This window comes from Proteus faecis, assembly GCF_003144395.1.
GTDB lineage: Bacteria > Pseudomonadota > Gammaproteobacteria > Enterobacterales > Enterobacteriaceae > Proteus > Proteus faecis.
Window position 1 is genome coordinate 1 of record NZ_PENZ01000032.1, and the last position, 57,671, is coordinate 57,671.

Sequence of the window (57,671 nt, forward strand, 5' to 3'; positions counted from 1 at the left end):
GATTGATCTTTAAAGCCCTGCGGGCTTTTCGCCTTATATCCCCGCCCGCATTGGGCGAGGGTTTACGGCGTTTTTCGCTAAGTGATGAGTTTATGAGTACAAATAGTGATAATAAAAATCACACTCATTCATAATATTTCATCATATAATGTAGTGTACCTATTAATACGTATTAAAAACACACATCACTATTTTGAATTCGGAGACGTTATGATTAATAAATTTAATCAACTTGTTGACTGTTCTGACTTAGGTAAATTGGTATTACGTGTTTCTCTTGGTGTTTTAATGTTATTACATGGACTTCATAAAATGGAACCAGGAGGATTAGCGGGTATTCAGGGCATGTTAGCTAACTTTAATCTACCAGCCTTTATTGCTTACGGTACCATTATTGGGGAAGTGGTTGCTCCTATCCTACTGATTATTGGTTTATTTACTCGTGTCTCAGCATTTGTTTTAGCCGGTACAATGTTGGTTGCTGTTTTGATGGTTCACTCTGGTGATCTATTTGCATTAAACCCTAAAACTGGGGGATGGGCACCAGAAAGTGCGGGCTTTTATCTATTTGCCGCGATTGCTGTTATGTTTTTAGGTAGTGGGCGTTTTGCTGTCAAAAAAGATTAATAAATTTAATAATCAATAAGTTTGAATGTTATCGTTATAACTTGATTAAAATAGATGAATAAACGCCCAGTTTGTTAATTTGAACTGGGCGTTCTCTTTGTAACGATTAAGACTTATTTTTTATTGGCGGGAGTTAATTTAAAGATCTTTTCATTCTCACCTAACCATTGCTGAGCGACTTGGTTTATATCATTAATATTTAATGTTTTTATAATGGCGGGATAAGTGAGTAAACGCTGATACTGTTGGTCATCGGTTGCAACTTGTGCAAGAGCATCTGTCCAATAGCTTGCACTGTCAGTTATCTGTGAATATTCAGTTAGCCAGATATTTTTAGCTTCTTGTAACTCTTGATCCGTAATGCCTGACTGTTTAACGTCATTCACGACTTTACGAGCAAGCGTAATTAATTCATCTGCGCGCTCAGGCGATGCCGTAAAGTTTAAACGACCAGTATAGTAGCTTGTAGGCATTTTCGTTAATACTTCAGAGAAACTAAGTGAATAAATACCACCAGCTCTTTCACGTAGGTTGAGTCTTAGTCGTTGGCTGATCACGGTATCGAGTAAATTTAGCGCTAATACTTGTTGCTGTGACCATTGAGCAGGTGCTGCATATTGAATGCTAACCATGCTCTTATCACTACTTGCAATAGGATATGTTTTGTTAAACGAAATAAGCTTCGGATTAATAGCGGGATCTGCCCAAAATAGGCGTTGCTCTGAACGCGTTGGTAAACTCGCTATCCAGCGTTCAACAAGAGGTTTAACTTGATTTAGATTGACAGGTCCACTGATAACTAACGTCATATCAGCAGGTTGCCCTAAAATCATTTGGTTTGTTTGTTGCAATTGTTGGGCAGTAAATTGTTTCCAAGCACCTTGAGGTGAAACCACTAAACGATCGCCATTTTGGTAGCTTTCTTTATTGATATTATCTAAGAAAGTACGTTCAACAGGTGTTTTTGAGATACCTAATGCCATGGCTTGCTTTTGTTGTTCTAACTTTTCGCCATTAAACTGTGGAGACGTTATTTTTAGATGCATTAATGTGAGTAAGGTTTCTAATTCATCAATTGGTGCTTCGCCACGAAAACCATGGAATAATAATTCGCTATAAGGGCGTAAACTTATTTTGTGTTGCTTGCTAAATAACGCCAATTCACGTGCATTATAATGACCATATCCACTGAATTCAGGTAATTTTAATGCCCATAGCACCATGCCTAAGCTTTGATTTGTCTCAAGTGAAGAGCCTCCTGGAATACGCAGTGAAACTTGAATATTATCTTTGAGATAATTGTCATTTTTCACAATCACTTTTACGTTATTGCTTAATGTCCACTCTTGTGTTTCTTCAATCGGCAGTGATTGCGTTGAAACAACGGAACCTGTGAGTTCAGGTTTAATATCTAACACAACATCTTGAGTTTTTAGCGTAAATGGCCCCGGGTTTGATTGCCTAATTTCGTGCCAACGTTGTGCGACTTTAGTTGCATTAAACAGATTAGCGTCATTATCAGGACCAATTACAGCAACTCGTGGCGATGATTGTTTGAGATATTGGGCAAAATAAGCGGATAATGTTTCAGGGGTCACTTTATTGATTAATTGATAGCTTAAATTTAGCGCCTGTTTTTTAGTTTGAATTGGCATATCCAATTCAATGGCTGTCGTAATTTGGTTGGCTAAATAATCGTGTTCGTAACGTTCTTCACTCGCAGCTTGTTGACTTAGACGTTTTAACAACGCGTTGCGAGCATTATCTAACTCTTCTTGAGTAACGGGTACAGAGGCTAGACGCTGAACTTCTGTAAATAAGATATCTAATGCGCCTTGGTAATCATTACCTTTAGGATGTGCAATCATCAATTGTTGTGAACGACGAGCATCTAACATTGCACCTTGAGCATTGGCACTAATAGATGCAATTAAGCCATTATCAACGATAGTGGAGAAACGTTGATTTAAAATTGACAGCCATAATGAATCCATTAAATCTTCATATTGACCTTGGCGACTATTTAAAGGGGCAGGCAAAGTCCGTTGTAAGGTGAACTGTAAAATACGCGAACCTTGCTCTTTGTCGAAAATCGTTTTAACAAGTAGATCATTGTGATCGATAAAATTGTGCCAAGATGGATCGTCAATCCCTTTATTCTCGCTGTTTTTAGCATTAAACAGTTGCTTAATATCGGCAATAGCATCGCCTTGATTAAAGTTACCAACCAGTACTAATGCCATTCTTTCTGGTTGATACCAAGTATCGTAATAGCGCTTTGCATCTTTCACATCGCCATATTTAACGATATCTAAATCGCCAATAGGATCACGATTTAGATAACGACTACCGTGATAACGTAACTCTTCTAACTGACGGTTAATGCGAAAACCGATACCTTGGCGCAAACGCCATTCTTCAACAATAACGGGACGCTCTTTATCAAATTCAATAGGGTCAAATGTCATTTCAAATGCCCAATCTGATAAGATTTGTAGCCCTGTTTTAATTTGGATCGGGTTTGCATTTGGTAATGACAGTTTATAAGTCGTCGCATTTAAACTTGTTGCAGCATTGACATGACTACCTAACTTCATGCCCAGACTTTCAAGTTGTTTAAACCCTGTTGTTCCTGGAAAATGAGTCGTACCTTTAAACGCCATATGCTCAGTAAAGTGTGAAAAACCGAGCTGTTTTTCATCTTCTTGTACTGATCCACTTTTAACTAAAAGGCGCATTTCAACACCCGTTTGTGGGCGTTGTAGTAAGTAGACATCTAAACCATTATCTAACGTAAAATGGCGAACATCAGGGCGTAGTGATAGCACACTATTATCACCTTGAGATGAGGTGCCTGTGGTACATCCTAAAAGTGAAAGACTGACTGCGACAATCAATAACTTACGATACATATTCGCTATCTCCTGCAGATTGAGAAGGGGACTCGGTCGGGGCTTTTAATGAAAGCACATTATCTGCAATCACATGTGTAAAGCGCTGGTGGCTGACTAAGGCAATACCCGCAGTTGGTAGATGTTGTTTTAGCAACATCAACATGTTTAATGCATTTTGTTCATCAAGTGCAGAGGTGGTTTCATCTAATAAAATAAGTTCCGGTTTATTGAGTAATAAACGAGCAAAAATAAGGCGTTGTTGCTCACCACCTGATAGACGTGTTGTCCAATCCGTTTCCAGTGAAAGTTGATTTTTTATTTTGTCCAAGCCCACTAAGTGGAGTGCTTCTTCATACTCTTTAGCGGAGAATTGATTTGGCTGACAAGGATAAGCAAGCAAACTATCTAAACGTGCAAAAGGCAGATACATCCGTTGTGGGATCCAACACACATTTGGCGAACGTTGAATTTCTCCTTTGAAATAAGGCCAATGTCCACTTAACGCTCTAAGCAATGTTGATTTACCTAAACCAGAACAACCTTCGATAACGATTAATTCACCCGCTTTTACAGAGAGGTCAACTTCTTGGATTAATAGGTTGTCATCTTGCATAAATAGAGAGAGATGAGCTTTTAATTTAGTCTGTTTATCATTTAAATCAGCGACTTCAGACTCATGGTCGTGTTCTAAGAGCACCACAAAATTATAAAGACGTGTCACCGTTGCTTGCCATGCAGCAATCTCTTTATATGAGAAAATAAACCAGCTTAATGCACCTGCAACACTAGAGAATGCTTGTCTTAATTGCATTAATCCCCCAAGCATTAACTCGCCTGCAAGGAATTTAGGTAAGGCAAAAATAATGGGAGCCATTGCAGTAGCTTGTTGGTAGCCCACAGTAAAGAATGCAAGATTTCTTTCGTAGCGGATAAGGTTATTCCAGTTATGAATAACCCCTAAAAAACGGCTCATTAATTCGTTGCGATCACTGATTTCACCGCGTTGGCCGGCAATCGCATCACCATGTTGTTTACGGGTGATGAGTGCTGTACGGTAATCAGCTTCTTTGCGCTGTTTATCCATATTAATTTTACGCAATGGCGAACCAATAAACTGCGTAATGGTGATCCCGATAATGGTATAGATAATACAAGCCCAGAACATATAGCCAGGAATAGTCCATTCGCTACCACCTAATGTGAAAGAGATAGCGCCAGACAGTGACCAAAGAATGGTGGCAAAGGTGATAAGAGTGAGTAACGAGTGTAAAAATGTCACAGTTAAACGCATTGTTGATTCGATCAGTAAACGAATATCTTCTGCAATACGCTGATCTGGGTTATCAGGCTCTTGAGAAGTGAGCCTTAACATATAGTGTTTACTGTTTTTTGATAACCAGCGATCCAGTACTTGTTCAGTCATACCTTCTCGCCAGCGAATAACCATTTTTTGGCGTAAGAAATCACCCATTACCACCACAGTAATTAATCCGGCAATAATAATGACAAATTGTTGAAGAAGTTTGTACAGCGCTTGTCCATCAAGTTGTTGTAATGCATTATAAAAACTGCCATTCCATTCATTCATTTTGACGTTAAACCAAACCGATGACAGGGTTAAGGTCAAAGAGATAATCAATAGAAACCAGCAGTAAAGGGCGGCACGCCGCCCCCAAAAAGGTGAAACTAAATAGAAAAATTGTTTTATTGTTTTCATTGCTTATTGGTCATATTTTTATTGTATATCGACTTGTATGCTCACATTAACTTCGTCAATTTATTAATAGTCGTAGCTGACTTGTAACCAGAACTGACGACCTGGTTCATACGATTTGTATTCTTTATCTTTGTAAGTGAAGTGATCAGCAACATTTCGAGTATTAAGAACGTTATTCACTTCAACAGAGACACCTACACCATAAGCAAACTCAGGTTGCCAGCTTAGTTTGGTATTCCAAGTAAAGCGGCTACTGTAGTTCTGTTTTTTATAGGCATAAATGTAACCATCTTCAGGGGTTTGAATCGGGTTACCGTTATTGGTTTTTTCTGCTTGAGAGCGCCAGCTATTCCATTGCAATTGGTTAAACCAAGTCACATTCCATTCATCCCAAACACTGGTGAGGTCGGCGGTGATTTTTAATGGGGAGTTAAAGTTGCCAGAAGGTAAGTCTTTGGCATCAATGATTTTACCATCATATGACACTTTATTATGGTTAACATTTTGGACATTGGGTCTAAGATCGGCATAACCTGAATCTTTAGGGGTATTAGTTTTGCTTTGTTGCCAACTTATTGAAGCATTGAAAACATGATCAGCTTGTGCCAATTCCCACGGCTGGCTATTTTTAACTGATAACGTCACTGTGTCGTGTGAACTGCGCCCGTTATTATTAAACTGACGTATATTCAATAATTCTTTTGTTTTAGCATCTGGGTATTTTGTATCACTGCGAACTTCATCGCGACCGTTACGATGAGTGTATTGCAAACGCCATGTTGTTGAGGCAATTTCTTGTTGTAAACCTAAGGTGAATTCATCGTTATAAGGCGTTTTTAAAGCGTCTATACCATCAAAGTCAGTGCGGTTAGTCCATTTATTATCTGAACAATCCATATAACAATGTTGTAAACCCGCATTTTGCGCACCATAGAGAGAATAAGTGAGCATAGATCGGCCATAATAACGGTTTACACCACCAATAAGTAATGTATTACCAGTACCCCAAATATCATAAGTTCCGCTTAAACGTGGAGAGATATTATTTTTTTGAACAAAATCATCACGATCTAAACGAATACCTGGGCGTAATGTCAGACGTTTATATTGAATATTATCATCAAGATAAATAGCGTAACTGGTATAGGTAGCATCATGCGTGCCTGCTAAGTAACGAGTTGTCTGTGCTAATCCTCCCATCCATTCGCCATCATAAGTCGAGCCTCTATAGCTATAGTTATAATAAGGTGAAGTTCGGATATAAGAACCTTTGGTTCTATTTATCTCAAATCCTGTTGTTGGTTGATGAGAAACCGCTCCCCATTCGATAGGATTAAAACGCATAATACTTTTGGCACTGTAAGTTTTTTGCTGACTTTTTAAATCACCTTGCCCCCCACTGTATATACGTTGAGGGTGTTTCCAATCACTCCAATCTTCAACGGCAATGAAATAATTTTGATCATTGGTACGTTTATCTTCTAAATCTTGATAACCTGCGGTTAACTCTAATGAGCCAAGATTTAATTGGTGCTTATAGAGCGCAGTAAAACTTAAGCCATTATGTTCATTATCATAACCTGAGTTATAGACTGAACTTGAGAATAAATAACTTTTGTATCTAGCAATATTTGTTGATAAATCAAATGTTTGTTTTTCTGAAATATTCCAAGAGTATTTCAGAAAATAATTATCTGAGGTACGAGTTTGATCTTTATAATGAGGTGATTGTTCTAAATGTTCTAACTCGCCATTAGCATTATGAATAATGCCTCCTGAGGTACTTATCATCATCGGAATAGTTGATTCTCTGCGTGATGTTGAGAAAATAATCCCGGTATTGTCTGTTAAGCTTGTTTCAAACCAACCACCAAAGTTTTGTTTATCGTATTTTTTCTGGAAACGTGCAGGGTTACTGAAATCGTTATTTGCAGTATCAAAGTTTAGTTTTGGATCGGTGAAAATATTGTTCCAACTTGAACGAGTGGTACGGTAATAGGCATTAGCGTGGGTTTCGCCAGACCAACGACGACTCTGTACATCAACGCTACCGCCTGTAAATCCACCAAATTCCACCGGAATGTTGTTATCGTAAACAGTGACACTATCAATTAAGCGACTATCAAGGTACATCCCTTGTTCATCACTAGTAATACGAGTATTGGTTTCACCATTACCTGAATTGGCGGGGTCAAAGTCGTTGTTAAAACTGACACCATCAAGTTTGTAAGAGTTTTGATAACTACTAGAGCCGTGAATAGAAATACGTGAAGGTTTAATTTCACCCTGATTCATTGATGTGCTGTCATTATTGGAAAATTGAACAGCAGGGTTACTTTTGAGTAAGTCAGTGATGTTACCATCACCCGTATTACGCTGTTTTATCTCTTCTGAAGTAATGTATTGTGGGGCTGAAACCACATCAGTAGCCGGATGATAAGTACTACCAACACCTGTTACTTTAACTTCAGGAATAACGATCGCATTAGCCGTTGCAAGGGGACGAATAACGAATCCACTGTCTTGTGGAATAATTTCTAACCCACTACCGATTAAGACCTTTTGTAATGCTGTTTGGGTTTCAAATTGGCCTGAAAGTGCGGGGGCTCGTAGGTTTTTAACCGAATTTGCGTCAAATAAAATTTGAACTTGCCCTTGTTTTGCAATAGCACTTAATGAATCAGCTAAAGATTGTTCTGGTAAAGCGACTGAAACTGTAGATGCGTAAGCGCAAGGTGTAGCAATCGTGGTACTTATTAGTAATGCTAGCAAAGGCCTCTTAAGAGCCCTTTTTTTATTATGTATTCTCATTTCACCAATCCCATTCACTAACTTAATAATTGTTGTTACTAAGGAAGAGGGTGAAATGAGAATTATCCTCACCTGTAAAAAAGAATATTTTTCATATTTTAATTTACTTGTTGATAATTAAAGCATTATTTTTGTCAGTAAAAACAACATTAACCGGTAATATAAGTGGAATTGCGGTAATAAAGTTTTTGGCATCGTTTATGTTAGCGATCCCAGAGACTTTCATTTTGGCAATTTCCGGGGAGGAAATTTGAACATTGATATCAAGATAAGGTTTGAGTTTGGTTATCACTTCATTCAATGGGCGTTCAAAGAAATGCAGTTGACCAAAACGCCAACTTCCCACGGAATCAATTTTGACCGAAGAGATAACCAAACTGTCACTGGCTAATGTGCTGGTGGCTTGATAGCCTGCGTATAAATAGGCTGGAGAAGATTTTGGTGTTGCTTTTACTTCGACAATCCCTTCATGGACAGCAACGTTAACTTGATTGTTATCATAGTGACTAACTTCAAATTCAGTGCCAACAACTTTAATTAATCGGGTATCAGCATGAACATAAAAAGGGCGATACGGGTTTGATTTTACTTTGAAATAGGCTTGCCCTTTATCTAGCCATAATCGTCTTTCTTCTTGCACGTAAGCCACTCTGACCTGTGTATTTCTATCTAAATAAACTTTAGAGCCATCAGCTAAGGTCATTTCTTTCGGTGAATGGCTGGTTGCAAGCGTCATATTATCCATCAGTAATGCAGGTAAATGACTATAAGGAAGATATAAAACGGTGAGTAAACAAAGTGCAGCCGTGGTGTGGATCATCGGACGCCAAGGAGCGCGTTTTTTCTTTTCAACCGTGGTTATTGTTGGTCGTGGTAATGCATCGCATTGACGCCAGATACCTGCAATATCCTGATATGCCTGCCGGTTTACATCATTTTCTATCCACACTTTAAACGCTTGGCGCTGTTTTGGGGTTATCCTTTGACTGTGTTGTCGGGTAAACCAAAGAGCTGCTTGCTCATCAGGTGATCCATTGAGTAATTCATCATCAGACGCTAAAAAAAGTGAGTCTAGATCCTCATCTACGTGAGGTTTAGTTTCCGGTATATTCTTTTCCGGCTTACTCATCATTCGTGCATTTCTCCTGTCCTGCATCGACATATCTTTTGCAATATAATAGGGCTGCCGCAATATGTTTTTCCACCATACTGATTGAGATATCCATTTGCTCTGCAATTTCGCTTTGTGATAATCCATCAAAACGATAAAGAACAAATGCTTCTCGACGGCGTGGAGGTAATGTTTCAATTGCTTCGCTAAGTAGATCTAAACGCTGTTGGTGCTCAAGGACATATCCCGGATCAATCTCTGTCGTATAACTTTGAGTGGCATCATCGAGTTTACAGTCATCCTGATAGAGATCTTTTTGTTTTTGATTTTTTCTCCAATGGTCAATTAAAACGTGGTTCGCTATTTTAAACAGAAAAGCACGCTCTTCTTGCACGGGTGTTTGTTCTTTTCTGTTTAGCCATAGTGTAAATACATCTTGAGACAAATCATCTGCATCATGGTAATTACCCGTACGTTTGTGGAAAAAACGCACAAGTTGTCCATAGGTTGATTGATAGGCACAACTAATTTTTTGTGCCAATGATTTATTGCTAGCCATAATCTCTGGTGTTTAAAAAAGAGTGAAATAATAAGCTCTTACTGCTTCTTAAGCGAACAAGTTATGATAATTATCAAGCTAATTTTTTATTGTATTATTAATAATAAGCAATATCATTTGTGTTTGTATTATGCCTATAATTCATCAGAAAGAAAATCAGAGGCAAGAATTATGAGTAGTATATCGGCGACTTTCCCACGCCGTTGGTCGTTTTCTATTGGTGGATTAACTGCCAGTGTTTTATTTCATGCAACGCTAGTTGTTGTCGCTATTGGCTGGATAACAGCTAAAGATGAACGTTATGGTGTTTTACCACCGGCAATAACAATGGATCTCGGGGTTTACCAATTAGCTCAGACAGAAACAAAAGATGTTCCGGTTGGTCCTGAAAAAGTTATGTCTGTTCCCGAGCCGGCAGAAATAGAACCAGAACCAATTAAAGAAGTATTGGACTTGCCAAAAATGCCTGTGGTTGAACAAGGTACTTATGAACGCCTCCCCGAAAAGCCAAAAGTAAAGCCCGTGGTTAAGCCAAAACCAGTTGCTGTAAAAGTACCTGATGATCTTCCTGTCTCAGAAGCGCCATCAGATATAACAAGTGCACCTGCTTCTGGTTCTAATACAAGCAGTAGTGCTCAATTTAATAGTTTATCTTCCTCTTCTGTGAGTGGACAAATAGGGTGGGAAAGTTTGGTTCATAGCCATATTAATACCTATAAACGCTATCCACGAACAGCATTGCGTTTTAAAGCAACGGGCGTGACACAAGTATCTATTATGTTAAATGCAAAAGGTGAGTTATTGGATGCGAAAGTGGAAACATCTTCAGGTAATCGCATTCTTGATAAAGAGGCGTTAAATACAATTAAACGCGCTTCGCCATTTCCAGCACCTGAAAGCTATCGTTTAGTCAATGGAAATATTTCGTTTACCGTACCTTTAGGTTTTGATTACAGGCAAGAGAGTTAATTATTACAGTTCTACAATTAGTTATTAAATTTCAAACTAATAAAATAGAAAAAAGCAGAGAATAATCTCTGCTTTTTTTCTATTGAATACAGTAAATCGATGCGATTATTTACTCATTCGTTTGTACTTTATGCGGCGAGGCTGAATAGCATCGTTACCTAATGTACGCTTTTTGTATTCTTCATATTCGGTAAAGTTACCTTCGAAGAATTCCACTTTACCTTCATCTTGATAATCGATGATATGTGTAGCAATACGGTCAAGGAACCAACGGTCATGGGAAATAACCATAGCACAGCCTGGGAACTCTAACAGGGCATTTTCTAATGCACGTAAAGTTTCAACATCGAGGTCGTTGGTTGGTTCATCGAGTAGTAACATGTTACCGCCAACTTGTAGCAGTTTAGCAAGGTGCAAACGACCACGTTCACCACCAGAAAGTTCGCCAACACGTTTACCTTGGTCAACGCCTTTAAAGTTAAAGCGACCAACGTAGGCACGGCTTGGAATTTCAAAGTTGCCAATACGCATAATATCTTGGCCACCTGAAACTTCTTCCCAAACTGTTTTACTGTCGTCCATACTATCGCGGAACTGATCAACAGATGCGAGTTTAACAGTGTCACCAAGTGTTAAGGTGCCTGAATCGGGTTGTTCTTGGCCAGAGATCATCCGAAATAGTGTTGATTTACCTGCACCGTTAGGGCCGATAATACCGACAATTGCGCCTTTAGGAATAGAGAAGCTTAAATCATCAATCAGAACGCGATCACCATAAGATTTTGTTAGATTATTAATTTCTAACACTTTATCCCCTAAACGTGGTCCAGGTGGAATAAAGAGTTCACTGGTCTCATTACGTTTTTGGTAATCAACGCTATTAAGTTCTTCAAAGCGAGCAAGACGAGCCTTACCTTTTGCTTGACGGCCTTTAGGATTTTGACGGATCCACTCAAGTTCTTTCTGAATAGATTTATGGCGAGCCGCTTCAGTTGCAGCTTCTTGCTCAAGACGTGCGTCTTTTTGCTCTAACCATGAAGAGTAGTTACCTTCCCAAGGAATACCTTCACCACGGTCAAGCTCTAAGATCCATCCCGCTACGTTATCAAGGAAGTAACGGTCATGCGTGATCGCGACAACAGTGCCTTCATAATCGTGTAAGAAGCGCTCTAACCAAGCCACAGATTCTGCGTCTAAGTGGTTAGTTGGTTCATCTAATAGCAGCATATCTGGTTTTTCTAAAAGAAGACGACAGATAGCAACACGGCGACGTTCCCCCCCTGAAAGTTTCTCAATTTTAGCGTCCCAGTCAGGTAAACGTAGCGCTTCTGCCGCTCGTTCTAATTGGTTTTCAAGGTTATGACCATCATGAGATTGAATAATCGCTTCTAACTGACCTTGTTCTTTTGCTAATTTATCGAAATCAGCATCAGGATCGGCATAAGCCGCATAAACTTCATCAAGGCGGTTTAATGCGTCTTTCAGTTCGCTAACCGCTTCTTCAACGGCTTCACGTACGGTATGTTCCGGGTTTAATTTAGGTTCTTGTGGTAAGTAACCAATTTTAATACCTGGTTGTGGACGTGCTTCACCTTCGATATCAGTATCAATACCTGCCATGATGCGTAGTAATGTTGACTTACCCGCACCATTAAGACCAAGCACACCAATTTTCGCGCCCGGGAAGAAGCTGAGTGAAATGTTTTTAAGGATATGTCGCTTAGGTGGGACAATTTTCCCGACACGCAACATACTATAAACGTATTGAGCCACTATAATTACCCTTTGATTATAAAAGAGATTTTATCTAAGGTGCCACTTTTTGCGCTAAAAACAAATTTTTTGTGATTAAGTCGCGTGTTTATGGCACCAAAATGAACAATAGCAAAGTCAATGTCAGTATTTGCCAAAGACCCGAAAATGATGAAAGTCGCCAGTATACCCGATTTATAAAAGAAAACCTTAGTCAAAAGAGAGGTTTTTCTCTACCTTTCGTACTTCCTCTGAAAGTGAAGAAAATTTCTGTTAAAGAGGGGAACTTACATTGTTAATGATTATCATATTAGCTAATGTATTCACTCTTTGGCGGTTTTATTTGAGGTGGGAGAAATAACGTGGTGAAGCAAAAGTGGTCGTTAACATTCGCAATAGGGGCATTGTGTTTTTCTGCATGGGCACACGCTGACTCATTAAGTGAACAACGTGCTCGTTATCAAGAAATTAAAGCAGCGTGGGATCTAAAAAAAACAGATGAAGTTGAAAAATTACTGCCTACATTGCAAGATTACCCACTTTATCCCTATTTAGAATATCGTCAAATTACAGATAATCTTGATATTGTGGCACCGGCGGTTGTTTCTGAATTTGTTGAAAAATATCCAACACTCCCTCCAGCAAGAGCGCTTCCATCTCTGTTTGTGAATGAACTAGCGAAGCGCCAAGAGTGGCAAAATTTACTGACTTTTAGTCCAAATCCACCTAATCCTAAAGCCGCAAGATGTAATTACTATTATGCAAAGTGGGCAACAGGTGATATTCAAACAGCATGGATTGGGGCTAAAGAAGCATGGCTAAATGGTACTTCAATGCCATCAAGTTGCGATCCTCTTTTTGATGAATGGCAAAAGGCGAATCAATTAACACCAGAATTAGTGTTAGAGCGAATTGACTTAGCGATTAAAAATGGTAATACGGGGCTGGCGGCTTACTTGGCTCGACGTCTTCCTCAAAATTATCAAACTATTAGTGATGCCTTGGTTGAATTACAAGACTATCCAAATTTAGTGGGACGCTATGCAACCGCGCTTTCACCGACGGATTTTACTCGTACCATCATACAATCCGCATTTTCACGTTGGGCTAGAAAAGACGCAGATGCAGCTCGAGCACAGATTGATAATATTGCGCATGCACAAAAAATGACGGCGAGTGAACGTCAGTTAATGCGTGATACAGTAGCGTGGCAATATATGCCTTATGCGACACCAGAGCAGGTAAAATGGCGTGATAGTGTTATTCAAGATACCGCATCAGATACATTACGTGAGCGTCGTGTACGTCTAGCATTAAGCCAAAATCAACCGACTGAATTGACTTTGTGGTTAGAAAGACTTTCACCTGAAAGTAAAAATAAAGAAGAGTGGCGTTATTGGCGAGCAATGGTGTTGCAATCACAAGGTAAAAACAGTGAAGCTCAAGCTATTTTAGAAGCGCTAACGCAACATCGTGGTTTTTATCCAATGGTTGCTGCCGCTAAATTAGGTAAACCTTATGTGATGGTAATAGATAAAGCACCAAGTGTTTCATCAACTATTCCTAATCAGCCAGAAATACAGCGTGTTCGTGAATTAATGTATTGGCAGATGGACAACTTAGCGCGATCAGAGTGGGCAAATTATGTAGCTTCACAGCCAGCACAAATACAGTCTGAATTAGCACGTTATGCGTATGAGCAAAAATGGGCTGATTTAGCGGTGCAGGCCACTATCACAGGGAAAATGTGGGATCATCTAGAAGAACGTTTTCCTCTTGCTTGGAAAAATGAGTTTGAGCAATACACAAAAGATAAATCGATAGATCGCAATTATGCGATGGCGATTGCTCGTCAAGAAAGTGCGTGGAACCCTCAAGCTCGCTCTTCAGCTGGTGCAACAGGTTTAATGCAGGTAATGCCAAAAACAGCCGAATTTACGGTAAAACAAGCAGGTATTACGGGATATGTAAGTAGTGCACAGTTAACTAATCCGGTGAAAAATATTGAGATTGGTACGGCTTACCTTGATTCTGTTTATCAGCGTTTTAACCAAAACCGTATTTTAGCAAGTGCTGCGTATAATGCAGGGCCTGCACGTGTTGATCGTTGGTTATCTGATGCAAATGGTCAATTAGATGCGATAGCGTTTGTTGAAAGTATTCCTTTTGCTGAAACGCGAGGTTATGTCAAAAATGTGCTCTCTTTTGCTGTTTTCTATAGCTATTTTGCCGGTGAACAGCAGCCGGTCTTGACTGAAAACGAGTGGAATAGTCGGTATTAAAAGAGAATAACGCGGATTTATCGTTGGTGCCTCTTTGTACATTAGCAAAGTATGTTATACTATGTACTAGTTAATGAGTGTGGCAAAAGAGGTTCCCACGATGCAAGATCCTGCATTATCACCTGAAGAAAATGAGCACTGGCTAAGATTTGTTGAGTTATTACAACATGCCTTTGAGCAAGATGTGCAATTTCCTATTTTACAACTTTTAATGACACCTGATGAACGTAGTGCTTTGGCAACACGAGTTCGCATTGTGCAAGAGTTAATGCGAGGGGATTTAAGTCAGCGTGAGTTAAAAGAAGAGTTAGGTGTTGGTATTGCCACCATCACTAGAGGCTCTAATAGTTTAAAAACAGCACCACATGATGTGAAATTATGGCTTGAAAAAGAGCTAATGACAAAAAAATAGTCGTGCTGTTATGATCTAAACTAGAATAATAAAAAGCCATTTAATTATTTGATTAAATGGCTTTTTTGTTATTTATTTATCTAAAAACACATCAGATTAATTATTAATCTTCTTTTTGATTGAGTTCTTTATAAATATCATGAGTGACAGGGACTAATGCCAGCACTAATGCTTGTTGATATACAGAGGTGCGACTGAGTAAGCCATCGGTAAAATAACCAATTGCACCGCCACGCTGTTTAATATTGTCAATTTTTGTTAAGAAAGCCATTTCATCGCCAAGCTCACGACCTTCACGGATCCCTTTTAAGATCTGCTCGGGTAACATAAGACTTGCTGAGCGTGATTCTCCTCGAATTTGGCCATGTTCGACAACAATCCAAGCAAAGGTCATATCATCTTCAATACCGGCTTCAACGCCAACCCAAAAATCAGCTTCAGGGCGAACTTGACGAGCTGCCATCACACGTTGGCGTGCGCCAGTTCTCGTTTCTGTATTTCCGATAGGTTGCTGTGGAACACGACTATCGACATTAATATCTTCAATATCAAAGGTATCTTTACCGAACACTTGCTCAAAAGCGAGTTTTATCGCGTTGATTTTTGCTGGATTCGTAGTGGCTGCAATGACATGATACATAATGAATTAATCATCCTTTGAAAAATTAGAGCAGTATAACGGAAAAAATGTATGTTACAGGTCTATCTTGTTCGCCACGGTGAAACTGAATGGAACGTGGCGAGACGTATTCAAGGGCAATCTGATAGCCCGCTAACAGCGAATGGTGTGCGTCAAGCACAGCAAGTTGCTGAAAAAGTAAAATCAGCAGGCATTACCCACATTATCTCAAGCGATCTTGGCCGTACTCGTCAAACGGCAGAAATCATTGCACAAGCTTGTGGCTGTGAAGTGATAACTGACCCACGTTTACGTGAACTCAATATGGGCGTTCTTGAACAGCGAGAGATCGCAACATTAAAGACACAAGAAGAGGTTTGGCGCAAGAGTTTGATTGATGGTACACCCGATGGGCGAATTCCCCAAGGAGAATCAATGGCAGAATTAGCCAGTCGTATGCAGGCTGCACTAAATCAATGTCTTGATTTACCCGAAAATAGCCGTCCACTCTTAGTGAGTCATGGTATTGCTTTAGGGTGCTTATTGAGCACAGTATTGGGATTACCTGCATATGCAGAACGCCGTTTAAGACTGCGTAATTGTTCAATTTCACGTGTTGATTATCAAAATAGCCCTTGGCTTGCTAATGGTTGGGTGATTGAAACGGCGGGTGATGTGAGTCATCTTACTGATATTGCACTAGATGAAGTACAGCGTTAAAAAATAAAAGCTCTCTTTTTCATATCACAAAGAGAGCTTTTTTCTTATGCGGTTACATCTTCGCGTTTAATTGGAATGTAATATTCAAAACGTTCGATATGATCTTGTGGTTCAGTCACCATCTCATTGCTGTAACGCACATTTTTAAGATAGTATTTTTCAACATCATAGCCTTTACGGCGCGTTAATCCCATATTAGGTAAGCAGACACCATAAATTAGGAATAAAAATTCCTGCATTGCACCGCGTTTTGCCTCCCCCTCGAAATCAAAGCGAATATAATCACCACCAGCAAGAGTGACTTCATTTGCCGCATCATCATCGATGAATGTCGCATAGTCTGGCTCAACGGCGGTTGTGTAAAGCACGCGTTGTTCGTCTTCATGCTCATCGCTATGTTGTGTGTGGTGAAGTCCATAAACTTGATGAGGGACAGAGCTTATCTTGCTCATGTAGTAGTGCCAGAAGGTTTGACGCATGTTAGAGCAGGCTTCAGCCCATTGCTCGAGGGTATGGCTACAAGTTTGCTCAATACCAATTAATTTTTTCTCAGATAGCGTTACAAATTCCCATTTAGGTAAATTTTGGGGATCTAAGGTAATTGGTGGACAAATTCCTACCGCACACCATTCATCTGTACGACGATAAAGTGCGGGGGTTCTATCAAATTGCTTTTTAAAAGCGCGGGTAAAGGTCTGTTGAGAATCAAAACGATATTGCAAAGCAATGTCTAAAATAGGGCGACTCGTTAAACGTAATGCAACGGCTGCACGGGATAGACGCCTTGAACGAATATAAGAACCAATCGCTTGTCCTGTAACTTCTTTAAACATGCGTTGTAAATGCCACTTGGAGTAACCCGCTTTGGTTGCGACATTATCGAGGGATAATGGCTTGTCTAGGTTACTATCAAGCCAAGCGAGTAAATCACGTATGATGTTGGTTTGATCCATACATCTCCCTTAGTCATATTCGTTTATTTATTGCAGTAGATGGTAAAGAGCCTGAACATCTATAACAAGTTATATTGTTAGATAATCGTAAAATATAGTCTTTTTCATCGGCTAATGTACACAAATTCTTCTATCAGTTAGTAATAGATTGTTTTATTCTAGGCTGAACTATTTCTCATCTTTTCAATGGAACAAGGTAAATATGTTAAATTTCAAAAAGATGCTAGCAGTGTCTATCTTACTCCCTTTTTCTTTGATGGCAAAAGCAGAAGAAATTGGCTACGTGGATACGGTATTCAAGTTTTTTGGCGCTAACCATAAAATTGTGATTGAAGCATTTGATGATCCTGAAGTTAAAAATGTCACTTGTTATTTAAGCCGAGCAAAAACTGGGGGCATTTCAGGTAGTTTAGGTCTTGCTGAAGATACTGCTGATGCGGCGATATCTTGCCAGCAAGTCGGGCCTATTGAACTAAGTGAAAAGGTTATTAAAGGGAAAAATAATGGCGATGTTGTTTTTCAGAAAAGAACATCACTCGTATTTAAAAAGCTTCAAGTTGTGCGTTTTTACGATAAACAGCGCCACGCTTTGGTTTACTTGACTTACTCCGATAAAGTTATTGATGGTTCGCCAAAAAATGCGATTAGTGCCGTACCTATTATGCCGTGGAAAGAGTGATTTTTATTTGCTAGAGAAATTAATGATTAATAAAATTAATACGAATAAGGTTAAAAAATTTTTTTAAAAACAAGTCATATTTTTTTCAAAATAGTTGCTGAGATCAATTTTCACCTTTTGTGATTTTATTAATCCATCTTTAGATAAAAGAAAACCCCTGAATATTATTCAGGGGTTTTTTGTTAGTTAAGTGCTTGATATGATATCAAATTACTCGTCTAAATCACCACAAAAGCGATAGCCTTCACCATGAATTGTTGCAATGATTTCTGGTGTATCAGGTGTTGATTCGAAATGCTTACGAATACGACGGATAGTTACGTCAACAGTACGATCATGAGGTTTCAGTTCACGACCTGTCATTTTCTTCAGTAATTCTGCGCGAGTTTGGATTTTTCCTGGGTTCTCGCAGAAATGTAGCATCGCACGAAATTCGCTGCGTGGTAATTTATATTGTTCACCAGCAGGGCTGATTAGTGAGCGACTGTTAATATCAAGCTCCCAACCATTGAATTTATAGCTTTCAACTAAACGACGTTCTTCTGTGCCATTAACTAAATTCATGGTACGTGACAGTAAGTTACGTGCACGAATCGTTAATTCACGAGGATTAAATGGTTTAGTAATGTAATCATCGGCACCAATTTCTAGGCCTAAGATTTTATCAACTTCATTATCACGACCTGTTAGGAACATTAATGCAACACTTGCCTGTTCACGTAATTCACGAGCAAGTAACAGCCCGTTTTTACCAGGAAGGTTAATATCCATAATGACCAGATTAATATCATGATCAGATAGAACATTGTGCATTTCATTGCCATCAGTGGCTTCGTGTACGATATACCCTTCAGCTTCGAATATGCTTTTCAGGGTATTACGAGTAACAACTTCGTCTTCAACAATCAGAATGTGCGGGGTTTGCATATTTGCTACCTAAAATTACCAAAAATAGAAAAAGGAAATCTGTGTTTAACTTCTGTGTGCGCTTGTGTGGTTATTCATTTTTGTTATTAGCACGTAAAAACTAGACCCAGATTGAAAATTCGATAAATAACCATCACGTTATTACAAAACTTGCAAAATTAATCGATAATGGACGTTAAAATCAGAATGCAAAACGCCCATAGTCTATTAACAGCAATATAACACCAGTTGTATTAAATACCATCTAAAAAGCTAACTTTTGTTGACACATATCAAAATCAAGATAACAGCTTAACCTTGATTTCAATAGTTAACTATATAATTTGATTTATGTAATGTAAAAGAAAAATATATGTTAAATATAGTGGGGTTTATTTTTTTTGCCAGTTTTGTTACACAAATTAAAGTAGCATAAAATACCTTATTCCTTATAAAAGTACAAATGCCCAAATAACTCAAAGATAGTAGCCTTATTTTCTTTATTTATCCCTTTGTGATAGTAATTTCTATACTACAATAGGGGTAAAATTCGAATAAATTTCATTTAAGTCGAATTCGTTTTTTTAGTAAAAAAAGAGAAAAAGTTTGACATCTCTCTCGCTTTGCTTTAACCAGTATATAGTCAAACTAATTTTGAGACAGACAGGATAGTTATGCGCATTTACAGCCAAGCTAACATGACAATTATTACCACCACCACCGAGATCTTATATCGCGGGGCGGGCTGGCGCATATAAAAAACGAAAATCGAAAAAGCCCGCATTGAGAAATGCGGGTTTTTTTTGGGGTGAAAAATCAGGAGAGCTGTATGCGAGTGTTAAAATTTGGAGGAACTTCAGTTGCCAACGCAGAGCGTGTGCTGAATGTTGCTGATATCGCTGAGAAAAAAAGAGAGCAGGGACAAGTCGCTCTTGTACTATCAGCACCGGCCAAGATAACTAACTACTTGGTTGCAATGATTGAAAAAACGGCAGAAGGTGAAGATCCTCTCACTCAAGTACGAGAAGCCGAGCAAATTTTTGCCAACTTATTACAAGGTTTAAGAGAAAAACAACCTGGTTTTGATTATGAGCGCTTAAAAGATAAAGTTGAGCGTGAATTTGCAGAGATCAAACATATTCTTCATGGGATATCTTTATTAGGTCAATGTCCTGATAGCATCAATGCGGCGATGATTTGTCGCGGTGAAAAGCTTTCTATCGCCATTATGGGATCCGTTTTACAGGCACGTGGTTATAATGTCACCGTGATCGATCCTGTCAAAAATTTACTCGCACAAGGTCATTATTTAGAATCGACCGTTGATATTCCAGAGTCTACTCGTCGCATCTTAGAACTCAATATCGCAAAAGACGATATAATTTTAATGGCAGGTTTTACTGCAGGTAATGAAAAGAATGAACTTGTGGTATTAGGTCGTAATGGTTCAGACTACTCTGCTGCTGTATTAGCGGCCTGTTTACGTGCGGAGTGCTGTGAAATTTGGACAGATGTTGACGGTGTTTATACTTGTGATCCTCGTTTAGTTCCTGATGCGCGTCTATTAAAAGGCATGTCTTACCAAGAAGCGATGGAACTCTCTTACTTCGGTGCAAAAGTACTTCATCCACGTACTATTGCGCCAATCGCCCAATTTCAAATTCCTTGCTTAATAAAAAACACTGGCAATCCAGACGCGCCGGGTACATTAATTGGTGATGGTCAAAAAGACGATAGTACACCAGTTAAAGGGATCACCAACCTTAATAATATGGCGATGATCAATGTGTCTGGCCCAGGTATGAAAGGCATGGTTGGAATGGCTGCTCGTGTGTTCTCGGTTATGTCGAGAGCAGGTATTTCTGTTGTTCTGATTACACAATCTTCTTCTGAATACAGCATTAGCTTTTGTGTCCCCCAAAAAGAACTGATTAGAGCGCAAAAAGCATTATCAGATGAATTCTATTTAGAATTAAAAGATGGTGTGCTTGACCCATTAGATATCATGGAAAACGTTGCTATCATCTCTGTTGTAGGTGATGGTATGCGTACTTTAAAAGGAATTTCAGCGCGATTTTTCTCTGCATTAACTCGTGGCAATATTAATATTGTTGCTATTGCTCAAGGTTCTTCAGAACGCTCAATTTCAGCTGTTATTGCCAATGATTCAGCAACCAATGCTGTACGTTTATGTCATCAAATGCTTTTCAACACTAATCAAATAGTGGAAGTCTTTATTGTCGGTGTTGGTGGTGTAGGCAACGCATTAATCGAACAGATCCATCGTCAACAAGCATGGTTGAAAAATAAGCATATTGATCTTCGTGTATGTGGTATTGCTAACTCAAGAGCCATGTTGACAGATATGCAAGGTATTGATTTAGATAATTGGCAACATGCCTTAAAAGAAGCCAAAGAGCCTTTTAGCTTTAGTCAGCTTATTCGTTTAGAAAAAGAGTACCACTTCTTAAATCCAGTGATTGTGGATTGCACATCAAACGAAGAAATTGCGCAACAATACGCAAATTTCTTACAAAATGGCTTTAACGTGGTTACACCAAATAAAAAAGCGAATACGCTGTCGATGGATTATTACTATCAAATTCGACAAGCCGCAGAAGCTTCGCGCCGTAAGTTCTTGTATGACACTAACGTAGGTGCGGGTTTACCGGTTATTGAAAACTTACAAAACTTACTAAATGCAGGCGACGAGTTAGTTCAATTTAATGGTATTCTTTCAGGGTCATTATCTTACATTTTTGGTCAATTAGATGAAGGTAAAAGCTTATCTGAAGCGACTCTTTCAGCTAAAGATAAAGGTTTTACTGAACCAGATCCTCGTGATGATCTTTCCGGTATGGATGTTGCGCGTAAACTGCTTATTTTAGCGCGAGAAGCGGGTTATAAATTAGAACTAAGTGATATCGATGTGGAGCCTGTACTACCCGTTTCATTTGATAGCACAGGTGATGTAGCAAGCTTCTTAAACCGTTTACCTCAAGTTGATGTGGAATTTGATGCAAAAGTCGAAGAGGCTCAAAAGGTAGGTAAGGTATTACGTTATGTCGGCATCATCAATGAAGGCAAATGCCAAGTTAAGATAATGGCTGTTGATGCAAATGATCCTCTATTTAAAGTAAAAAATGGTGAGAATGCTTTAGCCTTTTACACTCGCTACTATCAACCTATTCCATTGGTATTACGTGGATATGGTGCTGGTAATGATGTTACTGCTGCTGGGGTATTTGCAGATGTGTTACGTACCTTATCATGGAAATTGGGAGTTTAAGCGTGGTTAAAGTTTATGCACCGGCATCAATAGGCAATGTGAGTGTCGGATTTGATGTTCTTGGCGCGGCAGTTTCACCTATAGATGGGCAATTACTGGGTGATTGTGTCACCGTTGACGCGGCTTCGACATTTACACTTGAAAGTAAAGGGCACTTTGTTAGCAAATTACCTTCAGATCCTAAACAAAATATTGTGTATCAATGTTGGCAGCTATTTTGTGAAAAATTAGGAAAAGAACTTCCAGTCGCAATGACGCTTGAAAAAAATATGCCGATCGGCTCTGGTCTAGGATCAAGTGCTTGTTCTGTTGTTGCTGCATTGGTTGCACTTAATGAATTTGCTCAAAAGCCGTTTGATGAAAGACAATTGCTACTGATGATGGGGGAGCTTGAAGGCCGCATTTCAGGTAGTGTGCACTATGATAATGTTGCACCTTGTTATTTAGGTGGGTTACAACTGATTTTGGAACAAAATGGCACTATTTGTCAGTCTGTACCCACTTTTGATAATTGGTATTGGGTTATGGCATATCCAGGAATTAAAGTTTCTACGGCAGAAGCTAGAGCGATTTTACCAAAACAATACACTAAAGCAGACATCATTAACCACGGTCGTTATTTATCTGGTTTTATCCATGCTTGTCATACTCAGCAATCAGGGCTAGCGGCTAGTTTGATGCAAGATGTGATCGCAGAGCCTTATCGAACCCAACTTCTTCCGGGGTTTGAAAAAGCCCGAGAGGCTTCGCAGAAGAAAGGTGCGTTAGCTTGTGGTATTTCAGGCTCAGGGCCTACCATTTTTACGATTAGTGATTCATTAGAAATCGCACAAGAGATGGCCGAATGGCTGAAACAAAACTACGTACAAAACAGTGAAGGCTTTGTACATATCTGCCGTATAGATACGCGTGGCGCAAGACAGATAGGATAAGTCATGAAATTATATAATTTGAAAGATAATCAAGAACAAGTCAGCTTTGCTCAAGCAGTAAAACAAGGTTTGGGTAAACAACAAGGGCTCTTTTTTCCACAAGACTTACCTTCGTTTTCTAAAGCTGAAATTGATGAATTATTAGCACTTGATTTTGCAACACGTAGTAGCCGTATTTTGACAGCCTTTATTGGTGATGAAATTCCTTCTGATGTATTAGCAAAACGTATTAGTACTGCATTTGCATTTCCTGCACCAGTCACCCAAGTCGAAGATGATGTGAGTTGTTTAGAGCTTTTCCATGGCCCGACACTGGCATTTAAAGATTTTGGTGGTCGCTTTATGGCGCAAATGTTATCAGAAGTTGCTGGCAACCAACCTGTTACTATTTTAACAGCAACATCAGGTGACACAGGTGCGGCTGTCGCTCATGCTTTCTATAAGTTAGAAAATGTACAAGTTGTTATTCTTTATCCTGAAGGCAAAATTAGCCCGTTACAGGAAAAACTGTTCTGTACATTAGGTGAAAATATTCACACTGTTGCTATTAAAGATGATTTTGATGCTTGCCAATCATTAGTGAAACAAGCTTTTGATGATGAGTTCTTAAAGAAAACAATGTATTTGAATTCCGCGAACTCTATTAATATCAGCCGATTGCTTGCTCAAATTTGTTATTACTTTGAAGCAGTTGCACAAATCCCTGCTGAAAAGCATGATCAGCTAGTGATTTCAGTACCAAGTGGTAACTTTGGTGATCTAACCGCAGGCTTATTGGCTAAATCAATGGGATTACCTATTAAGCGTTTTATTGCGGCAACTAATGCGAATGACACAGTTCCTCGTTATTTAGATAACGGTAAATGGGAACCTCACCGTACTGTTGCAACACTTTCCAATGCAATGGATGTTAGCCAACCAAATAACTGGCCACGTATTGAAGAATTGTATCGTCGTAAAGGTTGGGATCTTTCCGATCTTGCTCATGGCTCAGTGAGTGATGAAATAACAGAAGAAACCGTGCGTGAGCTCGCGAAGAAAGGCTATATTTCAGAGCCTCATGCTGCAATTGCATATCGTTTATTGCGTGATGAACTTCAAGAGGGTGAATATGGTTTATTCTTAGGAACCGCTCATCCGGCGAAGTTTAAAGAAAGTGTTGAGCGTATTTTAGGTGGTGAATTACCATTACCTAAAGAGCTTGCTGAGCGTGCAGATAAAGAATTACTCTCACATTTCTTACCTGCTGATTTTTCTCAGCTACGTGCATTTTTGCTTGAAAGGGCACCTAAATAACAATTAACTTAAATAATTAGATATATATTTAATTAAAAAGCCCAACAAAATGTTGGGCTTTTTTTATCTAAAAATAGGAAAATCAGTATTTAAAAAACATAAAAACAAATTTATATATTTTATTTCCCGTAAGAGAGTTAATTAGCGTTCAGGAAATTAAATATGAATGGATTAAAAGAAATAATCTTCAAAGATATTATTAATAGTATTGTGTTAAAAATAGAGGAGCATATAAAAGAAAATAGTTCAGAGCTGTTTTTTAAACTAAGTTCTGTAAAAAGAGTATTAACTGAGAATTATATTTCTATTTTTATTTCTAAAAATGAATATGCTGCAAATGAATTCTTAGAAAAGATAGATAATAATTTTTCACTCTATCATAAAAATGATTTCACAAAAGGCATTGATTTTATTAGAAAAGAAATTAATTCAAGTATAGAAAATTTATTTTCAAATAGTGCTAAAATAGCAAGCAGAGAAGCCAATAAAATACAAAAAGAACGATTGAAATTATTAATCCAGAATAATATATCAGGTGATTATTATCTAGAATTTGAAGATAATAAGATGTTTATACAAATAGATAATGAAAACAATAAATTCAAAATTATTAATTTTGATGGATATGCGATTTTTTTTATAACAAGAGAGATCTAATAAATAAAGTTTATGATGTTATAGGTGATAAAAGTAATAGTAATTTATTACATTATCGTTTTTATAATAGAAAAGAGTATGTTAGTTATTTTAATAATAATAAAACTTGGAAAGTAAATAGTAAAAATATTTTTAGAGAAATAATTAATGATATTAAGGAAAGGAAACAAATAAATGTTAATGAAAATATTTCTATTGAATTAAATGAAAGTTATTCATATAAAAATATTTTTATTATTAGAGATAAAATAGAAAATACAGAAAAGGTATTACATATTTATGTCGATGATATAGAAGAAGCATTTACAGTTGCAAAATCTAAATACGATCAGATAATGGAGAGTGGTGAACATTTGCTCTATAAAATCGGTACTGGTTGGTTTATCACTAAAATAAAAAATAATATTGTGAAAGAGTTTTCTCAATATACCGATCTATTAAAACCTTTAGAAAGAGTGCTGAGTCGAGTCAATCTTATTGCTTCAACAGAAACTAATTATGATTTTAGTCATATTCATGTGTTAACAGGTTTATGTTATGGATTGAGCTTAAATTATTTAGTTGAAGTTAGAAACAGCGGCTTAGAAGGAGGAAATAAGTACTTATTCTGGCTAAAAGAAAGCATATCTTCTTATCAGAGTAAAAAAGAATTTATAGCCGATAAACTGGATTCTATTTTATTTAATAGTATACAAGAATATGAAATATTAAATCTAATTAAAGAAATTAAAAGTATTATATTTTCTCAACACTTTCAAATGGATAGATTAGGTGAAAAATCACAATATTTTGTTTTTGATACATTTAAGCCACTTGAATATAGTCAGATATTAGAACATCGAGGATTAAAAAAATCACATGTTAAAAAAATAGTATTTAATATAGATAACATTCATAAACACTTAGAACATGTTATGAATAGCTACAATGATTATTATGCTATTATTGCCTTTAAAGATCATGCTATTGCGATTACCTATAAAAGATATTCTGAGAATAATTATAAATTTTCTTTATTTGATTCTAATAGTGAGTTGTTAGAATACTCTAATGTTAGATCTATGAACGAAGTATTAGAGAAGAAAATGGATTTTTATGGATCAGATGATGTTGATGATCAAAGATATATCATTTTTGATGAATATACCAAAAGTGAGATTTCAAATTACCGAAGTGTTTGGGATTGTAATAATATAGAAATAAATAAAGGAATTGCTGAAAATATAAAAAAAATAGGTTTTTCATTACCATTTAAAGATAATATCACAGGGCGAATTGTTCATTATAGTAAACAAGGAGATCTTATTCTAGAACTTAAAAAAGAAAATATTTTAATTGAAGTTATTGTAAAAGATACATATGTTGATGAAGGTGTTTATTTAGTTAAGAATTATATTGATGATATTCTTGAAAATAGTCAGGCGAGTAAGATTATTTTAAATAAGAATGATGATAATAGTGTTGATATTGTTGTGGATGAATTAAACAACTTTCAAGAGATCAAGAAACAAAATGGGTATATTGAATTTAATGATATTTATTACCGGGATTTAATTGAAATAAACAGCCATATTGTTAAAGGAAAAAAAGCTAAAGAATTGAAAGAAATTGTTTCTTTAATTGATAGATTAAAAGGAAATATTTATTTTGATAAGCTAATAGCTAGTTTCTCTCTAATTAATAAAATCAATATTTTTAACAGTGATAATAAAAGCATATCGCTTATTGAAATTTTAAATAAAGTAAAAAATAAGTTAGAAAATAAACTATTTTATGACAGGTTAAATTATGGGAAAGAAAAACTCATGCAATTAGCTGAGAAAAATAGTTTGGTTGCAGCAAAATTTTATCAATTGATGGTAAACGAAATTAGTGATGGTACTTATGGTGTAAGTAATTTTATTTATAATCAAATTATTGAAAGTCCTTATTTGTCAATAGATAAAAAAAGATGTGTTGGCGTTGAGGGGTATGATTACACTATCGAGTTTCATAATAGCTATCAATATGTTAATGAGATAGTAGAGAGTATTAATATACCTGAGTTAAAGAATACCATTTTAATTGAGGATGAAAGTAAATTACATTTAAAAGAGAATTATAAGAAATTATCAGAGTATAGAAGTGATAAGTATGTTAATAAGTTACTGAGTTTGATTGAAACAGAAATAGATATAAATAAAGGCGATAAAGTTGGATATTATAGTGAACTCTATTTTGATCTCTTTAGAAATAATCAATTTACTAATAGAATGATCATGCATGAAATTTGTCAGTTAGAAAATTATTTCAATAATGGCTATAGGGAACATAATTATAGTTATCACCCTAGTAATTTTTATATTGATAAAGATAATCCTGTTGATATATTTGAATATTCATTTTCTAAAAATAAAAATGAGATAGATAGTAGCTATTTGCTCTTTGATGATAATAAAAATAATTTTAAATTTTTATTTTTGGATAATAAATTCTTTAGTAATAAAAATATTGATAATGTTATTGTTGATAGTATCAATTCCTTCTATCAAGATGATATTATTATCTATTTTTATAATGGCGTAAAAAGTGAAGATTTAGCTATTTACTTAAATGATAACCTAGAAATAAGCGCTTTTCTTGATTATTGTTTAAAAAATAGAATAAGAGTCATTGCGACAGGAAGTGAAGATAATACGCTTTTCCATCATACTTTTATTAAACAAAAAAATGATGTTGATACATTACAAAATATTATTAATGAAAATAAATTCTTTAATGAAAGAACCATTATTTTTGCAAAAAAAGAAAAGTTATTAAGTTATCAATCTGGTGATTTTTTTGTTGAAGGTATTGCTCAGCGATTAAATATGCCGATCTATCAGATCATTGATAATAAAGTCTCTCTTTTACAAGACTATATCATTGTGAAACCCATTATTGAGAGACAGTATATTGATAAACCACTACTTATGGGAGCAATGGCATTTAATATAATGCCTTTATCATCAAATTATGATGATGATTTTGTTATTTCAAATGAAGAGAAAATAGAGATAGAAAATAATCAAATAGCAAAAAAAATCTATCAAGTCATTTCATCTCTGTATCCTAATTATCGAGAAAATGAAGAGTTTAAATTAGGATATGACAAAGAAATAAAAAAGGTGATCGTGGATTATTCAGATAAGATAATATTATCTGATATTTTGAATTATATTACATTAAATCGCTATGATCTTAATATGTATCAAATTGGTTCTATTATTAATAAAGTAGATGCTGTTAATGTAGAATATCATAGAAAAGAACTAAAACGTATCAGTAATGAAATTATCAAAGGGGATATTTCAATAAAAAAAGCAATTCATCAATATATAGATGAATTATCAGTCAGTTTTAAGACAATAGATAAAAAGAAGTTAGAAAATAAATTCACACAAGTAATATATGATCCATTGATGAGCAATAAATTTAATCAATATTTATTAGGTGAAATATCATTTGAACAATGGCATTCATTAGATTTACTAACAAAAGAGCATAGCACCTTAATAGAAAAGGCAAATCAAGCCATTAAGATTATTCATTCAATTTATGACAATCCTGTATTGATAAAAAACCTAAGTTCTTTTTCAGAGAATTTACTCACTTCATTTTTTGATGAAAATAGAAATGGAATTTTATATCGTTCATTACTAGATAATATTTCTATTTTTAAAAACTATAAGAAAATAATAAATTCATTTCAAAATATCATTACGATGGTTCATCATAAGATGATACTTGATTCTTTTCCACCCGCTAAGGCCTTAGAACAAGCAAATGATTTAAATCCGTTAGAACTTTTAAAGGTGAATAATCAACAATTACTTAACAAAGAAACTATAACAATAAGTGATTTTTCTATTGATAAACAACTATTGATTAATCTGGGGGCGAAAATTAATGGAAGAAGTCTCGATTCTGTTGATCTTAATACAGTAAATAAATGGGAATCAAAGCTTAGCTTTGATCCTTATCTCCTTAATGATTATTTTTTCTCTTTTTCTGGGGATGAAAAAGATAAATCTCTCATTTCTTTATTTCGTTACTTATTAAATAATAAAAAAGATAAAGTTAAATATTTACTCTCTGGTGATACGAATAGAATTGACTATTTAGCTGCTTCAGAAAGATTAATTAAAATTAATGAATTAGGTCATAAAGAGTATCAAGAACAAGATTGGGATGTTTTAAGAAAATTATCATTAAACATTCCTCGTCACATGAAAATAATTAGCAAAATTGGTTATGCAAATATTACATTTGGTATGTGGCAATCAATCAATACTACATTTATGATTGCGGAACAACTTAATAATCCGCTATTAACGATGAAAGAAAGAAAAGAGATTATTAATAATCTTGCCATCATGTGGTCTGAAATGGCTTATAATGGCCTTTCCGAAATGATTGAAATTACGTTAGCTAAAGGTTTATTAAAATATCGGCATAATCCATTGGAATATGTCAATAAAATAAGCACAAGAATTGGAGTAGGACTTAATATTCTTTCTATTGGATTTGATATTTATAACGCTTACGATAATTTTAGCCGTATCTCTGATGAGGATAATAAAAAAAGGCAAATTGATTATATTGTTAATGGTTCTCTTGCTGTTGTTTCGGGATTGGTTACGCTTGGGGTTTCTATTGCAATGCTTGCCGGCTCAACGCTTGCAGGCCCTATTGGTATTGTGGCTGGTGCCGTTATTGCACTTGCAACTTCGATTTATAATGCAGCAAGACTTATTGAAGAAGCAAAAGTAAAAGTGCATTTTACACTGAGAGAAGAGCTAGATAATGGTTTTTATGCTTTTTTGATGGGGGATTTGCTACCAGACAAAAAGAATGAAATTGTCTATCTGGAAACAGAAACACAATTAGAAGAGATGACTGATAAAAAAGCGATTAGTTATCTTGAGGAAATAAAGAAACAAAATTATCAGAGTCGTTATTTTTATACAAATGAAAAACAGGTTTATCAAGAATATTATTATTATAAAGTTTTGCCAAACTTAATAGGAAAAACAATAGATTCAATTTTAAATCCCTTGGGAGATTATGTTGCTCAACGGATGTCTCAAAATCTCAGTCAAGAAGAAGCAGAGAAAATTGCCGCGCTCTCTTATCATTTACGTGCAGAAAAGACAGAATATAAATACTATTTGCCTAAAGAAGCCATTGCTACGAATGAAACACTTATTTTTGATATTGATTTTTATGTGAAAGAATTAAAGCGTTATACCTTAGATATTATTCCTGATGGTCATTCACCTATTTTTGATGACGTTATTGATAGTAATTTTATTAGAAAAATGAAAACAACGAGGGAAAACAGTATATTATTATTGGGTGAAAATAAATTAATAAGTGATTTAATAAAATCAAATAAAAATAAAAAATATTACTCATCAGGTTGGAATGAAAATGAAGTTTTTCATTTCAATACACATAATGGTAATGACATTATTGCAGCCCCTTCAAATACTAAGAATACCTTTGATATCTATAATGGAACGAAGAGACTAAGTGGGGGAAATAAAGAAGATATATTTAATTTATTTGCCTCAGAGTCTCCGCTTTATGCAAGTCGTTTTTATGGTAGAGGAGGAAGTGATACACTTCGTATTGTAAAAACAACAAATAAATATCAAGGATATGAAGTTAATTTATTAGATAATTACGTCAAATTTAAACCTTCAGAAGAGCAAACAAATAGTCAAAGTTTCCATTCAAAACTTTTTCTTTATCAAGAGAATGGGCATCTTTATTCAAAAAAAATAGTTGATTCCATGCCTAATATTATCTTGCAAAATCATAGCGTTATCGCTTATTTAGACAGTATTGAAAATGTTATTGGTAGTGAATTTGGCAACGATACTCTTTATGGTAATCATAAAGCTAATTACTTAGATGGCATGGGGGGAGCTGATTTATTATATGGATTAGGGGGAAATGATACCTTAGTTCTACAAGAGGGATATGCTGAAGGTGGTGATGGAAATGATAATTATCTTATATTACGAGCCTCTTTAGAAAAAAATTACAATATTCAGTTTGAAACTATCATTAATGAAAAAAGTGAAGTGGAAACTAGTCTTATAAGATTAAATTATTATTTTGATGAAATACATTCTATTCGTCGCCAAGGGAAAGATATTGTTTTTTATATTAAAGTGAATGATGGAAATCAGTATAACGAATCTATTTATCATTTAATAACACTAAGAAATGTGTATGAAAATAAAGAAAATAATTCATTGGTTCATCGATATACTTTGACAACAATGGATGGTTTTATATTAACGGCAAGTAAAGCTAATAAAGATAATTTATTATATGATTTTAGTTATATAGGTAAATATAATAATACTGAAGATGATATCCAATCATTATATGTTGATGATAATAATCGCTCCTTATCTCTTTCATACTTGAATAAAACTAAAAATATCAATTTATTACCACAATTAAGATATAGTGGGTTTTCTTCGGGAGAGAACTTACGGTTTGGTCTTCAAGGCGATTTTCAAGATAATCATTATTTTGGTATTACAAAAAATTCGATTATTACACTCAGTTCAGGTAGTGATAGTTATCAAATTAAAACATTTTTAGCTTCCAACAGAAATGATAAAATTAATATTTTATTTCCTGACAATAGAGAAAAATTATCTTACCACGATATCAGTAGTTTCTTTTTATCTGATATTAGCGGTTTTGATTTAATGTTTAGCAATAATGTTATATCACATCGTTATCATCCGGATTTTTACTTAAAATTGGCTTTTGAACCCTCCTATATTAATACTATTTTGGAAGCTGGAATGAAGCTTCGCTTTATTGATAAAGATAATCGGATTTTTACTCTTCCAACAAAAGAGAGCGGACAACGTTTGCTGGTTCCTATTACAGACTTAAATTTAGCAATAACAGCTGAAGATAATATACTTATGATCCCTGAATCTCTTACTTTAAATAAAGAGACGTTATCTGAATATTCTCTTTCTCATTCTTACTCACCACTTTATTCACTTGTTTCGCAAGGACAACTCAATCAAGCGATTGACTTATTATCAATTATTGAGCCAATGGAAGGGAATGATATCGTTGTTAATCGTAATAAAAATAGTTCGGTGATTAATGGTGGATTAGGGGATGATCATATTGTCGTTAATCATGGGCATCATATTTTAATTGCAGGAGAAGGGAATGATAATCTTAATGCTGGAAGTGGAAATGACTTATTAATATCTGAATTTGGTGATGATCATTTAACTGGTGGTGCCGGCAATAATGTTTATATTGTGAAAAAGCGTCAGAGTAAAGTGACTATCTATGATGAAGGGAACAGTAGCCACCTTTTTATTTCAGGGTTATCAAAACACGACAAACTTATTGCTTCTCAAGTAGGCGATGATATGCAGTATAAAACTCAGGATAATCAGTTTATTTTAACTGTAAAGGCGCAACAAGATAAAACAGTTTCTATTACGGAGAAAAAAAGTATGTTTTCCGCACAATCTCTTGCTGCAATTATTCAAGAAATGGCGCTGTTTAATGAACAACAATTAAAGATAATGCAAGATAGTGAACTTGTTCTGCCATTAGCATGGTCACCATTATCAGCGGTAGTAAAGCATTGGGAACTCTAACGATAAAAAATAGCCCTTTATTAAGGGCTATTTCATCATTGAACGTTTAATTTAAAACAAAATTTATTTAGCCATGGATTCAGCACGTTTAAATACTAGGGTATTACCCTCTGATTCTGTAGAATTAAATTGATAACCTTCAAGATCAAACTCTTTCAGTTGCGCTTTATTAGTTAGTTTTTCTTGAATAATAAAGCGACTCATTAATCCACGGGCTTTTTTAGCGTAGAAGCTGATAACTTTATATTTGCCATTTTTTTCATCAAGAAAAACAGGCTTAATAATTTCAGCGTTCAGTTTTTTCGGGTTAACTGATTTAAAATATTCATCAGACGCTAAATTGATTAAAATATTATCACCTTGTTCTTCAAGTGCTTTGTTTAACACTTCTGTAATGGTATTTCCCCAAAATTGGTATAAATCGCTGCCTTTTTTATTTTTTAGCTTTATACCCATTTCAAGACGATAAGGTTGCATTAAATCAAGAGGACGCAATACGCCATATAAGCCAGAAAGCATACGTAAATGTTGTTGTGCAAATTGAAAATCATCTTCAGAAAAAAGTTCAGCTTGCATTCCAGTATAAACATCACCTTTAAATGCCAAAATAGCTTGTCGTGCATTTTCTGGTGTGAAATTAGGTTGCCACTCACCAAAACGGGCGGCATTTAATCCTGCGAGTTTATCACTTATTTTCATTAAGCTTGCGATATCACTTGATGATAATTTTCGACATTCTTCGATAAGTTGTTGGGAATATTTTAGCAATTCAGGTTGTGTGAAGTGCGTTGTAGCTAAAGGCGATTCGAAATCCAGTGTTTTTGCTGGTGAAATAGTGATTAGCATAATTCCCTCGATACGTTATTTTAATATTGACCAAATATAGCAAATTCTTTTGATTAAAGATTAAATTATAGTAATAGGAAAAAACAATGGTTTCTCTTATTTGTCATGAAATCTGATAATTTAAACGATTCAGCCCGTGGTTCTCTTCTGTTTTTTTCTGCTTTTATTTTGCGAAAACGTTTGGCATTCAAATAATTGCTTTGTATGAATCTAAGCGTCTTGTAGTGTGAGCAGTCCATGTTATTATCAATAGATATCCGCAGGTGACTGCAAACAGATTTACCTAGTAGATGAGATAAACAAAATGACTAACAAATTGACTTCTTTGCGTAAGCTGACAACTGTTGTTGCTGACACTGGTGACATTGCAGCAATGAAACTGTATCAGCCACAAGACGCAACTACCAACCCATCTTTAATTTTAAATGCAGCTCAAATTCCTGAATATCGTAAATTAATTGATGAAGCGATTGAATGGGCGCGTTCACAAAGTGATTCTCGTGAACAACAAATCGTTGATGCTTGCGACAAACTGGCAGTAAATATCGGTTTAGAAATTTTAAAACTGATCCCAGGTCGTATTTCAACAGAAGTTGATGCACGTCTTTCTTACGATACTCAAGCGTGTATCGAAAAAGCACGTCATTTAATCAAACTTTACAATGATGCGGGTATCAGTAATGACCGTATTCTTATCAAATTAGCATCTACTTGGCAGGGTATCCGTGCCGCAGAGCAATTAGAAAAAGAAGGTATCAACTGTAACCTGACTTTACTGTTCTCTTTCGCTCAAGCGCGTGCATGTGCTGAAGCAGGTGTTTACCTGATTTCTCCATTTGTTGGTCGTATCATGGATTGGTATAAAGCCAATACCGATAAAAAAGAATTTGCTCCAGCTGAAGATCCAGGTGTAATTTCTGTTACTGAAATCTATAACTATTACAAACAACACGGTTATAACACGGTTGTTATGGGCGCAAGCTTCCGTAATATAGGTGAAATTTTAGAATTAGCCGGTTGTGACCGTTTAACTATTGCTCCAGCACTGTTAAAAGAATTATCAGAAGCTGAAGGTGAAGTTGAACATAAATTATCCTACAAAGGCGAAGTGAAAGCGCGTCCAGAAGCTATCACTGAAGCTCAATTCTATTGGGAGCACAACGCTGATCCAATGGCAGTAGATAAATTATCTGACGGTATTCGTAAGTTTGCTGTCGATCAGGAAAAATTAGAGAAAATGATTGCTGATTTATTATAATCTGCGATTAAACTCTCATACATGAGGGAAGTGCTTATCCTCCGTTTGGGTGAGACTTTCAGGTTACAGATAAACCCTATGTACTTCACATAGGGTTTTTTTTTAAGCGAAATACAATTCTCTTATAAATTTAATTTTTTATTTATTCCTATCGGCAATGCCTATTTTATAATGATTGCTCATGCGAATATTGTTGCTCTCAAAAATCACTTAAATAGTAAAAATTTATTTATATTAATTATCTATACGCATTTTTTATTAAATATATATAGCATCCTACCTAAAAAAACGAATTTATAAAAGTTAAAATCAACTTATTATGACAAAATATAATTATAGCTCCTAATTATTATAAAATAACTTATATTTTACTTATAGGTAAAGGAATATTATTATGAATAAGCATGAAACAACGATTTTAAATATTAATATTGATAATCTTTCTAAAAGAATAGAAAAATATATTAAAACTAATATACCAGATAAGTTAATAAATTATCATGACATTAGAAATTTACTATTAAGAAAATATTTGATTCTTACTACTTATAAGAATGAATATATTGCAAAAGAATATTTATTTAAAATAGAAGAATCTTTTTCTATTTATGATAGAAATAAAGAAACAAGAAAAATGATATCTATTAAGAATAAAATAGATAAAAATATAGAATCTTTTATTAAAGATATACAAACACAGCAAATAGTTAATAAGGTGACGACGAACAAAAAAACATTAGAAACATTTTTTACAAGCAACAAATATAGTATTTATGATCTTAATTTTTCAGGGGCGAGATTTTATATTTATATTGATAATGAAAAGAATAAATATGAAATTATCAGTTTTAATAGAAAGAAGCGTTCATTTAATAATAGAAAACTTTTGTTAAATTATTTATTTGACAATATAACTCATTTAGATGGAAGTATACAAGTTAATATAAATGTATATAAGAGAAAAGAATTTACTCAATTGGCCAGAAATATAGAAAAATGGGATATAGATGAAAAGTTTTTAAGTAAACAAATTATTAATAATATAAAGTTAAATGAGATTGTGAAGATTAATGAAAACCTCTCTATAAAATTAGTTGAATCATACAATTATAAACAGATTTTTATAGTAAAAAATGATAAAGCTAATACTGAAACACTCGTTCATATCTACACAGATAATATTGAGAAAGCGACTTCTATCATTTCTGAAAATAATTATAAAATTAAAAATAAATCTGAAGTATTACTGTATCAGAAAAATAATAAATGGATCGTTGAGAAAAAAAATAAAAGTGGTGTCATATTTGCACAAGGAAAAGATTTTATTTCACCATTAAAAAATATGCTAGAACGAATAAATGTAGCGGCGAGTAGTTATACTGGTCAATTGCTAGAAGATGTGATGGGTGGGTTTTGTTATGGATTGAGCTTAAGGTATTTAATAGAAGTTAGAAATGCTGGTGTAGAGAGTGCTGAAAATTACCTAAAGTGGTTAAAAAAATCTGCCGAATTATATAAAAATAAGCCTAGTTCAGATAAAGTAGGTGGCTTCTATGAAGTATTACAAAGAAATATATATGAATATAATTTAATGCAATTAACAGAAGAAACGAAGAATATTATTATTGCACATAATTATCAGCAAGAAAGAATTAAAGGACAAAAATATTTATATAATGATTTAAATGGTGAAGTTCCTTACTCTAGTGTACTGAGCGATGTCGGATTATCACCAATTAATAAAGAAAGAACTCTTTTAAGCGAAGAAGTATTTTTCAAAAAAATAGATGGGTTACTTACTGGAAATGATAATAGATATATATTTATCGAATATAAACAACATCAAACAGCAATTACTTATAAAAAATACTCGGATGGAAATTACAAAGTTACTTTTTTTGAACCTCGATTCGGTATTTTTGAGTTTGATAATATCGAAGATTTGAAAAAGATAATTAAAGAAAAGCAAAAGATCTATGGGCTTTATGAACAAGGGAACATATCATGTTATGGTTTTGATGAATTTGTAGAAGTGAGTAGTAAAAAATATAATCCATTGTTTAGTAATGAAAAATCATCTAAAAGTAGAGAGGTGTTTAGAAATAAAGGTATTGCAGAAAAGCTAAAAACAATCGATTTTTCATTGGAATTTTCTAAAGATAGCATAGGGAGAGTAATGCATTATGATGAAAATGGGATATTAATAGTACAAATAAAGCACAATAATAAATTAATAGAAATAAGTGTTGTAGAACCGATTGTTGAAGATGGACTCTTTTTAATAAAAGAAAATATAAATAAAATAATTGAGCATCAAAATGCCAGCAAGATTATTTTAAAGAAAACAAATAATAATATAGCCATTACACCGATAGAGTTTAACCCTGTGCGGGCAGATAAAAGGCTGGTTGGTTATATTGAGTTTAATCGCAATGATTATATTCGTATCATTGGTAATTCTTCATCAAATTTTAAAGATATAATTAAACTTGATTTTGAAAAAATAAAAAATTTAATAAATAAATTAGATTCTAATATCTATTTTGAAAAATTAAAGTCTAGCTTAGAATTGCTTAATGCAATATCGATATTCACAAATCAATATAAAGATAATCTGGTAAATAATAAATTAATAGAAATAAAGAGCGATGTAGAGAACCGCCTTTTTTCTGGCGGGCTGCAAAGTGAAAAAAATAAAATAATTGCTATAGCTGAAAAAAATAGCATTATTGCTACTAAGCTCTATCAAGTCATGGTAAATGGTGTTAATAATGGCAATATTAACGACAGTAAATTTGTTTACGATAGAATAATAACGCATAAGTATTTAATTGAGAAAATAAGCAGGCCACAAGGTGTAGCAAATTACGATTATACAATAGTGTTTGATAATCATAATCATAACTTAAAAGAAATAATAAATGATATAGATATTAATCAACTAAAAAATAGGATTTATTTTGATGGTGATAATCAATTAAACTTAAGAATAAATTATAATGAATTGACTTTATTTAATAATAATAAAGGCGTTAAAGCATTATTGTCAATTATAGATAAAGAGATTGATAAACATAGAGACGGACATTCAAAATCTAATCAAGAGATATTTTCTGAGAAATTTATTAATAATGATTATGTAAATAGAATATTACAATTAGAATTCGATGCACTGAGTAATTTCGTTTCGACTACAGAAAGTCAAGTACTTACCAATAATGATGAATATCCTTGTTTTGATAATACTATTTCAGAAAGTACAATTAAAAGAATAGTTATAGATAATATAAAAAAAACAGGTGTAGGATTTATTTTATTTGAAAATAATAAAAAAAATATAGAGTTTATTTTAGATAACCCAACAATAATAATGAACAATGTTAAGAAAATAATTATAGACTTAATACCGAAAATCTATCAAGTGGATTTAAATAATTATCTTCAAGGAATAAAAAACAATACTCGAATTTCAAATTTATTAAAAGATAATGATAATTTGAGGAAGTTAGTAGAAACCTGTGCTAAAAATAATATTTCTATTATTGCTACGGGTGAAAGTAGTATTAATGGAGTTCATAATGAATTTATTAGCAAAAACCTTTCTATTAAAAACTTCCATCATATAATTACAGAAAATACAATTATGGGCGAGGGGGTTCTAGTTATTGCAGATAAAGATAAACTTTATAATTTTAAAGATGGAATTATACATGTCGAGGGGCTGGCAAATAAATTAAACACACCTATTTATAATGTTGTTAATAAAGAGATTAGAAGATCACAAACTGATACTGTTTATACCAATACATCAACAAATCACAGAAATGATAGAAATGAAAATATAGATACTATAATTTCTGAATTGGACGTTGATGAACCAATAATTTGTGAAATAAAAAACAATAATAAAATTAAAGAATATTTTAGTAATGTTGTTTATTCCAATAAAATCTATAAAAAATTATCAATTTTATATCCGGAATTTAGACGCGATAAAAACTTTTTATTAGGCTACAAAGATGATATAAAAACGGTCATTTATAACTATTCTCAAGAAATGACAACTAAAGAAATTTTAGAATATATTGAATTAAATAAATATAGTCTTACAAAGAAACAACTAGGTGCAATAGTTAGAGAAATTGATCTAAGAACTTACCAATCAGGATTAAAAACCAAGCAGAATAAAAATTTTACTCGGCTGTTTGATAAAATTAATCAAAATAATGGTATAGATAAAAAAGCAATACACTCTTTTTTTCCTCAGCAACAAATTTTACTTAATTTAAAAGATGGAAGCGCAGGGCGTTGTGAAGCATTAACAATATTAATGTTAGTTGCAAAACATTTAGAGCATACAGGCGATATCGGAAGAGTTGAAAGCCTTATTAATAATTTAGTGCTGGCACAATCAGTTATAAATCATGATGTTTATGATGAATATAAATTTAAGCGTTCTAGTCAGGAACTTATTGCGAGTCTTAATGAATTAAGTGAAAATCATCATAGAATTTCAACTACGGTAGGCTTGAATGATAATAATAAACGCTCATTAGATTATGTTATTAATAAACTGACAAATAAAAAACTCAATTCAGATGGTTGCTATTTGCAATTATATACATCAAATCATGTTATTACTGCTTGGGCTAATTTAGATAAAAAAAATAATAACTTCGGTTTTTATGATCCTAATTTTGGATTGGTCGAATTTTCATCTAAAAAGAAATTCATATCTTATCTTAATGATTTTTTTAAATCGAAAGAGATAAATGCAGGTAAGATATACAGTTTAGAAAAAAATATTAAAAATAAATTTTTGTTTGATAAAGTCCTTGATGTTAATGTTAAAAGCCTTTCGAAAATAAAAATAAATAATAAATCACTAGATAATATAGTTGGTAGTAATATTATTAATTATCGAGGTGTTAATACTAATTTACATGAAAATATAGATTTTAGTTATCATGTTAAATATAAAGAATCGATAATTAACAGTAAAAAAGTAGAGGGTAGTTTATTAACAATTAATACCGCAGAGATAAACGGTTATTATTGTTTTGCTGATACAAAAATTGCTACAAGTCGAAAAGTTGTTTTACTTCTAACGGATGATAATGATTTAAATAGCCATTATTTAAATTTTTCTCAAGAATATCATAGAGCTGGTTACGATCTCTTTATTGTTGATGGTTCTACAGACGTTGATGCAGGTAAAAAAGCGTTTGAGTATTTGAAAGCAAGATATAACGCAGATACGGATTCAATTCTACTGCATGGGCATAACCGAAGTGGTGAACAAGTAATTGATTTATACCAATCATTAAATAAAAAAGGTTATTTTCCAGAAGGGATTGTCTTAAGCTCATCTAATAACGATCTAATATCAGTTGTTAATAAAATTGGTGAATTAAATTTTAAAGCGAATATTTATATTGCTTATGATCATCAAATTACAGATGAAAATAATCTCTTCATCAATAGAAATTTAAAATCGTTTGGTCATGAGGTTAAAGAATTTAGTTTTAGTCAACGAGAAGCATATAATCGTTTTTCCGATGCTAGATATCGCCAACAAGATCCAACCAGAAAGTTTTCTAGTTATCAATCAAGAAATCTGATTTTATTACCGATTGAAAAAGAGCCTGCTCCAGTTATTGGCATGCCGGATAATGATCAAAAAACATTCAGGAAAATTGCAAATAGTGAAAATGTGATTGTTGGTGTTAGACCAATAGATGTTCAATCAACGTCATTAATAAAATCTAAACAATACAGCAGTAAAGGGCTTTTAATTAAAGGAAAAAGTGCTGATTGGGGACCTATGGCAGGATTTATTCCTGTTGACCAATCTTTTGCTAAGTTATCCGCCAGAAATGATGTAACCAAATATAATCTAGCGATTCAGGGAGCTCTTGATAAAGGATATGCTATCAAGATACCACTCATACTTTCATCTGAGCGTATTAGAGAATTACATCACAATAATATTTTACAACTTCCTGAATTATTAACCGACACTATTCAGGTTACATGTAGTGTAGATAATCGTGACTATGATTTCTATCTATCTAAATCTAATCAGGATGGAGAAATTTTTTATACAGTTAATTATCATGATAATGAGAAATTAGTGCCTGTCCATGTATTAGGTGACCCAATATCCAAAAAACCAATGATTGCAGATTATGATTTGTTTACAGTGATGTATTCTTATAATGATCTCAGCGAAACGACAATGGTCAAAAAACCTGTATCTTGGGAAGAATGGAAAAGTAGTGTTGATTACGAAAAATTATCACCTACCTACCAAGAATATTATAATAATAAAGATCTCTATGACCGCTATGAGGGTGAACAGTTAGGTCTTATCAGTGCTCATGTTAAGAAAGTAAAAGATAAAATTAATACCTCTTTACAAAGAGGAAAAGAGATGATCCATCATGGCGCAGATGTTACTAATCATTTTTCAGTAATAACTGATAATTTTCCAGCAACCTTTTTCGTTCCAGATGAATTATTAAATAAAGTATTAAATAGTGATAATAATACTTTAAAAGATTTTTTCATTATCAATGAAAACAATACTATTATTATTCGTAATGTAAAAGAATTTTCAGATTTTCAGCAGTTAGTAATAAATAATGGATTTATATCACCTATAAATGAGAAATGGAATGAGGGTACAGGACAAGATTATTTTTCTAAAAGAAGAAAAAATTCTGAAAACTTTATAAATAATAGTGAAACACTAGATAAAATATTTTCAGTGAGCTATAAAAATAATTATCAATCATCATTGGATGATATTAATAATAAATATTTTAATCGTGTATTTGAGTTAATAAAAAATAATAATTTTGAAAATATTATTTATACAGGCTCAGAGCAAGTAGACAAAGAAATAGCATTATTAAAATCGGCTTACCAACATGCGGAGGCTATTAAAAATTATATGGATGGTGATGGTGTTTATAATAAACTGTCTATAAGCTTAAAAAAGAAAATCCATCATTATAAAAAAGATTTAGACTGGTTTAAAAGAGGAGGATATAAATTATTTGATTATATTATTTCTGATCAAAAAAACTATCTAAATCGTACAGATGCAACCCGACTAAATAATGTATTTAATATAATATTAGAATTACCTGAAATCAAAGGATCAATTTATAAATCTATTTATGTAGAAAATTTATCCAGTTATACAAAAAATATTGAAGCGGGATCAGTTATCACAACTAGCGGTGTTCTGAGGGCTAATAGAAATCCCCAAAAAATAAAGAAAAATGAAAGTAACGTCTTTATATCTATCGTAGGAACGCATAATGCTAGAACGCTGACCGGTATTAGTGATAGATTTACCGACCAAGTTATGGTTGCTCCAGGCAAACATTATCGTGTGATTTCACAAAAAAAAGAAAATAATAAACTCTATATCGTATTAGAAGCGACTGATATTTTAGTCAAAAGTGAACCCATATTTGATCTTTATAATGCAAATTTAAAAGGATTTGCTGTTGATACTCATAGAAGTACCGCTACTGAAACTTTGGAAACTGTAATTTCTGATAAACAGCTACTTGATACAGTCAATAAAATTAACAACGAATTTATAGACACTACCGTTGAGAGTAACTTTATTGATAAAATTATCAATAAGAAATTAACACCAGAATATGCTGAATATCGCTATGCTCAAGAGTTATCATCAATATTTGGAGCAGAAAAAGATTATATCAGTATGCTTAATGAAATTATTAATGATCCACTTTCAAACAAAAAATATAATCAATATGTAAATAATAAAATCAGTCGTGAAGAGTGGTTGGAAAGCTTTAGTCATCATTATTATTCAAATAATTCGTTAAATGAAAAAACTATCAATATAAAAATACTCGTTGAAGCTATTAATGATATGCCTAGCTGTATAAATCTATTATCTGATGCTTCAAAATCACTATTGATGGAATTTTTTTCTTGTGATTTTAACTCATTAAATGGAAAATTATTGCGAATAGTCTCTAACCAAGAGAGTTATGACGATTTTACTCATGCTATTGAAAGAATGAAATTTTATTTAACTCAAGAAACTAATTTTAAAGGGGACTCGATTCATGATATTTTTTATAAAGTATTACGAACTGAAAATGATAAGCAAAACTATAAAGATGTTATTTTAGCGTTAAAGAAAAAACTACTTCAATCACCACAAAATAAAAATAAATATCAAACATCTATTTTACGACTACCTTTTGAATATAATAATGAAATAACTTCTTTGTTAACACTTTTATATAGTGGATTAAATAAAGAAATGAGCCATGATACGTTAATGGAACATATTCATTTATTAGAGTTTTTATATAAAAAATCTTCTTCAAATCAATTGAATCAAGAGCAAGCAGAATACTTATCTGTTTTTAACTCATTGCTTAATGATATTTATAATAAAAAAGAAATGAGTGGCTATATGACCAGAATAATCGATGGAGGGCTTAATAATAAGATCACTCAATTACCTGTTGGTCATTATCTTTTAGAAATTGATGGCTTAAAAATTAATTTAAATATCGTTTCTACGGAAGATGATGGATTTATTTTTCATGTTTTTATTGCTGAGCTTGGTGATATCAGTATAACAGGTAATAATAAAAAACAAATAACTTCAGATTTGTTCAGTTTTCTACATCAAGTAGATAATGTGAAAAATAATATTACATTAGATAATTCAAGCGAAAAGCTTTTTTCAGGTACAATTTATCGTGTTGATGGTGATGGTATTATTCCCACTGAATTATTTAACAAAATGAATGTATTGAAAAATAACATTATTACAAATATCAATAAACAAAATTTTATTGAAATAAATGGTGTTAATATCAATAAAGATCTTTTGTCTCACCTAGGGTGTCAAATAGAAGGAAAATCTATTATAAGTGTCGATCTACATAAAACATCTGATTGGCAAAATAAATTAAGATTTGATGCTGATAAATTAAATGATTTCTTTTTGTCTGCTTCTGGTAGCGATGATGATAAACAAATAGTCTCTTTATTTCGAAAACTTTTAAAAAATAAAGAAAAGAATATTAAAAATATTCTTTCTGTAGATACTTCTCGTATCGATTATATGGCAGCAAAAGAAAGGTTAATTAAAATTATTGAACTGAATGATCGTGAGTTTGATTTTAATTATTGGCATGAACTACGAAATCCTTCTTTGAAAATTCCTCGTCATATGAGAATTATATCCAAAGTTGGTTATGCAAATATTGGTTTTGGTATATGGCAAACAATGCTTTCAACCATGAAAATGGTTGAATCTATTGAAAGTGGAAAATTAACCCCACTCGAACACAAAGAGATGGTAAAGAATTTAGCCATAATGTGGTCCGAAATGGCATACAATGGGCTTTCTGAAATTATTGAAATTGTTGTTGCAAAAGGAATGTTGAGATATAGGGCAAATCCAGCCGAATATGTAGGGAAAATAAGCACTCGCATAGGAATTGCGTTAAATATTCTTTCAGTGGGTTTTGATATTTATAATGCGTATGACAATTTTAGTCAGATCGCTTGTGAAACTGATACGAGAAAAAAAATTGACTATATTGTTAATGGCACGTTTGCCGTCGTTTCGGCATTAGTCACTATTGGTGTTTCAATCGCGATTTTAGCAGGTAGTACAGCCGCCGGACCGATCGGTATTGTGATTGGTGCCGCAATTACCACTTTTTTAGCTATCTATAATGCAGTAAGGGTAATTGAAGAAGCTAAAAAAAGAGTCAACTTTACTATCGGTGAAGAGATAGAGAATGGATTATCGGTTGTTTTCTTAGGTGATTTAACGCCATCTAAAAAAAATGAAATGACATTACTTGATACCAAAGATTATTTTCGTAATAGAACCGATGAGGTAAGTAAAAATTTTCATGAAAAATTAATTAAATCTAATCCAAGAAGTTATTATTTTTATACTAATGAAGAGTACCATTATCAAGAAAAATATTACTATAGTGTAAAAACTATCTTTTCTCAAGATCCCACTGGGATTATAAACAATGGTCCTATTTCAATTATTTCTAATCATTTAAGTAAACTCTATAAGAAAGAAGAGGCTGAAAATATAGCTTCTGAACATGATATACTGGTATCAGTTAAAACAAATTATAAATATTATGAACCTGAATATCCCATTCCAACAAATGAGAAAATTATCTTTGATTTGGATTTTTATGTTGATGAATTATATAAATATAATGTCGATTTAGAAACTAATGAATATTTAACATTAATAAGAAATACGAAAGATAATATTAATCTTGATAAACTAAATCCTGATTTAGGATTACTTAATGTTAATGAAGTACAGTCGACATATGATTATTTTGGTGATGGTGATGATGTTTTCTATTTTAATACAAATAACGGAAATGATATTATTTCAGCACCAAAAAATGCAATCAATACATTTGATATTTTTAATGGAGTAAAAAGATTAAGTGGTGGTAATAAGAATGATAACTTTAATCTCTTTGTTACCCATGCACCTGAGCATGCCAGTCGTTTTTATGGCCGGGAGGGGATCGATACTTTGCATATCGTTAATAAATCACCACTATACACAGGTTATAATATAAATTTACGTGATAATTATGTAAAGTTTTGTGGCTCTGAAAATCAGCCTACTACTACTAATAGTATTGGATTTAAACCTTCAAAACTTTATTATTTTGATGAAAAAAAAAGGGTGGCATCTCCCGTTATAATTAGTGATTCTATGCCTAATATTTCTCTTCAGACAGATAGAGTTATTGCTTATTTAGATAGTTTTGAAAATGTTATTGGTAGTGACAATGGTAACGATATATTGGTAGGAAATGACGAAGATAATTATATTGATGGTGTTTCAGGTCATGATCGCATATTAGGATTAAAAGGCAACGATATTATTAAATTATCAGAGGGAGTTGCTAATGGAGGCGAAGGTAACGATATTTATATTATTTCACGTTTAAATAATTCCTATAAAGATAAAAAAAACATATCAATTATAATTGATGAAGAGAATGGAAAAGATAAAGTAGAAAATGAATCAAATATAGTTGAGCAAAATATTATTAAATTAGAACATAATTTTAAAGATATAAAATCAATAAAACGAGTAGGGGTCGATATCGTTGTTATATTAGATAATGGATTTGTTGATAATAAAGATAAAATACAAACGCTTCTTCCTTTAACATCCGTTACTTTAAAGAATATATTTACAAATGATACTGGTTATGAGTTATTAAAAAATTATTGTTTTATTACTAATGATGGGTTTGTGTTAAATTTTAATAATAATGTGATGAATAAAAGTGATCCCTTATTTTATTTTAGTTATATGGAGTCCTATTCAAATCTTTATGATAAATATAAATATATATACATAAATAACGACGAACGAAAGTTTAATGTTCGTTCAGGCACTCTGGCTGTTAAGCATAATATATTGCCAGAATTAGAATACAGTGGGCTTTCTGACGGCAGTGCATTAGAACTCAGCATTGAAGGTGATAGTAACAATAATACTTATCTCGCAATTAATAATCATTCACGAATTAGGCTAACGGCAGGCGTTGATGTTTATCAATTAAAAACGTTTATAGCTCAAGACAAAGATGAATATGTTGAAGTGTTACCGAACAAAAATAATCTCGATGAGAATATTGATAATATCTCTACTTTTATTTTACCTGATGTAAGTGGTTATGAGCTTAAGTTTGAAAATGGTGCTATATCTCATCGCTATAACCCTGATGGGCATAGTCGGCTTGATATGAACGTATCTCAGTGGGGGCTAAGATCAATTTTGCGTTCTGGTATCAAAATACGAGTTATCGATAAATACGGTAAAATGTTTATTTTACCAGATAGAGACAGCAGTAATCAGCTATTAACACCTATTATGAAAGAAAAACTATCTATAACTCAATCTGATGATAGTATTATTATCCCTGAAGATATAGTCTTAAATAAAATTGTGATGGATGAATTTGATGTCTATTTATCCCCAGAATTACAAAAACAAGCCTTTTTATCTAATTTGCTTAAACATAAATCGATTCCAAATATTATGTTATTGCCTGTTATCGATCTGTTAGCGGGTAATGATATTGTGATTAATAAAAATCAAGGGTGTTCTGTTATTGTTGGCGGTAAGGGTAACGATACCCTCATTGTAGAAGGTGGACATCATATTTTATTTGCTAATGAAGGCAACGATAAACTTTTTGGTGGGAAAGGGAATGATGTTCTTATCTCAGATACAGGCAATGATTATTTAGACGGTGGTGAAGGTAACGATATCTATCTGATTAACAAACATCATGGTGAAATTACGATTGATGATAGTCAAGGGGATAATACTCTCTTTATTACAGGGTTGAATAAAGATGAAATGATGTCCTCTTCTCGTGATGATAATGATGAAGTTCTTTGTTCTCTGGATAATACTTTTATTGTAAGAATAAAAAATAAATATAAAGAACCGCGGGCTTCTTATCAGATTGAACAAAAAGAGCGTGTGCTAACTGACGAAGCATTAGTATCAATTATTCATGAGATGGCTCAGTTTAATCAAAACCAGCTCTCTTCTATGAAGGGAATGTTTTTACCTGAAGCCCAAGATTGGACACTATTGCCAATTATCACCCAGCATTTAACCTGAGCATTAACGATGACAAAACGGTAAATCGTCATTATTTGATGTATTAATTTTGAGCCCATACCGTAGCGTATGGGCCTAATTTTTAGTGCTTTTCTTTATTAAATCCTCATCCATAATTTATTCCATTATGGGGTAAATCAGACTAAAAAATCGAAAATTTATTATAATCTATAGTTAAATTCTTTTTTTAATATCAACATCCCATTTTAGTAGTTGGCTATTTCATTTTTTTTAGATTAAAAATAATGCTTAAATCAGTTTTCAGTCAGTTTTCAGATTAAATTGATTGGAATATATTATTTATCCAGTAATAATTATAAAAATATATTATTAAAATACTCTATTTATTATTGGTGAATTATGAAAAAGATTGTCTTGGCAACGGTACTTGCATCGTTATTTTTCGGTGGCGCTGCAATGGCAGAGAGCAAAACCGCTTTCTCTTTACCTGCAATTGAAAAAAGTGCTGAAGGTGGAAACGCTGCATCCCAGTATCAATTGGGCGTAAAATATGAGAACGGGGAAGGTGTTGAACAAGATGCACAAAAAGCGCTGGAATGGTATACCAAAGCTGCTGAGCAAGGCCACGCTGAAGCACAGTTAAATTTAGCACTTATGTATGATATGAGTGATTATATTGACCGTGATGCAGAGAAAGCGGTTTATTGGTATAACAAAGCAGCTGTTCAAGGTGTCTCTTTAGCCCAATACAATCTTGCTGTTTCTTATGATGATGGTGACGGTGTAGAGCAAGACCATGAGAAGGCAGTGTATTGGTATACTAAAGCCGGTGAGCAAGGCGATAGTGATGCACAATACAACCTTGGTATCTCTTATGATGAAGGTATCGGTGTAGCACAAGACCATGAAAAAGCGGTAGTTTGGTATACAAAAGCAGCAGAACAAGGTCACTCTGATGCACAATATAACTTGGCTGTTTCCTATGATGATGGTGAAGGTGTAGAACGTAACGGCTCTAAAGCCGTTTTCTGGTATACCAAAGCAGCAAATCAAGGTAATCGTGATGCGCAAAATAATTTAGGCGTAATGTACGATGAAGGAGACGGTGTTGCTAAAGATGCACGTAAAGCAGTTGAATGGTATAGAAAATCAGCCATTCAAGGTAATGGTTTAGCTCAAAATAACCTAGCTTTAAACTATTATTATGGCAAGGGCGTTAAACGTGATTTGAAAGAAGCTTACGCATGGTTCTCTGTTGCTGTTGAAAATGGTGATGGTGATGAAGCGATGCTAAAACGTACTGCTCGTGCATTAAATGCTGCACAATTAGCTGAAGCGAAAAAATTAGCCGCTTCTTATATTGCTAAATATATTGATGAGTAATATTAATTAATATTATTCAAGATGAAAGAGAGGGAGCTTATGCTCCCTTTTTTATTTTAGTTAAAGCCGAATAAAAATAGATTGTTATCATTTCTTTATTATTGATTCTCAATAATCAAATATTAAATATCAGTAATATATTGAGATTCTTTTTAATTCTATTGTGTTCTCATGGTAATATCTGCGCGCAAGTTAGACGGTGATTGATTAATTGAGGTTTGATATGAACGAATTACGCATAGGGTTAGTTTCTGTTTCTGATCGCGCATCCAGTGGGATTTATGAAGATAAAGGCTTACCCGCTTTAGAAGCTTGGCTAAAAGCTGCATTAACAACGCCTTTTCATATCGAATCACGCTTAATTCCTGATGAACAACTTATGATTGAGCAAACATTGTGTGAGCTAGTTGATGAAGTTGGCTGTCATTTAGTGTTAACAACAGGGGGAACAGGGCCTGCTCGCCGTGATGTTACTCCTGATGCCACATTAGCAATAGCCGATAGAGAAATGCCAGGTTTTGGCGAGCAAATGCGTCAAATTAGTCTGAAGTTTGTACCTACCGCTATTTTATCCCGCCAAGTTGGTGTTATCCGTAACCAAGCGTTAATTCTAAATCTACCAGGCCAACCTAAAGCCATTGCAGAAACGTTAGAAGGATTAAAAGATAATGAGGGGAATGTGATTGTTAGCGGTATTTTTGCCAGTGTACCCTACTGCATTCAGTTGCTTGATGGCCCTTATGTCGAAACTAATGAAGCTATTGTTGCTGCGTTTAGGCCTAAATCAGCCCGTCGCGCGACTTCAGCATAAATAATTTAAGAGGTTATTTTTGTCGTCAACTTCTGGCTAGAAAACGTGCTAGCCAAGTTTGGATAATGCAAAAGTAACCTTATATTTATTTGATATTTTTATTGTTAAAGTTAAAAAAATATTATTTTTCAAATAATTATGAACTTATTTTAAGTCTGGCCTTAAAAAAGTATTTCAGATAAGTCATGATATAATTCGTGTTTAATATAACTCATTGAAAAATAATAATTTTTAATTATCAACTTATTCTCAAACACAAAATTTTCGCATTTTTTGCATTTTTTTTCATGATTCCCCTTGATGAATGTATTTATGACCCCATCTTCTTTTCAACTGCAATTACCACTATTAAGTTGCGTTGATTTTATATCCGCTTCGAGATGATGTTGTTAAGTCTATTAATTTGTGACTTGAAAAATGAATATTCATCCGCATATAGATTGGTAGTCAAATTGATAAAGAATTCTCTTTGGAGGCGTTTAAATGGGTAAAATTATTGGTATTGACCTGGGTACAACTAACTCTTGTGTTGCTGTAATGGATGGCAAAAATGCCCGGGTTATTGAAAACGCTGAAGGTGATCGCACAACGCCTTCAATCGTTGCTTATGCACAAGATGGTGAAATCTTAGTTGGTCAACCTGCAAAACGTCAGGCTGTGACTAACCCACAAAATACTTTATTTGCCATCAAGCGTTTAATTGGCCGTCGTTTTGAAGATGCTGAAGTTCAGCGTGACGTTGCTATCATGCCTTACAAAATCGTAAAAGCTGATAATGGTGATGCTTGGATTGAAGCGCGTAACGAAAAAATGGCTCCACCACAAGTTTCTGCTGAAGTCCTGAAAAAAATGAAGAAAACAGCAGAAGATTATTTAGGTGAAGCAGTTACTGAAGCTGTTATTACTGTTCCAGCTTACTTTAACGATGCTCAACGTCAAGCAACTAAAGATGCGGGGCGTATCGCAGGGCTTGAAGTTAAACGTATTATTAACGAACCAACAGCAGCCGCTCTAGCTTACGGCTTAGATCGTGAAGTGGGCAACCGTACTATCGCAGTTTACGACTTAGGTGGTGGTACATTCGATATCTCTATCATCGAAATTGATGAAGTTGATGGCGAAAAGACCTATGAAGTTCTGTCAACTAATGGTGATACTCACTTAGGTGGTGAAGACTTCGATAGCCGTTTAATTAACTACTTAGTTGATGAATTTAAAAAAGAACAAGGCATTGATCTGCGTAACGATCCATTAGCAATGCAACGTCTGAAAGAAGCAGCAGAAAAAGCGAAAATCGAATTATCTTCTGCACAACAAACAGATGTTAACTTGCCATATGTCACAGCAGATGCAACAGGTCCTAAACACTTAAATATCAAAGTAACTCGTGCGAAACTGGAATCTTTAGTTGAAGATTTAGTTAAACGTTCAATGGAACCAGTACGTGTTGCATTAGAAGATGCAGGCCTGAAAGTTAGCGAAGTTAACGACGTTATTCTGGTTGGTGGTCAAACTCGTATGCCAATGGTTCAAAAAACCGTTGCTGATTTCTTTGGTAAAGAGCCACGTAAAGACGTTAACCCTGATGAAGCTGTTGCGATGGGTGCGGCTGTTCAAGGTGGTGTGTTAGCAGGTGATGTAAAAGACGTTCTGTTACTAGACGTAACACCACTGTCTTTAGGTATTGAAACAATGGGTGGCGTGATGACTTCCCTGATTGCGAAAAATACCACAATCCCAACTAAACATAGCCAAGTGTTCTCTACCGCAGAAGATAACCAATCTGCTGTAACTATTCACGTATTACAAGGTGAACGTAAACGTGCAAGTGATAACAAATCACTGGGTCAGTTTAACTTAGATGGTATTCAAGCGGCACCACGCGGTATGCCACAAATCGAAGTGACGTTTGATATCGATGCTGATGGTATCTTGCATGTATCAGCGAAAGATAAAAACAGTGGTCGTGAGCAAAACATCACAATCAAAGCATCTTCTGGTTTAAATGAAGATGAAATCCAAAAAATGGTTCGTGATGCAGAAGCAAACGCAGAAGCTGACCGTAAGTTTGAAGAATTAGTACAAACTCGTAACCAAGCAGACCAATTAGTTCACGGTACACGTAAACAAATTGAAGAAGCGGGTGATAAATTACCAGCGAACGATAAAGAAGCTATCGAAAAAGCGGTAAGCGAGTTAGAAATTGCTTCTAAAGGCGAAGATAAAGACGCTATTGAAGCAAAAATTAAAGCATTAGTTGAAGCTTCTGAAAAACTGTTAGAAATCGCACAACAACAAGCTCAAGCAGGCGCAGCAGGTAATGCCGCGGATGCGGATGCAAGTGCGAAGAAAGATGACGATGTTGTCGATGCAGAATTTGAAGAAGTTGACGGCAAAGACAAGAAATAATGCCCTTAACGGGCCGCGGTAACTCATCTATGAATAGTTACTGATACCGAGCACGGGCGTCGAGGAAACTCAACGCCCGTGTGCTTATGTCAAGGGTAATCTAGAATGGCAAAAAGAGATTTTTACGAAGTACTCGGTTTAAGTAAAACAGCCGACGAAAAAGAAATTAAACGCGCATATAAGCGTTTAGCAATGAAATATCACCCAGACCGAAATCAAGGTGATAAAGAGTCAGAAATAAAATTTAAAGAAATCAAAGAAGCTTATGAGATCTTAAGTGATGCTCAAAAACGTGCTGCTTATGATCAATATGGTCATGCTGCATTTGAACAAGGTGGATTTGGTGGCCAAGGTGGCGGTGGCTTCGGTGGCGGTGCTGACTTTGGTGACATCTTTGGCGATGTATTTGGCGATATTTTTGGTGGTGGTCGCCGCCAACAACGCGCAGCGCGTGGTTCTGACTTACAATACAACATGGATCTAACCCTTGAAGAAGCGGTTCGTGGTGTTACTAAAGAAATTCGCATACCAACACTAGAAACATGTGACAAATGTCATGGTAGTGGTGCCAAAGAAGGGACATCAGCAGAAACCTGTTCTACTTGTCATGGCGCTGGTCAGGTTCATTTACGTCAAGGTTTCTTCACTGTACAGCAAGCATGCCCAACTTGTCATGGTCGTGGCAAAGTGATTAAAGAGCCTTGCTCTAAATGTCATGGTGATGGTCGTGTTGAACGCTCTAAAACGCTATCTGTCAAAATTCCAGCGGGTGTTGATACTGGCGACCGTATTCGCTTAAGTGGTGAAGGGGAAGCTGGTGAAAACGGTGCACCTGCAGGCGATTTATACGTACAGGTTCATGTTCGCCAACATCATATTTTTGAACGTGATGGCAATAATCTTTACTGTGAAGTCCCTATTAACTTCGCCATTGCTGCTTTAGGTGGCGAGATTGAAGTTCCAACACTTGATGGTCGTGTGAAACTCAAAATTCCAGCAGAAACACAAACTGGTAAAATGTTCCGCATGAAAGGCAAAGGTGTTAAATCAGTACGTAGTAGTAGTATTGGTGACCTAATGTGTCGTGTTGTGGTTGAAACACCTGTTAAACTCAATGAGAAACAAAAAGAGTTAATACAACAATTGGGTGAATCATTCGGCGGTAAGAGTGGTGAAAAAAATACCCCTCGTTCTAAAAGCTTCTTAGATGGTGTGAAAAAATTCTTTGATGATTTAACCAAATAATTTTTCTTATCACCGTCAAAAAGGCCTGATGATAAATGCTATCATCAGGCCTTTTTATTTGAATGATGTTTAATCTTATCCTATCTTGATAGCAACAATACCCGCTAAAATCACTAAACACGCCAATAGCTGTTTACGGTTAAATTGCTCTTTTAACAGATAGACAGATAAGATCATGGCAAATAATACACTGGTTTCTCTTAAAGCAGCCACAAGTACGATTGAAGCATGACTCATTGCCCATATCACAATTCCATAGCTTATCAATTGCATAAGCCCACCAAAAAATGCAGGTTTCCAATAGTCCTTTATTTTGTTTTTTAAATGCTGGCGATAACGAAGCCAAGCAAGTAAATACATCGCTATGCCATTTAAAAAGAAGAGCCATAAAATATAAGCAAACGGTGTTTCACCTACACGAGAGCCATTTCCATCAGATAAAGTATAACTGGCGGTAAATAATGCGGTCAGCAGAGCAAAAAAGAGTGCATCTTTACGTAAGTTAAACGCCGCTATTTTCCTACTGCGTGAGATAAGGATAATACCCAAAATGATAAGCAAAATGCCTAGTAAGCCAGCGATTGGTAGTGTTTCATGGAAGAGAAAAAAGCCAAGAAAGGCGGTCATTAATGGCGCACTACCACGAGAGATAGGATAGACCTGATTAAAATCAGCCAAAGTATAACAACGGCTTAAAGAGAGTGTGTAACCTACATGGAATAAAACAGAAAGGGCAAGCCATTTCCATGCACCAATATCAGGGACTCCGACCCAAAATAGGGCGGGTAATGTTACAACACCAGAAAAAAAAGTCAGTAGCGAGATCCCTAAAAATCGATCATTGCCTACTTTAACTAATGCATTCCAACACGCATGAAAGATAGCAGCAAATAAAACGGCAATAAAAACAGTAATCGACATATTGATAGAAACCTTAATGAGAAAAGGGTAATTTTTAATAAAACAATACCACACTGGTCAAACAGTAAATATGCGATTACTTCTTTTTATCTTCTGATCTTATTCAAAAGGTGAAGAATAGAAGTTCTCTTTATTCAGTAATAAAAATTGATATGTTTGATCTATTTTATCAATTGGTGTCATTTATTAAAAAAGATGCTTATTTTCATTTGATAGTGAAAAAATAATATTTATATTCAATATCTTATTTTGAGTATTATTAATTCTTGTTGTTTTTATTTTATTGAAAAATTATGTTGATGAATTGATATTATTTACCTTGTTTTTCTTGCTATTTCTTTTTCAATTCGAATAATTCGAGTTATTATCCATAAATAATCTGTTTTTTACGAATTCATAATTAGCATATTATTAACAAGATTAGTGATTTCGAGGTTAATATTATGACGGCAATTATTAGACAATTTTTGAGATTAGAGGCGTCAGGCGGTATTCTTCTGATTATTGCTGCTATTATCGCATTGATTATGGCGAATACACCTCTAAGTGCTTTGTATAATGAGTTTTTATCTATTCCTATCATGATCAAATTCGGCGCGTTCGAACTTGATAAGCCATTATTACTTTGGGTAAACGATGCCTTAATGGCAATCTTTTTCTTGGTCGTAGGATTAGAAGTTAAACGCGAATTAAAAGAAGGCTCTTTGGCTCAGCGTGATAGAGCCATTTTCCCGGCGATAGCTGCAGTGGGAGGGATGTTAGCTCCCGCATTGGTTTATTTGATGTTTAATCATACTGATGCCATTGGACAGCAAGGATGGGCAATTCCAGCGGCAACAGACATTGCTTTTGCTTTGGGTGTTATGGCATTACTTGGCAAGCGTGTTCCTGTTGAGTTAAAAGTATTCTTATTAGCATTAGCTATCATTGATGACTTAGGTGTCATTGTGATTATTGCGCTCTTTTATTCAAAGAGTATTGCACTAATTCCTCTCGCTTTGGCGGGTTTGATAGTGATTACTCTGGGCATAATGAATTGGCGCAAAGTGGGTAATACGGCGGCTTATTTAATTCTTGGCTTCATCTTGTGGGTGTGTATTTTAAAATCAGGTATTCATGCAACGATTGCAGGAGTGATTGTTGGATTTCTTATCCCATTAAGAAATAAAGAAGGTGATTCTCCTTCAGAAGAATTAGAGCATGTGCTACACCCTTGGGTTGCCTATTTTATTTTACCGCTGTTTGCATTTAGTAACGCAGGGGTTTCTTTAAATGGCGTAACGTTTGACGGCATGTTATCTGCTTTACCGTTAGGTATTGCGTTAGGCCTATTTTTAGGTAAGCCGATAGGTATTTTCCTCTTTAGTTGGGTTTCGGTAAAACTAGGCATTGCAAAATTACCAGATGCGATTAATCTTAAACAAATATTTGCAGTATCTGTGCTATGTGGTATCGGTTTTACTATGTCTATCTTTATTGCTGGATTAGCATTTGATGGCGCGGATGAAGCTTATAATACCTACTCTAAGCTTGGTATTTTGGTTGGTTCAACAATAGCCGCTGTTGTGGGATATTTGTTACTTCGTTCTGTTTTACCGAAGTTAAAAACGAAATCAATATAGGGAAACTTATTACGGATTTGAGTTTCTTAACACAATAAATACCGAGCTATAATATTTAAACCTACGGTGCAATACAGTGTATTGTGCCGTAGGTGTTTTTATGAGGATTGGAAGCAAGGAAAGCCAATCGCAAACTAATGCGTTATTACATAGTCTGTGTTTGAAGCACAGAAGTTGAAAGGAAGATAACTATGCGGGTGTCACATCTCAATTTTAATCATCTTTATTATTTTTGGCATGTGTGTAAAGAAGGCTCTGTTGTGGGTGCAGCGCAAGCGTTGTATCTGACACCTCAGACAATTACAGGGCAAATTAAAGCATTAGAAGAAAGATTGGGTGGCAAGTTATTTAAACGCCAAGGAAGGGGGGTTGTTCCTTCAGAATTGGGTCAGCTCATTTTTCGTTATGCCGATAAAATGTTTATGCTCAGCCAAGAAATGCTGGATATTGTCAACTACAGCCGCGAATCGAATTTACTGTTTGATGTTGGTGTTGCGGACGCATTATCAAAACAATTAGTCAGTCGCATATTAGAAACGGCTGTAATTGATAATGAACAAATCCATCTGCGTTGTTTTGAATCTACTCATGAATTGCTATTAGAGCAATTAAGCCAGCATAAACTGGATATGATCTTATCCGATTGCCCTGTGGATTCGTCACAACAAGAAGGTTTGTTCTCTGTAAAACTTGGCGAATGTAATATGAGCTTTTTTTGTCGTCATCCTCTTCCAGAAAAACCGTTTCCTGAATGCTTAGAAGAGCGAAAGCTTCTTATTCCCGGACGTCGATATATGTTAGGTCGTCATTTATTAACTTGGATACGTAATAAAAATCTTCAAGTGGAAATATTGGGTGAGTTTGATGATGCGGCATTAATGAAAGCATTCGGTTTAAATTATAATGCTATCTTTGTAGCGCCTTCGCTGTATACCGATGAAACTTTTGCTCATAGTAATATTGAAGAAATTGGCATGCTTGATACGGTAAAAGAAGAGTACTACGCAATTTTTGCAGAGCGAATGATCCAACATCCGGCGGTTCAACGTGTTTGTAATACTGATTTTTCAGAACTCTTTAATGGAGATAAAAAGCACATTGAAAATCCATGAAAGGGTGGCGATTAAAAAGTAGAAAACAAAAAAACCGGCATGAGCCGGTTTTTTTATAACACAAGAAAGCAATATTACATTGCTTTGATTTGTGCTTGCAGATTAGCTTTATGACGTGCAGCTTTATTCTTATGAATTAAGCCTTTAGTTGCCTGACGGTCAACAATTGGTTGCATGTCATTAAATGCTTTTTGTGCTGCTTCTTTATCACCTGAAGCAACTGCTGCGTATACTTTTTTGATGTAAGTACGCATCATAGAACGACGGCTTGCGTTGTGCTGACGACGCTTTTCAGACTGAACCGCACGTTTCTTAGCTGATTTGATATTAGCCAAGTTCCAACTCCCAAATATATTCTAGCGAGGACAAATACAAAGGTGAAGGAATATGCCTTTTCAACCTAAGTTTGTCAATGGATTTATACAAAATTAGCGTCGTTGTACGCGACACTTGTTTCGTTGTGATGGCGCAAGATTTTATCAGTTAAGACGGGTAGAATACAGTCTTTTGAGTGAAAAAAT

General features: G+C 34.4%; 31 protein-coding genes. 19 read left to right on the plus strand and 12 right to left on the minus strand.

The window, feature by feature from the left end; genetic code table 11:
• The first annotated feature begins 210 nt into the window (after positions 1–210).
• The gene (locus tag DK858_RS08760) at positions 211–627 is read left to right on the plus strand and encodes a DoxX family protein (RefSeq protein ID WP_109397084.1); all 417 of its coding nucleotides are present in this window, start codon (positions 211–213) and stop codon (positions 625–627) included.
• 113 nt (positions 628–740) lie between these two features.
• Here the strand turns inward: DK858_RS08760 and DK858_RS08765 are convergent, their stop codons facing one another.
• The 5 genes from DK858_RS08765 to DK858_RS08785 all read right to left on the minus strand — a co-directional run bounded on the left by DK858_RS08765 (position 741) and on the right by DK858_RS08785 (position 9,719).
• Positions 741–3,539: a M16 family metallopeptidase gene (locus tag DK858_RS08765; protein WP_109397085.1), complete on the minus strand. Its 2,799-nt coding sequence runs from the start codon at positions 3,537–3,539 to the stop codon at positions 741–743.
• Complete coding sequence (locus DK858_RS08770) at positions 3,529–5,238, minus strand: ABC transporter ATP-binding protein/permease (RefSeq protein ID WP_109397086.1); 1,710 nt, start codon at positions 5,236–5,238, stop codon at positions 3,529–3,531. Before DK858_RS08770 ends, DK858_RS08765 begins: the two co-directional genes overlap by 11 nt.
• Positions 5,239–5,301: 63 nt before the next feature.
• Positions 5,302–8,049 (minus strand): TonB-dependent receptor, encoded by a 2,748-nt coding sequence (locus DK858_RS08775; RefSeq protein WP_109397087.1) that lies wholly within the window; start codon positions 8,047–8,049, stop codon positions 5,302–5,304.
• A 103-nt stretch (positions 8,050–8,152) separates the two neighbouring features.
• Positions 8,153–9,181: a FecR family protein gene (locus tag DK858_RS08780; protein ID WP_228407265.1), complete on the minus strand. Its 1,029-nt coding sequence runs from the start codon at positions 9,179–9,181 to the stop codon at positions 8,153–8,155.
• Positions 9,171–9,719, minus strand: a complete 549-nt coding sequence (locus tag DK858_RS08785; RefSeq protein WP_109397088.1) for an RNA polymerase sigma factor — start codon at positions 9,717–9,719, stop codon at positions 9,171–9,173. The genes DK858_RS08780 and DK858_RS08785 overlap by 11 nt, the downstream gene beginning before the upstream one ends.
• A 171-nt stretch (positions 9,720–9,890) precedes the next feature.
• Between DK858_RS08785 and DK858_RS08790 the strand changes: the two genes are divergently transcribed.
• Positions 9,891–10,688, plus strand: coding sequence for an energy transducer TonB (locus tag DK858_RS08790; RefSeq protein WP_109397089.1), 798 nt, complete (start codon positions 9,891–9,893; stop codon positions 10,686–10,688).
• 105 nt (positions 10,689–10,793) lie between these two features.
• Here the strand turns inward: DK858_RS08790 and ettA are convergent, their stop codons facing one another.
• Complete coding sequence (ettA, locus tag DK858_RS08795; protein WP_109397090.1) at positions 10,794–12,461, minus strand: energy-dependent translational throttle protein EttA; 1,668 nt, start codon at positions 12,459–12,461, stop codon at positions 10,794–10,796.
• Positions 12,462–12,802: 341 nt separating this feature from the next.
• Between ettA and sltY the strand changes: the two genes are divergently transcribed.
• Positions 12,803–14,722 (plus strand): murein transglycosylase, encoded by a 1,920-nt coding sequence (gene sltY / locus DK858_RS08800; RefSeq protein ID WP_109397091.1) that lies wholly within the window; start codon positions 12,803–12,805, stop codon positions 14,720–14,722.
• Between the two features lie 100 nt (positions 14,723–14,822).
• Positions 14,823–15,134: a trp operon repressor gene (trpR, locus tag DK858_RS08805; RefSeq protein WP_036911763.1), complete on the plus strand. Its 312-nt coding sequence runs from the start codon at positions 14,823–14,825 to the stop codon at positions 15,132–15,134.
• 103 nt (positions 15,135–15,237) lie between these two features.
• On the opposite strand, the gene yjjX is transcribed toward trpR, so the two are convergent.
• Positions 15,238–15,774 (minus strand): inosine/xanthosine triphosphatase, encoded by a 537-nt coding sequence (gene yjjX, locus DK858_RS08810; protein WP_023580954.1) that lies wholly within the window; start codon positions 15,772–15,774, stop codon positions 15,238–15,240.
• A gap of 51 nt (positions 15,775–15,825) precedes the next feature.
• Here yjjX and gpmB point away from each other — a divergent pair, with 51 nt between their 5' ends.
• The gene (gene gpmB / locus DK858_RS08815; RefSeq protein ID WP_109397092.1) at positions 15,826–16,473 is read left to right on the plus strand and encodes a 2,3-diphosphoglycerate-dependent phosphoglycerate mutase GpmB; all 648 of its coding nucleotides are present in this window, start codon (positions 15,826–15,828) and stop codon (positions 16,471–16,473) included.
• A gap of 44 nt (positions 16,474–16,517) precedes the next feature.
• Here gpmB and robA read toward each other — a convergent pair whose 3' ends face one another.
• Entirely contained in the window at positions 16,518–17,426 is a 909-nt protein-coding gene (gene robA / locus DK858_RS08820; RefSeq protein ID WP_109397093.1) for an MDR efflux pump AcrAB transcriptional activator RobA, read from the minus strand.
• Positions 17,427–17,646: 220 nt separating this feature from the next.
• On the opposite strand from robA, the gene creA reads away from it, so the two are divergent.
• On the plus strand, positions 17,647–18,105 hold the full coding sequence (creA, locus tag DK858_RS08825; protein ID WP_171455359.1) for a protein CreA: 459 nt from the start codon (positions 17,647–17,649) through the stop codon (positions 18,103–18,105).
• Between the two features lie 210 nt (positions 18,106–18,315).
• On the opposite strand, the gene arcA is transcribed toward creA, so the two are convergent.
• Positions 18,316–19,032 carry a two-component system response regulator ArcA gene (gene arcA / locus DK858_RS08830; RefSeq protein ID WP_006535263.1) on the minus strand — a complete coding sequence of 239 codons (717 nt, stop codon included), beginning with the start codon at positions 19,030–19,032 and terminating at the stop codon, positions 18,316–18,318.
• An 808-nt stretch (positions 19,033–19,840) separates the two neighbouring features.
• Here arcA and thrA point away from each other — a divergent pair.
• The 5 genes from thrA (at position 19,841) to DK858_RS08850 (ending at position 32,864) form a co-directional block, all read left to right on the plus strand.
• Complete coding sequence (thrA, locus tag DK858_RS08835; protein ID WP_109397094.1) at positions 19,841–22,300, plus strand: bifunctional aspartate kinase/homoserine dehydrogenase I; 2,460 nt, start codon at positions 19,841–19,843, stop codon at positions 22,298–22,300.
• Positions 22,282–23,232 carry a homoserine kinase gene (thrB, locus tag DK858_RS08840; RefSeq protein WP_109397095.1) on the plus strand — a complete coding sequence of 317 codons (951 nt, stop codon included), beginning with the start codon at positions 22,282–22,284 and terminating at the stop codon, positions 23,230–23,232. Before thrA ends, thrB begins: the two co-directional genes overlap by 19 nt.
• A gap of 3 nt (positions 23,233–23,235) precedes the next feature.
• Entirely contained in the window at positions 23,236–24,528 is a 1,293-nt protein-coding gene (gene thrC, locus DK858_RS08845; protein WP_109397096.1) for a threonine synthase, read from the plus strand.
• A 162-nt stretch (positions 24,529–24,690) separates the two neighbouring features.
• Positions 24,691–25,185, plus strand: coding sequence for a hypothetical protein (locus DK858_RS18315; protein WP_228407267.1), 495 nt, complete (start codon positions 24,691–24,693; stop codon positions 25,183–25,185).
• A gap of 335 nt (positions 25,186–25,520) precedes the next feature.
• Positions 25,521–32,864, plus strand: a complete 7,344-nt coding sequence (locus tag DK858_RS08850) for an RTX toxin (RefSeq protein ID WP_228407269.1) — start codon at positions 25,521–25,523, stop codon at positions 32,862–32,864.
• A gap of 63 nt (positions 32,865–32,927) precedes the next feature.
• On the opposite strand, the gene yaaA is transcribed toward DK858_RS08850, so the two are convergent.
• Positions 32,928–33,710, minus strand: a complete 783-nt coding sequence (gene yaaA, locus DK858_RS08855; RefSeq protein ID WP_109397097.1) for a peroxide stress protein YaaA — start codon at positions 33,708–33,710, stop codon at positions 32,928–32,930.
• Positions 33,711–34,014: 304 nt separating this feature from the next.
• On the opposite strand from yaaA, the gene tal reads away from it, so the two are divergent.
• The 6 genes from tal to dnaJ all read left to right on the plus strand — a co-directional run bounded on the left by tal (position 34,015) and on the right by dnaJ (position 53,495).
• On the plus strand, positions 34,015–34,968 hold the full coding sequence (gene tal / locus DK858_RS08860) for a transaldolase (RefSeq protein WP_072063732.1): 954 nt from the start codon (positions 34,015–34,017) through the stop codon (positions 34,966–34,968).
• Positions 34,969–35,362: 394 nt separating this feature from the next.
• Positions 35,363–47,686 carry an anthrax toxin-like adenylyl cyclase domain-containing protein gene (locus DK858_RS08865; protein ID WP_109397098.1) on the plus strand — a complete coding sequence of 4,108 codons (12,324 nt, stop codon included), beginning with the start codon at positions 35,363–35,365 and terminating at the stop codon, positions 47,684–47,686.
• Positions 47,687–48,046: 360 nt separating this feature from the next.
• Positions 48,047–49,030, plus strand: coding sequence for an SEL1-like repeat protein (locus DK858_RS08870; RefSeq protein WP_109397099.1), 984 nt, complete (start codon positions 48,047–48,049; stop codon positions 49,028–49,030).
• 223 nt (positions 49,031–49,253) lie between these two features.
• On the plus strand, positions 49,254–49,841 hold the full coding sequence (gene mog / locus DK858_RS08875; protein ID WP_109397100.1) for a molybdopterin adenylyltransferase: 588 nt from the start codon (positions 49,254–49,256) through the stop codon (positions 49,839–49,841).
• Positions 49,842–50,324: 483 nt separating this feature from the next.
• Positions 50,325–52,250, plus strand: coding sequence for a molecular chaperone DnaK (gene dnaK, locus DK858_RS08880; RefSeq protein ID WP_109397101.1), 1,926 nt, complete (start codon positions 50,325–50,327; stop codon positions 52,248–52,250).
• 105 nt (positions 52,251–52,355) lie between these two features.
• Complete coding sequence (dnaJ, locus tag DK858_RS08885) at positions 52,356–53,495, plus strand: molecular chaperone DnaJ (protein ID WP_109397102.1); 1,140 nt, start codon at positions 52,356–52,358, stop codon at positions 53,493–53,495.
• A gap of 75 nt (positions 53,496–53,570) precedes the next feature.
• Here the strand turns inward: dnaJ and DK858_RS08890 are convergent, their stop codons facing one another.
• Entirely contained in the window at positions 53,571–54,416 is an 846-nt protein-coding gene (locus DK858_RS08890) for a DMT family transporter (RefSeq protein WP_109397103.1), read from the minus strand.
• Between the two features lie 443 nt (positions 54,417–54,859).
• Between DK858_RS08890 and nhaA the strand changes: the two genes are divergently transcribed.
• Positions 54,860–56,038: a Na+/H+ antiporter NhaA gene (nhaA, locus tag DK858_RS08895; RefSeq protein ID WP_109397104.1), complete on the plus strand. Its 1,179-nt coding sequence runs from the start codon at positions 54,860–54,862 to the stop codon at positions 56,036–56,038.
• A 191-nt stretch (positions 56,039–56,229) separates the two neighbouring features.
• Positions 56,230–57,150, plus strand: a complete 921-nt coding sequence (gene nhaR / locus DK858_RS08900) for a transcriptional activator NhaR (RefSeq protein WP_109397105.1) — start codon at positions 56,230–56,232, stop codon at positions 57,148–57,150.
• Between the two features lie 74 nt (positions 57,151–57,224).
• Here nhaR and rpsT read toward each other — a convergent pair whose 3' ends face one another.
• Positions 57,225–57,485 (minus strand): 30S ribosomal protein S20, encoded by a 261-nt coding sequence (rpsT, locus tag DK858_RS08905; RefSeq protein ID WP_004248964.1) that lies wholly within the window; start codon positions 57,483–57,485, stop codon positions 57,225–57,227.
• Positions 57,486–57,671: the final 186 nt, after the last annotated feature.

Excerpts from the sequence above, each read along its gene's own strand:
- nhaR (WP_109397105.1), top strand. The coding sequence starts at position 56,230 with ATGCGGGTGTCACATCTCAATTTTAATCATCTTTATTATTTTTGGCAT.
- creA (WP_171455359.1), top strand. The coding sequence starts at position 17,647 with ATGCTAGCAGTGTCTATCTTACTCCCTTTTTCTTTGATGGCAAAAGCA.
- arcA (WP_006535263.1), bottom strand. The coding sequence starts at position 19,032 with ATGCAAACCCCGCACATTCTGATTGTTGAAGACGAAGTTGTTACTCGT.
- DK858_RS18315 (WP_228407267.1), top strand. The coding sequence starts at position 24,691 with ATGAATGGATTAAAAGAAATAATCTTCAAAGATATTATTAATAGTATT.
- dnaJ (WP_109397102.1), top strand. The coding sequence starts at position 52,356 with ATGGCAAAAAGAGATTTTTACGAAGTACTCGGTTTAAGTAAAACAGCC.
- DK858_RS08760 (WP_109397084.1), top strand. The coding sequence starts at position 211 with ATGATTAATAAATTTAATCAACTTGTTGACTGTTCTGACTTAGGTAAA.
- thrC (WP_109397096.1), top strand. The coding sequence starts at position 23,236 with ATGAAATTATATAATTTGAAAGATAATCAAGAACAAGTCAGCTTTGCT.
- yaaA (WP_109397097.1), bottom strand. The coding sequence starts at position 33,710 with ATGCTAATCACTATTTCACCAGCAAAAACACTGGATTTCGAATCGCCT.
- DK858_RS08890 (WP_109397103.1), bottom strand. The coding sequence starts at position 54,416 with ATGTCGATTACTGTTTTTATTGCCGTTTTATTTGCTGCTATCTTTCAT.
- DK858_RS08785 (WP_109397088.1), bottom strand. The coding sequence starts at position 9,719 with ATGGCTAGCAATAAATCATTGGCACAAAAAATTAGTTGTGCCTATCAA.
- gpmB (WP_109397092.1), top strand. The coding sequence starts at position 15,826 with ATGTTACAGGTCTATCTTGTTCGCCACGGTGAAACTGAATGGAACGTG.
- DK858_RS08870 (WP_109397099.1), top strand. The coding sequence starts at position 48,047 with ATGAAAAAGATTGTCTTGGCAACGGTACTTGCATCGTTATTTTTCGGT.
- trpR (WP_036911763.1), top strand. The coding sequence starts at position 14,823 with ATGCAAGATCCTGCATTATCACCTGAAGAAAATGAGCACTGGCTAAGA.
- DK858_RS08850 (WP_228407269.1), top strand. The coding sequence starts at position 25,521 with ATGGAGAGTGGTGAACATTTGCTCTATAAAATCGGTACTGGTTGGTTT.
- DK858_RS08865 (WP_109397098.1), top strand. The coding sequence starts at position 35,363 with ATGAATAAGCATGAAACAACGATTTTAAATATTAATATTGATAATCTT.
- DK858_RS08770 (WP_109397086.1), bottom strand. The coding sequence starts at position 5,238 with ATGAAAACAATAAAACAATTTTTCTATTTAGTTTCACCTTTTTGGGGG.
- mog (WP_109397100.1), top strand. The coding sequence starts at position 49,254 with ATGAACGAATTACGCATAGGGTTAGTTTCTGTTTCTGATCGCGCATCC.
- robA (WP_109397093.1), bottom strand. The coding sequence starts at position 17,426 with ATGGATCAAACCAACATCATACGTGATTTACTCGCTTGGCTTGATAGT.
- thrA (WP_109397094.1), top strand. The coding sequence starts at position 19,841 with ATGCGAGTGTTAAAATTTGGAGGAACTTCAGTTGCCAACGCAGAGCGT.
- DK858_RS08765 (WP_109397085.1), bottom strand. The coding sequence starts at position 3,539 with ATGTATCGTAAGTTATTGATTGTCGCAGTCAGTCTTTCACTTTTAGGA.
- nhaA (WP_109397104.1), top strand. The coding sequence starts at position 54,860 with ATGACGGCAATTATTAGACAATTTTTGAGATTAGAGGCGTCAGGCGGT.
- dnaK (WP_109397101.1), top strand. The coding sequence starts at position 50,325 with ATGGGTAAAATTATTGGTATTGACCTGGGTACAACTAACTCTTGTGTT.
- tal (WP_072063732.1), top strand. The coding sequence starts at position 34,015 with ATGACTAACAAATTGACTTCTTTGCGTAAGCTGACAACTGTTGTTGCT.
- DK858_RS08780 (WP_228407265.1), bottom strand. The coding sequence starts at position 9,181 with ATGATGAGTAAGCCGGAAAAGAATATACCGGAAACTAAACCTCACGTA.
- DK858_RS08790 (WP_109397089.1), top strand. The coding sequence starts at position 9,891 with ATGAGTAGTATATCGGCGACTTTCCCACGCCGTTGGTCGTTTTCTATT.
- thrB (WP_109397095.1), top strand. The coding sequence starts at position 22,282 with ATGGAAATTGGGAGTTTAAGCGTGGTTAAAGTTTATGCACCGGCATCA.
- yjjX (WP_023580954.1), bottom strand. The coding sequence starts at position 15,774 with ATGTATCATGTCATTGCAGCCACTACGAATCCAGCAAAAATCAACGCG.
- DK858_RS08775 (WP_109397087.1), bottom strand. The coding sequence starts at position 8,049 with ATGAGAATACATAATAAAAAAAGGGCTCTTAAGAGGCCTTTGCTAGCA.